General features: G+C 59.7%; 51 protein-coding genes, 2 tRNA genes and 1 riboswitch (1 of these 54 running past the window's edge). Of the genes, 28 read left to right on the top strand and 25 right to left on the bottom strand.

Annotated features, from left to right (window positions below):
- The 3 genes in view from ACTCHC_RS02575 to ACTCHC_RS02565 are tightly spaced (at most 6 nt apart) and all read left to right on the top strand, a layout consistent with a single transcriptional unit that may run on beyond the window.
- A protein-coding gene (locus tag ACTCHC_RS02575) for a glycosyltransferase family 2 protein (RefSeq protein ID WP_463020888.1) crosses the window boundary here: on the top strand, positions 1 to 354 show its 3' end. 657 nt of this gene lie to the left of the window's left edge; only the last 354 of its 1011 coding nucleotides appear in the window; its start codon lies beyond the left edge, outside the window; it ends in the stop codon at positions 352 to 354.
- Positions 351 to 2048 (top strand): DUF5927 domain-containing protein, encoded by a 1698-nt coding sequence (locus ACTCHC_RS02570; RefSeq protein WP_463020887.1) that lies wholly within the window; start codon positions 351 to 353, stop codon positions 2046 to 2048. Before ACTCHC_RS02575 ends, ACTCHC_RS02570 begins: the two co-directional genes overlap by 4 nt.
- A gap of 6 nt (positions 2049 to 2054) precedes the next feature.
- On the top strand, positions 2055 to 3479 hold the full coding sequence (locus ACTCHC_RS02565; RefSeq protein ID WP_463020886.1) for a sulfotransferase family 2 domain-containing protein: 1425 nt from the start codon (positions 2055 to 2057) through the stop codon (positions 3477 to 3479).
- Here the strand turns inward: ACTCHC_RS02565 and ACTCHC_RS02560 are convergent.
- The 9 genes from ACTCHC_RS02560 to ACTCHC_RS02520 all read right to left on the bottom strand — a co-directional run bounded on the left by ACTCHC_RS02560 (position 3476) and on the right by ACTCHC_RS02520 (position 10084).
- A complete protein-coding gene (locus ACTCHC_RS02560) occupies positions 3476 to 3940 on the bottom strand; it encodes a PTS sugar transporter subunit IIA (protein WP_463020885.1) in 465 nt (154 codons plus the stop codon). The genes ACTCHC_RS02565 and ACTCHC_RS02560 overlap by 4 nt on opposite strands.
- Before the next feature lie 51 nt (positions 3941 to 3991).
- Positions 3992 to 4555: a ribosome hibernation-promoting factor, HPF/YfiA family gene (gene hpf / locus ACTCHC_RS02555; RefSeq protein ID WP_463020884.1), complete on the bottom strand. Its 564-nt coding sequence runs from the start codon at positions 4553 to 4555 to the stop codon at positions 3992 to 3994.
- A 252-nt stretch (positions 4556 to 4807) separates the two neighbouring features.
- The gene (gene lptB / locus ACTCHC_RS02550) at positions 4808 to 5569 is read right to left on the bottom strand and encodes an LPS export ABC transporter ATP-binding protein (protein WP_463020883.1); all 762 of its coding nucleotides are present in this window, start codon (positions 5567 to 5569) and stop codon (positions 4808 to 4810) included.
- Entirely contained in the window at positions 5566 to 6057 is a 492-nt protein-coding gene (gene lptA, locus ACTCHC_RS02545; protein WP_463020882.1) for a lipopolysaccharide transport periplasmic protein LptA, read from the bottom strand. The genes lptB and lptA overlap by 4 nt, the downstream gene beginning before the upstream one ends.
- A gap of 10 nt (positions 6058 to 6067) precedes the next feature.
- A complete protein-coding gene (locus ACTCHC_RS02540; protein WP_463020881.1) occupies positions 6068 to 6676 on the bottom strand; it encodes a hypothetical protein in 609 nt (202 codons plus the stop codon).
- A gap of 3 nt (positions 6677 to 6679) precedes the next feature.
- A complete protein-coding gene (locus ACTCHC_RS02535) occupies positions 6680 to 7645 on the bottom strand; it encodes a KpsF/GutQ family sugar-phosphate isomerase (RefSeq protein WP_463020880.1) in 966 nt (321 codons plus the stop codon).
- 3 nt (positions 7646 to 7648) lie between these two features.
- Positions 7649 to 8260, bottom strand: a complete 612-nt coding sequence (locus ACTCHC_RS02530; RefSeq protein WP_463020879.1) for a ribonuclease D — start codon at positions 8258 to 8260, stop codon at positions 7649 to 7651.
- A gap of 99 nt (positions 8261 to 8359) precedes the next feature.
- Positions 8360 to 9874: an MDR family MFS transporter gene (locus ACTCHC_RS02525; RefSeq protein ID WP_463020878.1), complete on the bottom strand. Its 1515-nt coding sequence runs from the start codon at positions 9872 to 9874 to the stop codon at positions 8360 to 8362.
- A gap of 124 nt (positions 9875 to 9998) precedes the next feature.
- A tRNA-Leu gene (locus ACTCHC_RS02520) sits at positions 9999 to 10084 on the bottom strand.
- 142 nt (positions 10085 to 10226) lie between these two features.
- Between ACTCHC_RS02520 and ACTCHC_RS02515 the strand changes: the two genes are divergently transcribed.
- The 9 genes from ACTCHC_RS02515 to ACTCHC_RS02475 all read left to right on the top strand — a co-directional run bounded on the left by ACTCHC_RS02515 (position 10227) and on the right by ACTCHC_RS02475 (position 22472).
- Positions 10227 to 11210 (top strand): complex I NDUFA9 subunit family protein, encoded by a 984-nt coding sequence (locus ACTCHC_RS02515; RefSeq protein WP_463020877.1) that lies wholly within the window; start codon positions 10227 to 10229, stop codon positions 11208 to 11210.
- Positions 11211 to 11239: 29 nt separating this feature from the next.
- On the top strand, positions 11240 to 12043 hold the full coding sequence (locus ACTCHC_RS02510; protein WP_463020876.1) for an undecaprenyl-diphosphate phosphatase: 804 nt from the start codon (positions 11240 to 11242) through the stop codon (positions 12041 to 12043).
- A gap of 162 nt (positions 12044 to 12205) precedes the next feature.
- Positions 12206 to 13639, top strand: coding sequence for an NAD(P)-dependent oxidoreductase (locus ACTCHC_RS02505; protein ID WP_463020875.1), 1434 nt, complete (start codon positions 12206 to 12208; stop codon positions 13637 to 13639).
- A 61-nt stretch (positions 13640 to 13700) separates the two neighbouring features.
- A complete protein-coding gene (gene gltB / locus ACTCHC_RS02500; RefSeq protein ID WP_463020874.1) occupies positions 13701 to 18239 on the top strand; it encodes a glutamate synthase large subunit in 4539 nt (1512 codons plus the stop codon).
- Between the two features lie 84 nt (positions 18240 to 18323).
- Entirely contained in the window at positions 18324 to 19025 is a 702-nt protein-coding gene (mtgA, locus tag ACTCHC_RS02495; RefSeq protein WP_463020873.1) for a monofunctional biosynthetic peptidoglycan transglycosylase, read from the top strand.
- Positions 19026 to 19082: 57 nt separating this feature from the next.
- Entirely contained in the window at positions 19083 to 19748 is a 666-nt protein-coding gene (gene fzlA, locus ACTCHC_RS02490; protein WP_463020872.1) for an FtsZ-binding protein FzlA, read from the top strand.
- Between the two features lie 72 nt (positions 19749 to 19820).
- Positions 19821 to 20849: a tRNA epoxyqueuosine(34) reductase QueG gene (gene queG / locus ACTCHC_RS02485; RefSeq protein ID WP_463020871.1), complete on the top strand. Its 1029-nt coding sequence runs from the start codon at positions 19821 to 19823 to the stop codon at positions 20847 to 20849.
- A gap of 100 nt (positions 20850 to 20949) precedes the next feature.
- Positions 20950 to 21870 carry a DMT family transporter gene (locus tag ACTCHC_RS02480; RefSeq protein ID WP_463020870.1) on the top strand — a complete coding sequence of 307 codons (921 nt, stop codon included), beginning with the start codon at positions 20950 to 20952 and terminating at the stop codon, positions 21868 to 21870.
- Positions 21871 to 22043: 173 nt separating this feature from the next.
- Positions 22044 to 22472 carry a glyoxalase superfamily protein gene (locus tag ACTCHC_RS02475; protein ID WP_463020869.1) on the top strand — a complete coding sequence of 143 codons (429 nt, stop codon included), beginning with the start codon at positions 22044 to 22046 and terminating at the stop codon, positions 22470 to 22472.
- Positions 22473 to 22523: 51 nt separating this feature from the next.
- Here the strand turns inward: ACTCHC_RS02475 and ACTCHC_RS02470 are convergent, their stop codons facing one another.
- Positions 22524 to 23387, bottom strand: a complete 864-nt coding sequence (locus ACTCHC_RS02470; RefSeq protein ID WP_463020868.1) for a branched-chain amino acid aminotransferase — start codon at positions 23385 to 23387, stop codon at positions 22524 to 22526.
- A 174-nt stretch (positions 23388 to 23561) separates the two neighbouring features.
- On the opposite strand from ACTCHC_RS02470, the gene ACTCHC_RS02465 reads away from it, so the two are divergent.
- The 6 genes from ACTCHC_RS02465 to dxs are packed head-to-tail and all read left to right on the top strand — an operon-like array spanning position 23562 to position 28816.
- On the top strand, positions 23562 to 24074 hold the full coding sequence (locus tag ACTCHC_RS02465; protein ID WP_463020867.1) for a MarR family winged helix-turn-helix transcriptional regulator: 513 nt from the start codon (positions 23562 to 23564) through the stop codon (positions 24072 to 24074).
- Positions 24071 to 24775, top strand: coding sequence for a response regulator (locus ACTCHC_RS02460; protein ID WP_463020866.1), 705 nt, complete (start codon positions 24071 to 24073; stop codon positions 24773 to 24775). The genes ACTCHC_RS02465 and ACTCHC_RS02460 overlap by 4 nt, the downstream gene beginning before the upstream one ends.
- Positions 24776 to 24819: 44 nt before the next feature.
- On the top strand, positions 24820 to 25755 hold the full coding sequence (locus tag ACTCHC_RS02455; protein ID WP_463020865.1) for a histone deacetylase family protein: 936 nt from the start codon (positions 24820 to 24822) through the stop codon (positions 25753 to 25755).
- On the top strand, positions 25752 to 25994 hold the full coding sequence (locus tag ACTCHC_RS02450) for an exodeoxyribonuclease VII small subunit (protein ID WP_463020864.1): 243 nt from the start codon (positions 25752 to 25754) through the stop codon (positions 25992 to 25994). The genes ACTCHC_RS02455 and ACTCHC_RS02450 overlap by 4 nt, the downstream gene beginning before the upstream one ends.
- Positions 25994 to 26863 (top strand): polyprenyl synthetase family protein, encoded by an 870-nt coding sequence (locus ACTCHC_RS02445; protein ID WP_463020863.1) that lies wholly within the window; start codon positions 25994 to 25996, stop codon positions 26861 to 26863. The genes ACTCHC_RS02450 and ACTCHC_RS02445 overlap by 1 nt, the downstream gene beginning before the upstream one ends.
- Positions 26864 to 26884: 21 nt before the next feature.
- Positions 26885 to 28816: a 1-deoxy-D-xylulose-5-phosphate synthase gene (gene dxs / locus ACTCHC_RS02440; RefSeq protein WP_463020862.1), complete on the top strand. Its 1932-nt coding sequence runs from the start codon at positions 26885 to 26887 to the stop codon at positions 28814 to 28816.
- On the opposite strand, the gene ACTCHC_RS02435 is transcribed toward dxs, so the two are convergent.
- Both ACTCHC_RS02435 and ACTCHC_RS02430 read right to left on the bottom strand, forming a co-directional pair.
- Entirely contained in the window at positions 28809 to 29393 is a 585-nt protein-coding gene (locus ACTCHC_RS02435; protein ID WP_463020861.1) for an exopolysaccharide biosynthesis protein, read from the bottom strand. The two genes, dxs and ACTCHC_RS02435, sit on opposite strands and share 8 nt — an antisense overlap.
- A 42-nt stretch (positions 29394 to 29435) precedes the next feature.
- Positions 29436 to 30293 (bottom strand): SDR family oxidoreductase, encoded by an 858-nt coding sequence (locus ACTCHC_RS02430; protein ID WP_463020860.1) that lies wholly within the window; start codon positions 30291 to 30293, stop codon positions 29436 to 29438.
- Between the two features lie 138 nt (positions 30294 to 30431).
- Here ACTCHC_RS02430 and ACTCHC_RS02425 point away from each other — a divergent pair, with 138 nt between their 5' ends.
- Together ACTCHC_RS02425 and ACTCHC_RS02420 are read left to right on the top strand one after the other, a co-directional pair.
- Positions 30432 to 31913, top strand: a complete 1482-nt coding sequence (locus ACTCHC_RS02425; RefSeq protein WP_463020859.1) for an AMP nucleosidase — start codon at positions 30432 to 30434, stop codon at positions 31911 to 31913.
- A 140-nt stretch (positions 31914 to 32053) separates the two neighbouring features.
- Positions 32054 to 32341: an HU family DNA-binding protein gene (locus tag ACTCHC_RS02420; RefSeq protein WP_463020858.1), complete on the top strand. Its 288-nt coding sequence runs from the start codon at positions 32054 to 32056 to the stop codon at positions 32339 to 32341.
- A gap of 61 nt (positions 32342 to 32402) precedes the next feature.
- Here ACTCHC_RS02420 and aroC read toward each other — a convergent pair whose 3' ends face one another.
- The 3 genes from aroC to ACTCHC_RS02405 form a co-directional block, all read right to left on the bottom strand.
- Complete coding sequence (gene aroC / locus ACTCHC_RS02415) at positions 32403 to 33506, bottom strand: chorismate synthase (RefSeq protein ID WP_463020857.1); 1104 nt, start codon at positions 33504 to 33506, stop codon at positions 32403 to 32405.
- Positions 33507 to 33605: 99 nt separating this feature from the next.
- Positions 33606 to 34043 (bottom strand): c-type cytochrome, encoded by a 438-nt coding sequence (locus ACTCHC_RS02410; protein ID WP_463020856.1) that lies wholly within the window; start codon positions 34041 to 34043, stop codon positions 33606 to 33608.
- A gap of 56 nt (positions 34044 to 34099) precedes the next feature.
- Positions 34100 to 35845 (bottom strand): SulP family inorganic anion transporter, encoded by a 1746-nt coding sequence (locus tag ACTCHC_RS02405; protein WP_463020855.1) that lies wholly within the window; start codon positions 35843 to 35845, stop codon positions 34100 to 34102.
- 118 nt (positions 35846 to 35963) lie between these two features.
- Positions 35964 to 36063, top strand: a riboswitch (TPP riboswitch).
- A 36-nt stretch (positions 36064 to 36099) separates the two neighbouring features.
- Here ACTCHC_RS02405 and thiB point away from each other — a divergent pair.
- Genes thiB through ACTCHC_RS02390 form a run of 3 tightly spaced genes read left to right on the top strand, consistent with a single transcriptional unit; the run spans position 36100 to position 39315 of the window.
- Positions 36100 to 37092 (top strand): thiamine ABC transporter substrate binding subunit, encoded by a 993-nt coding sequence (thiB, locus tag ACTCHC_RS02400; RefSeq protein ID WP_463020854.1) that lies wholly within the window; start codon positions 36100 to 36102, stop codon positions 37090 to 37092.
- On the top strand, positions 37068 to 38636 hold the full coding sequence (locus ACTCHC_RS02395) for an ABC transporter permease family protein (protein ID WP_463020853.1): 1569 nt from the start codon (positions 37068 to 37070) through the stop codon (positions 38634 to 38636). Before thiB ends, ACTCHC_RS02395 begins: the two co-directional genes overlap by 25 nt.
- A complete protein-coding gene (locus tag ACTCHC_RS02390) occupies positions 38623 to 39315 on the top strand; it encodes a thiamine ABC transporter ATP-binding protein (RefSeq protein ID WP_463020852.1) in 693 nt (230 codons plus the stop codon). The genes ACTCHC_RS02395 and ACTCHC_RS02390 overlap by 14 nt, the downstream gene beginning before the upstream one ends.
- A 146-nt stretch (positions 39316 to 39461) precedes the next feature.
- Here the strand turns inward: ACTCHC_RS02390 and ACTCHC_RS02385 are convergent, their stop codons facing one another.
- Genes ACTCHC_RS02385 through petA form a run of 3 tightly spaced genes read right to left on the bottom strand, consistent with a single transcriptional unit; the run spans position 39462 to position 42195 of the window.
- The gene (locus ACTCHC_RS02385) at positions 39462 to 40262 is read right to left on the bottom strand and encodes a cytochrome c1 (RefSeq protein ID WP_463020851.1); all 801 of its coding nucleotides are present in this window, start codon (positions 40260 to 40262) and stop codon (positions 39462 to 39464) included.
- 16 nt (positions 40263 to 40278) lie between these two features.
- On the bottom strand, positions 40279 to 41622 hold the full coding sequence (gene petB, locus ACTCHC_RS02380; RefSeq protein WP_463020850.1) for a cytochrome b: 1344 nt from the start codon (positions 41620 to 41622) through the stop codon (positions 40279 to 40281).
- 12 nt (positions 41623 to 41634) lie between these two features.
- Positions 41635 to 42195: a ubiquinol-cytochrome c reductase iron-sulfur subunit gene (petA, locus tag ACTCHC_RS02375; protein WP_463020849.1), complete on the bottom strand. Its 561-nt coding sequence runs from the start codon at positions 42193 to 42195 to the stop codon at positions 41635 to 41637.
- Positions 42196 to 42478: 283 nt separating this feature from the next.
- Between petA and ACTCHC_RS02370 the strand changes: the two genes are divergently transcribed.
- The gene (locus ACTCHC_RS02370; protein ID WP_463020848.1) at positions 42479 to 43129 is read left to right on the top strand and encodes an outer membrane protein; all 651 of its coding nucleotides are present in this window, start codon (positions 42479 to 42481) and stop codon (positions 43127 to 43129) included.
- Positions 43130 to 43134: 5 nt separating this feature from the next.
- Here ACTCHC_RS02370 and ACTCHC_RS02365 read toward each other — a convergent pair whose 3' ends face one another.
- From ACTCHC_RS02365 to dapF, 3 genes are all read right to left on the bottom strand, one after another.
- Positions 43135 to 43740 (bottom strand): glutathione S-transferase, encoded by a 606-nt coding sequence (locus tag ACTCHC_RS02365; protein WP_463020847.1) that lies wholly within the window; start codon positions 43738 to 43740, stop codon positions 43135 to 43137.
- A gap of 72 nt (positions 43741 to 43812) precedes the next feature.
- Positions 43813 to 45078, bottom strand: a complete 1266-nt coding sequence (gene mtaB, locus ACTCHC_RS02360) for a tRNA (N(6)-L-threonylcarbamoyladenosine(37)-C(2))-methylthiotransferase MtaB (protein ID WP_463020846.1) — start codon at positions 45076 to 45078, stop codon at positions 43813 to 43815.
- Positions 45078 to 45923: a diaminopimelate epimerase gene (dapF, locus tag ACTCHC_RS02355; protein WP_463020845.1), complete on the bottom strand. Its 846-nt coding sequence runs from the start codon at positions 45921 to 45923 to the stop codon at positions 45078 to 45080. The genes mtaB and dapF overlap by 1 nt, the downstream gene beginning before the upstream one ends.
- A gap of 98 nt (positions 45924 to 46021) precedes the next feature.
- On the opposite strand from dapF, the gene ACTCHC_RS02350 reads away from it, so the two are divergent.
- A tRNA-Lys gene (locus ACTCHC_RS02350) sits at positions 46022 to 46097 on the top strand.
- A 55-nt stretch (positions 46098 to 46152) separates the two neighbouring features.
- On the opposite strand, the gene ACTCHC_RS02345 is transcribed toward ACTCHC_RS02350, so the two are convergent.
- The 3 genes from ACTCHC_RS02345 to ACTCHC_RS02335 all read right to left on the bottom strand — a co-directional run bounded on the left by ACTCHC_RS02345 (position 46153) and on the right by ACTCHC_RS02335 (position 50534).
- Positions 46153 to 46944 (bottom strand): SDR family NAD(P)-dependent oxidoreductase, encoded by a 792-nt coding sequence (locus ACTCHC_RS02345; protein WP_463020844.1) that lies wholly within the window; start codon positions 46942 to 46944, stop codon positions 46153 to 46155.
- Positions 46945 to 47080: 136 nt separating this feature from the next.
- Entirely contained in the window at positions 47081 to 47989 is a 909-nt protein-coding gene (locus tag ACTCHC_RS02340; protein WP_463020843.1) for a sulfotransferase domain-containing protein, read from the bottom strand.
- Positions 47990 to 48278: 289 nt separating this feature from the next.
- Entirely contained in the window at positions 48279 to 50534 is a 2256-nt protein-coding gene (locus ACTCHC_RS02335; RefSeq protein WP_463020842.1) for a hypothetical protein, read from the bottom strand.
- A 309-nt stretch (positions 50535 to 50843) separates the two neighbouring features.
- Here ACTCHC_RS02335 and ACTCHC_RS02330 point away from each other — a divergent pair, with 309 nt between their 5' ends.
- The 3 genes from ACTCHC_RS02330 (at position 50844) to ACTCHC_RS02320 (ending at position 55015) form a co-directional block, all read left to right on the top strand.
- Positions 50844 to 52379 carry a right-handed parallel beta-helix repeat-containing protein gene (locus ACTCHC_RS02330; RefSeq protein WP_463020841.1) on the top strand — a complete coding sequence of 512 codons (1536 nt, stop codon included), beginning with the start codon at positions 50844 to 50846 and terminating at the stop codon, positions 52377 to 52379.
- A 117-nt stretch (positions 52380 to 52496) separates the two neighbouring features.
- The gene (locus ACTCHC_RS02325) at positions 52497 to 53588 is read left to right on the top strand and encodes a glycosyltransferase family 2 protein (RefSeq protein ID WP_463020840.1); all 1092 of its coding nucleotides are present in this window, start codon (positions 52497 to 52499) and stop codon (positions 53586 to 53588) included.
- Entirely contained in the window at positions 53585 to 55015 is a 1431-nt protein-coding gene (locus ACTCHC_RS02320; RefSeq protein WP_463020839.1) for an O-antigen ligase family protein, read from the top strand. The genes ACTCHC_RS02325 and ACTCHC_RS02320 overlap by 4 nt, the downstream gene beginning before the upstream one ends.
- A 57-nt stretch (positions 55016 to 55072) precedes the next feature.
- Here the strand turns inward: ACTCHC_RS02320 and ACTCHC_RS02315 are convergent, their stop codons facing one another.
- Positions 55073 to 57154: a right-handed parallel beta-helix repeat-containing protein gene (locus tag ACTCHC_RS02315; protein WP_463020838.1), complete on the bottom strand. Its 2082-nt coding sequence runs from the start codon at positions 57152 to 57154 to the stop codon at positions 55073 to 55075.
- Positions 57155 to 57671 lie beyond the last annotated feature (517 nt).

The following is a 57671-nucleotide window of genomic DNA, read 5'->3' as shown; positions in this document are numbered from 1 at the left end:
CCGGAACGTGCTCCGGCGCTGAACAAGATCCCCCTGGTCAAGTGGGATCGCAAATATGCCTATGACAGTTCCACCCATATGTTGTTGCCGCGCGGGTTGAACCGCGTTTACGACGAATGGGGTGGAGAAAAGGCTTCGGGCTGTCTGCTGCATTACAAATTTCTGGATACCTTCCCCGAAAAAGCCCGAGAAGAGCTTGACCGCCGTCAGCACTATGCCAACAGCCATGAATACAAGGCCTATCACCGGACTTTGCAGGAACAGCCGGATCTGTGGTGCAAATGGTCCGAAAAATACATAAACTGGCGACAGCTTGAAATTCTGGGCCTTATGTCCAAGGGGAACTGGGCATGAGCGTCGCGTTCATCATGCTGGTGCATACCGCGCTGGACCGGGCCGAGCAGGTCGCCCGCCATTGGTCCGAAAGTGGCTGCCCCGTGGTGATCCACGTTGACGCGCGTGTGCGCAGGCGTGATTACGCGGCCTTTGTGGACAGCCTTTCCGATCTGTCGAATGTCGTGTTCAGCCCCCGCCATCGAATCGAATGGGGCACATGGTCAATTGTTGCGGCTACGCAATCGGCAGCCGAAATCGCGCTGTCGCGGTTTCTGGATGTCGGCCATGTTTTTCTGGCGTCCGGGTCGTGCCTGCCGCTGCGCCCGGTGCAAGAGTTGAAGGATTACCTTGCCACCAGGCCCCGCACCGATTTCATCGAATCCGTCACCACCGAAGACGTGCCATGGACAGTGGGCGGGCTTGATCGCGAAAGATTCACGCTGCGCTTTCCGTTTTCGTGGCGCAAACAGCGCCGCCTGTTCGATGCCTATGTCACGTTTCAGCGTCGCATCGGGTTCAGCCGTAAAATGCCGCCAGGGCTGGTCCCGCATCTGGGGTCGCAATGGTGGTGCCTGACGCGCCAAACCCTGTCTGCCATTCTGGAAGACCCCGAGCGCGACATGTATGACAGCTATTTCGCCAAGGTCTGGATTCCGGATGAAAGCTATTTCCAGTCACTGGTGCGCATCTATGGCCAGCATATCGAAAGCCGCTCTTTGACCCTGTCAAAGTTCGATTTTCAGGGAAAGCCGCATATTTTCTATGATGACCACCTGCAATTGCTGCGCCGGTCCGATTGTTTCGTGGCGCGCAAGATATGGCCACAGGCCGACAAGCTGTATTCCAGCTTCTTGTCAAATGATCCTGCCGTCACCAAGAATGCCGAACCCAATCCCGGCAAGATCGACAGGCTGTTCACCAAGGCAGTGGAACGCCGCACACGCGGGCGGGCAGGCCTTTATATGCAAAGCCGCTTTCCCAATGACGGGTGGGAAAACGGCCGCACCAGCGCGCGCTATTCGGTCTTTGAAGGCTTCGGCGACCTGTTTGAAGATTTCGAGGAATGGCTGGGCAAAAGCCTGGGCAGCCGTGTTCACGGCCATCTGTTTCACCCAGAACGCGTGATGTATTCCGGCAACGAGACAGTCTTTAACGGCTGTTTGTCCGACAGCGCGGCGCTGCGCGACTATGGACCACGTTCATTCCTGACCAACCTGATCTGGAACACGCGCGGCGAACGCCAGTGCTTTTTATTCGGGCCGGGCGACCAGCAGGATATAAGCTGGTTCATGGCCTGCGATCCGAACGCGCAGATTTCTGTCATTACTGGCGCCTGGGCTGTGCCGCTGTTTCATTCAAACCAGAATTTCTCGTCCATCCGCCGTCAGGCCGCTGCCCTGCAAAAGGTCGAAGCGGCCCATTTGAACATTCTGCGATCACCCCATACCCGTGCGCGCGTGCGGATCTGGTCGATGGCCGATTTCATTCAAAACCCGATGGAACCCTTGCAGATCATCATCGACGAGATCGCACCGCGCGGCCAGCGCCGCCTGACCGAAGCCCCGCGCATGGTCGATCTGCGCGGGTTTGGCCAATTCCTGCAAAACCTGCGCAACCAGGGCATGCAGCCCTATCTGATGGGCGATTTTCCCGTCGGCGACGATCCTGAAACCCCGCCGCGCGAACAACGTCGGCCCTATCTTGTGAAATGAACCGGCATGTCTGACAGGTTCGACTATTTCGTGGTCTTTGCAGAGATGCGGACAGGTTCCAATTTTCTGGAAAGCAACCTGAACGAATTTCCAGGGCTGCATTGCTATGGCGAGGCCTTCAACCCGCATTTCATGGGGCACAAGAACGGCAACGACCTTTTGGGAATCACGCTGGATATGCGGCGCAAGGACCCTCTGGCATTGATACGGGCGATGACCGACCAGCCCGGAATTCTGCCGGGGTTTCGGTTCTTCAATGACCATGACCCCCGCATATTGCAGCATGTTCTGGCCGATCCAAGATGTGCAAAGGTCATCCTGACGCGCAATCCGATCGATTCCTACGTATCCCTGAAGATTGCAAGCCAGACAGGGCAGTGGAAGCTGACCAAACAGAAACATCGGCGCGAGGCGACGATGCGCTTCGACATGTCAGAATTCGTCGTGCATCTGGAAAACCTGCAGACGTTTCAGCTGCATCTGCTGCATGCCTTGCAAACCAGCGGGCAGACCGCTTTCTATCTGGCCTATGAGGATGTTCAGGACATCACCGTCATCAATGGACTGGCGCAGTTCCTGGGCGTGTCGCACCGCCGCGACGCCCTGTCGGCCGAACTCAAGAAACAGAACCCGGCGCCGCTGTCAGAGCTGGTCGAAAACTTTGACGAAATGCGCCAGGCGCTGTCGCAGCTTGATAAGTTCGACCTGACGCGCACCCCCAATTTTGAACCACGGCGCGGGCCGGTGGTGCCCGGCTATGTCGCGGCGGCGGGTGCCCCTGTTCTGTTCATGCCGATCAAGGGCGGGCCTGTCGCGCGGGTCGAGGCGTGGCTGGCGTCGCTCGGCGATAGCCCCGAAACCGGTTTGCGGCGGGATTTCACCCAGAAGACCCTGCGCCAGTGGAAGCGCGGCCATCCCGGGCATCGCAGTTTTTCGGTTGTGACGCATCCGCTTGAACGAGCCCATACCGCCTTTTGCGATCATATTCTTTCGGTGGGGCCGACATGTTTTCCAGAAATCCGGGCGCTGTTGCGGGATGGGTATCACATGCCGATTCCCAAGAACGGGCCGAACAAACAGTATTCAGTCGAACAGCATCGCCTGGCTTTCTTGTCGTTTCTGACTTTCCTGAAAAGCAATCTGACCGGCCAGACCGAAATCCGGGTCGATCCCAGCTGGGCGTCGCAATCTTCCGTGTTGCAAGGGATGGGGCAATTCGCCGTGCCCGACATGATCTTGCGCGCCGAGCGGCTGCAAGCCGATCTGGACCTTCTGTCCGCACAGGCGGGCATCCCATCGCGGCCCCTTCCCGATCTGCCCGGCGATCATCCATATGGCGTCGCGCAGATCTACGACCCCGAGGTCGAGGCCGCGGCCCGCGAGGTCTATCAACGCGATTACATGATGTTTGGCTATCGCGCCTGGGCCTAGGCGGCCTGGCGCGATGCGTCTTCTGTCAGAACCGCATGCAGCGTGGCCGCATCGGTATTGGCGCGCAGCTTGGCACAGATGGTTTCGTTGCGCAGGGTGCGCGAGACCAGCGCCAGCGCCTTGAGGTGATCAACCCCGGAATCCTTTGGCGCGAACAATGCAAAGATCAGGTCAACGGGCTGACGATCAACCGCATCGAAATCCATCGGCTTTTCCAGGCGCAGGAAGGTGCCTACCACGGATTTCAGACCGTCCAGCCGGGCATGCGGCAGGGCAACGCCATGCCCCACACCCGTTGGCCCCAGGCTTTCGCGTTCAAGCAATGCCTCGACCGCGGCGGCTGGATTCAGCCCGTATGCGGCAAAAGCCAGTTCGCCCAGATCCTGAAAAAGCCGCTTCTTGCTGGACATGGTGCCAATCACCTTGACCGCCTCTGGCTTGAGAATATTTGAAAGATCCATCAGTTCGACACATACTTTCGTTATGCGTTGCCGCGCGACCCCGTCCAGGGATCAGGTGTCAATCCAGCCGACATTGCCGTCGTCACGACGATGAACAACATTTACGCCGCCGGTTTTTTCGTTCCGGAAGACAAGAAGCGGCGCGCCGGCAAGCTCCATCTGCATCACCGCTTCGCCAACTGAAAGCGAAGGAATCGTTACTTCCATTTCGGCGATGATCATCGGTTGCAGCGAATCCGGCTCCGAATCTTCATCCTCCGTAGAACTGGCGAGGATATACGAGGACGCGCCAGAGAGTTCAACCGGGGCAACACGATCCTTATGATGGTCCTTGAGCCGACGCTTGTATCGGCGCATCTGCTTTTCCATCTTTTCGCAGCAGCTATCGAAAGCGGCATAGATTTCCGTCGCATGCGCCTTGGCCTGCGCGGTCAGCCCTGTGGACAAGTGAACCGTCGCTTCGCAGACGTATTCATGGGCATCGCGTGAAAAAACGATATTCGCATCGGTCGGCCGCTGTGCATATTTGTCCACGGCTTGCCCAAGCTCTTGTTTTACATGGGTTTGCAGCGCGTCGCCGATGTCGATCTGTTTTCCGGTGATCTGATAACGCATCACGAAGCCTCCTTGGTGTTATTATGAGATGACACCGAATTCCAGGTCCGCCGTTGCAGGGAAATTGTAACTGCCGGTGGAAACCGCCGCTTGGCGCCGCCTGTCAGGTTCGCCTGCGTATCCCAATTCGGTGTCGCGCGAACGATGATGATATTCTGGTGCATCCCTTTCATTTGGTGTCAGTTTCCCGCGCCTTGTCAATGGTTTCGCAGTCAAGGATTGCGCAACAATCTGTGGCGATCCTGGGTATCGTCACGAAACCCGGAAACTTTGCCCCAGATAGACGCGGCGGACGTTTTCGTCGCGGATCACTTCATCCGTTGTCCCGCTCATCAAAACCGTGCCATCATGCAGAATATAAGCCCGATCGACAATTTCCAGGGTCTCGCGCACGTTGTGATCGGTGATCAGCACCCCAATGCCACGCGATTTCAGATCTGCGACAAGCCCGCGAATTTCCGCTACGGCAATCGGATCAACCCCCGCAAAAGGTTCATCCAGCAGCAGATAGCGCGGATTGGCCGCCAGGCAGCGCGCAATTTCGACCCGGCGCCGTTCACCGCCCGACAATGACAACGCCGGCGCCCGCCGCAGGTGGTCGATGGAAAATTCGGACAACAGTTCTTCCAGACGTTCGCGCCGGGTATGCGGGTCGTCTTCGGCGATTTCGAGAATGGCCAGAATATTGTCTTCGACACTTAGCCCGCGAAAGATGCTGACCTCTTGGGGCAGATAGCCGATCCCCAGACGCGCACGGCGATACATGGGCAATCCGGTAACATCGCGCCCGTCGATGATGACCGAGCCGCCTTCGGGCATGATCAGACCCGCAATCGCGTAAAAGCAGGTCGTCTTGCCCGAACCGTTCGGCCCCAGCAATGCCGCCACTTCACCGGGTGCAAGGTCGATGCTGACATCACGGATGACCAGCCGCTTGCGATAGGACTTGCGCAGGTTGACCACCTTCAGCCCCTGCGCGCCGCTTGCCAGTTTCGAATTGTCAGGTTGGTTCATTGCGCGCCGCCGGGCTGAAATGTGGTCTTTACCCGGCCTTCGATCACGCCGGTTCCCTGCTGCAGGTCAACCGTCAGCTTTTGCCCAGACACGGCGTTATCGCCTTGCGTCAGCAGAACATTTCCCGTCATCACGATGCTGCCGTTTTCAACGTCATAGATCGCTTCTTGTCCCTCGGCGGCGTCGGTGCCACTGACCAGAACGACATTGCCGGTTGCGTGCAGGCTGGCGATCCCGCCGCCGTCGGCATAGTTGACCAAAACCTGTTCGGCCTGCATCCGCATCTCGCCCTGACCGATCAGTACATTTCCGCTGAACACGGCGGTTCCTTCGGCCTGGTTCACCGCCAGCTGGTCGGCCGTCACCTCGACCGCCAATGAACGATCCTGGCGCATTTGTCCAAAGGCCACCTGCGCGGTCTGCCCGATGGCCGTTCCGGCCACCCATATCGACAGAAGGGCCAATAGCCCGGTCAAAACCCTGTGCATGCGCCCCCACTCAGCTTTGCGGTTGATATACCAGCTTCACGCCATGCTTGAAAACCAGAACATAATCCCCCTGCGCGTCGGTGCCCCCCGTCAGGCGCATGGTGCCGGCGGTCAGCTTGCCCATAGGGGTTTCGGCCTCGATCAGGCTGTCGGCCACGACCTCGGTCCGGTCCAGGGCAGTTGTCAAGGCGCGGGTTTCGATCCGATAGCCATCCGATGTCACGATGCGCACGCCGTCCGTCAGGGTTACCTGTTTGGCAACGGCATCAATTGCGCCAGTGGTTGCGGTGATGTCGGCAAAGGTTCCGCTGGAAAATTCCAGCCGGGCAGCCACGGTGCCCGCGGTTGCGGGGTCCTGTGCGTCTTTTCCAGGTTGTGCGAACCTGGCCGATACTGAAATCGCGGTGCCGTCTTCGGTGACGCTGGCATAGTTGGGCGCGGTGATGCGTTGTTCACGAGCCAGCTGATCCAGATCCACCTTGCTGTAGGGTATCGTGCGGATTTCATCCCCGCGCGGTGAAAACAGGAACAGCGTCGACAACAGCCCCAGCGCGGCCAGTGGCAATACGATCTTCGCAAATGCGATGAAGCGGGAATAGCTGTTGTCGAAGGCGGCCATGCCTCAGACCACCCCGGCCCGCAGACAGTCATGTATGTGCAAAATGCCCTCGGGGCGGCCATCGCCGGCCGGGTCAACGACGAAAAGGCTGGTTACCTTGCGCCCGTTCATCACCGCCAATGCCTGTTCGGCAAGCGATTCCGGCCGGATGGTCAGCGGGTTTGCCGTCATCACCTGCTCTACTTTCAGTTCCAGCAGCCCGCGCAGATGGCGGCGCAAGTCACCGTCGGTCACGATCCCGGCCAGATGCCCGGCAGTGTCGGTCACGCCAACCACGCCAAAGCCCTTTTGGCTGATCGCGATCAATGCCTCGCCCATTTCGGTGCCGACAGGCACCAATGGCATCGCATCGCCGCGATGCATCAGGTCGCGCACCTTGGACAGGCGCGCGCCCAGCTTGCCGCCGGGATGGAAGGCCCGGAAATGATCCGGCGTGAAATCGCGATGCTCCATCAGCGCAACCGCCAGCGCATCGCCCAGCGCCAGGGTCATCGTGGTGGATGTGGTGGGCACCAGCCCGGTCGGGCAGGCCTCGTCGGCGGGGGGCAGCAGAATGGCGACATCTGCCTGCCGCAGCAGGGTCGATCCCTCGCGCCCGGCAACGCCGATCATCGGGATGGAAAAGCGGCGGGTATAGGCGATGATATCGGCCAGTTCCGGGGTTTCACCGGAATTCGACAGCACCAGCGCGACATCGCCATGGGCCAGCATACCCAGATCGCCATGGCTGGCCTCGGCGGGATGCACGAAATGCGCAGGCGTGCCGGTGCTGGCCAGCGTCGCCGCGATCTTGCGCGCGATATGGCCTGATTTACCCATGCCCGACACGATCACCCGGCCTTCAGCCTTCAACAACAGATCGACCGCCTGCGCAAAACTGTCGCCCAGCGCATCGGCCAGCGCGTTCAGCGCCCGGGCCTCGACTGCAATAACGCGGCGACCGGTTTCTATGAAGGTATCGGTGGTCATCTTCTAATGCTCGAAAATGTCGATTTCGGGCCAGCCGGCCAGATCCAGACGCGCCCGCATCGGCAAAAATTCGAAACAGGCCTGCGCCAGTTCTGTGCGGCCTTCGCGCGCCAGCATCGCATCAAGTGCCTCGCGCAGGCGATGCAGATACAGCACATCCGAGGCGGCATAAGTCATCTGCGCCTCGGTCAGCTTCTCGCTTCCCCAATCAGATGTCTGCTGTTGCTTGGAAATGTCCACGCCCAACAGTTCCTGCAGCAGATATTTCAGCCCATGCCGGTCGGTGAAGGTGCGCACCAGTTTCGACGCGATCTTGGTGCAGTAAACCGGCGCGGTCAGGGTGCCAAAGGCGTGATACATCGCAGCGATATCAAAGCGCCCGAAGTGGAACAGCTTCAGCACCGCCGGATCGGCCAGCATGCGGCACAGGTTCGGAGCCGCAGTTTGCCCTATGGCGATCTGCACCAGATGTGCGTTCCCGTCTCCGCCCGACAACTGGACCATGCATAACCGATCACGCATGGGGTTCAGCCCCATGGTTTCACAGTCGATCGCTACGATTGGCCCCAGGTCCAGATCGTCGGGAAGGTCGCGTTGATGCAATTGAATGGTCACGGGGCCCCCGGTATTTGTCTGGCGGGCAAACCAGCCCACTGGCACCCGAAAACAGGTGCGCTCTCGCTTAAGGCTTTGTGCCCCCACAGCCGGGTTACGTCAATGCCCGACGGGCTCAGCTTCGTCGACGCGATCCGACAGCTTGATGTCTTCCAGAAACAGCGCCAGCAGCAGCGCGACTATCGCAAGCGTGACGAGGATCAGGAAAATCGGGTGCATCGCATTGGTAATGGCCTGCACCACGGCTTCACGAATTTCGGGCGGCAAGGCGGCGACATGCGCGGCATCCATTGCGCCCGGCTCGGCCCCGGCGGGCAAGGAACGGCCGATCTGCGCGCTCAGCCTGTTTGTGAACAGCGCGCCGAACAGGGCAATCCCGATTGACCCGCCAATTTGCCTGAACAGGGTAAAGCTGGCCGTGGCGACGCCCAGCATGCTGCGTTGAACCGCGTTCTGGATAGACGTTGTGCCCACCGACAGGATCGGGCCGATACCAAGCCCGACCAGCCCGATCAGGGCCATCACCTGCCAATGCGGCGTGTCAGCACGCAGTTGGGTCAACAGTCCCATGCCCAGGATCAGCGCGACCAGACCTATTGAAGGAAGCCGCCGATAGCGCCCCGTCTTGCCCATGATCCCGCCCGCACCAATCGACCCGGCCAGGATGCCCGTCATCAGCGGCAGCATCTGCAGGCCTGAATTCGTGGGGGTCACGCCTTTGGCCACCTGAAGATACAGCGGCATGAAGGTGACGGTGCCGAACAATGCCGCGCCACCGATTGCCCCGACACCGGCAAAAATCGCGAAGGTGCGGTGACGAAACAGCGACAAGGGCAAGATCGGCTCTTGTGCTTTGCGTTCAACGTAGATGAAGCCGATCAGGGCAACCACCGACAGCGCGATCATCGCGCGGATGAAATCCGAATCCCACGCAAAGGTGCGACCGCCCAGGCTGGTGAACAGGATGACTGCCGACAGACAGGCTGTCAGCAACACCGCGCCCAGATAGTCGATCCTGTGGCGGGTTCTGATCCCGCGTGGCTTGAAGGCGATCGCGAAGACCACCAATGCGAATATCCCCAGCGGCAGGTTCACATAGAAGATCCAGCGCCAGGACAGGTTTTCGACCAGATAACCGCCCAGCAACGGGCCCGCGACACTGGACAGTCCGAATGCGCCGGCGAATATGCCCTGAACCTTGCCACGGTCGCGCGGGGAAACCACATCTGCCACCACCGTAAAGGCCAGCACGAACAGACCGCCGCCGCCGATGCCCTGCAGGCCGCGCGCCAGGATCAGAAACAGCATTGATCCCGCCTGCCCTGCCAACACCGATCCCAGCAGGAACAGCACGACCGAAGTCTGCATCATGATCTTGCGGCCATACAGATCGCCCAGCTTGCCATATAGCGGCGCCACGACAGTCGAGGTCAGCAGATAGGCCGTGACCACCCAGCTGAGATGATCCAGACCGCCCAGTTCTGCCACAATCGTCGGCAGCGCGGTTGAAACGATGGTCTGATCCAGCGAGGCCAGCAACAGCATGACCGCGACCGCGGCCAGTATCAGCCGCGGGGCCTGTTTCGACTCTGCCGGTGCGCCGGTCTCGGTCATGGTCTTACCTTGTTGAAACGGTCCACAGGCCGTGAAACTTGCCTATCCCTGCGGTCTTCGTCGTTCAACGCCAAAAACGAAAGACGCCGCGGAAACCGCGGCGTCTTTTCATTATCCGAAGATATGGTGCCCAGGAGAGGACTCGAACCTCCACACCGTTGCCAGTACTAGCACCTGAAGCTAGCGCGTCTACCATTCCGCCACCTGGGCAGGTGTCGTGAGGCCGCGATGTATAACCGGGCGCGGGTGCTGTCAACGGGTGTTTGGCGCAGAATGGTCATCAGGGCATTACTGCCTTGTTCGCGCTGCGGCGGAAAGCTATTCAGGCAAGGACATATCGCAGGAGGCTTGCATGACCAGACTTGTGACCATCTATGGCGGTTCGGGGTTTGTCGGACGATATATCGCACGCCGCATGGCACAGGCGGGCTGGCGCGTGCGTGTCGCCGTACGCCGCCCGAACGAGGCAGGTTTTGTCCGCACCTATGGCGTTGTCGGTCAGGTCGAACCGGTGTTCTGCAACATCCGTGATGACGATTCGGTGCGCGCCGCGATGACAGGGGCCAATGCGGTGGTGAATTGTGTCGGCACATTCGATGCCGTCGGGCGCAACAATTTCGACGCCGTTCAGCATGAAGGTGCCGGTCGGATCGCACGGATCGCGGCGCAAACCGGGGTCGCGCATCTGGTGCATATCTCGGCCATAGGCGCGGATGAACAATCCGACAGCCAGTATGCGCGTTCAAAAGCGCGGGGCGAAGCGGCCATTCTGGCGGCATTCCAAAACGCCGTCATCCTGCGCCCTTCGGTGATCTTCGGTGTCGAAGACAAATTTTTCAACCGTTTTGCCGGAATGACGCGCCTTGGGCCGATTCTGCCGGTTGTAGGGGCGAACACGCGCTTTCAGCCCGTTTATGTCGATGATGTGGCCAAGGCTGCGGCGATGGCCGCGCAGGGACTTGCGCCCGCCGGGATATATGAACTGGGCGGGCCCGAAGTCCGCAGTTTCCGCGATCTGATGGCGAACATGCTGAAGGTCATTCACCGCCGCCGCCTGATCGTCAACATGCCGTTCTTCGTCGCCCGCATCATCGCCGGTGCGCTGGGGTTTGCGCAGTTCATCACGGGTGGGCTTTTTCACAACAGCATCCTGACATCCGATCAGGTGCGCAGCCTGGCGACCGATAATGTGGTTGCGAAAGGCGCCAGGGGTTTCGCCGATCTGGGTATCATTCCGGTCGATCCGGGCGCGATCCTGCCGGAATACCTCTATCGGTTTCGGCCCACGGGCCAATATGACGCCATCACCGATTCAGCCAAGAATCTGAAAGCCTGATTTTCATACCCTTCGAAGGAACATTGTGAATGTTCGATCATACGACCCTTGTTGCGCTTTTTCTGGGTTTGATCGAAGGGCTGACAGAGTTCATTCCGGTATCGTCTACGGGTCATCTGCTGCTAGCGGGGCATTTTCTGGGGTTCGAATCCGCCGGGAAAACCTTCGAGGTGGTCATTCAGCTTGGCGCGGTGCTGGCCATCCTGACGGTTTATTCGTCCAAGCTATGGCGAGTTTTCAGCACGGCGCCCAGCGACCCGCAATCGCGACGGTTCATCCTGTCGGTTCTGATCGCCTTTCTGCCCGCGGTGATCATCGGCGTCCTGGCGCATGACGTGATCAAGAACGTGCTTTTCGAGACACCCAAACTGATCGCGATCATGCTTATCCTTGGCGGGTTCGTCTTGCTGTTGGTCGACCGCCTGCCACTGGTCCCACGCCACCACGATGCGATGCGATATCCGTTGGGCATGGCGCTGATCATCGGTGTGGTGCAATGCTTGGCCATGATCCCCGGCGTATCGCGGTCAGGGGCCACGATCGTGGGCGCATTGTTGTTGGGGGCCGATAAACGCTCGGCCGCCGAGTTTTCGTTTTTTCTGTCGATGCCCACCATGGCCGGCGCTTTTGCCTATGATCTGTACAAGAACCGTGACGTGCTGGATGCCAGCGCGGTCAATGAAATCGCAGTCGGCTTCGTCGCCGCCTTCATTGCCGCGGTTCTGGTGGTGAAGGTCTTGCTTACCTATGTCGGTCGGCATGGGTTCAGCCTGTTTGCCTGGTGGCGAATCATTGTCGGGGCAATTGCTTTGGCGGCGCTGACATTCGGCTGACGGGCCAATAGGTAACTTATGCTTACCTTTATTTGATCTGCGGCTGATTAAATTTGCAGCATACAGCATAAATTTACCAATTTAGGTCAACATTGCTGCCTTTTCATTTTCGGCGGTCGGATTTACAAAGCGGCACCCGCAATTCGACTGGGAGGCGCCGTCATGGCCAAGCAAGTCATGCTGAAATTCGTGGATGTTGAAAAGCAGATGCCGCAAAAGCGTCCGCCTGATCTGCGTGCCCGTGACTTTGATGAAATCTATTCGGAATATGCCGATGCAAAGGCCAAGGAGCAGTCCAGCCGTTGCAGCCAGTGCGGCGTGCCCTATTGCCAGTCGCATTGCCCGTTGCACAACAACATCCCCGACTGGTTGCGCCTGACTGCCGAGGGTCGGCTGCAGGAAGCCTATGAGATCAGCCAGGCCACCAATACCTTTCCGGAAATCTGTGGCCGTATCTGCCCGCAGGATCGCCTGTGCGAAGGCAATTGCGTGATCGAACAATCGGGTCATGGCACTGTCACCATTGGCGCGGTGGAAAAATATATCACCGACACGGCCTGGGAAAACGGCTGGGTCAAACCGGCGGCCCCCGCCACCGAACGCCCGGAAAGCGTCGGCATCATCGGGGCTGGTCCCGGCGGATTGGCTGCGGCCGATGCATTGCGCCGCGCCGGTGTGCAGGTGACGGTCTATGACCGGTATGACCGCGCGGGCGGGCTGATGACCTATGGCATTCCGGGGTTCAAGCTAGAAAAAGACGTGGTCATGCGCCGCATCGACCAGTTGGAACAGGGCGGGGTCGAATTCGTGCTCAACTGCACTGTCGGCGAGGATCTTTCCTTTGATGCGATCCGCGGCAAGCATGACGCGGTTCTGATCGCCACCGGCGTTTACAAGACCCGCGCATTGGAAGCGCCGGGCGTTGGCGCCGGCGGTATCGTGCGGGCCATTGATTATCTGACCGCCTCCAACCGCAAATCCTTTGGCGATGACGTGCCCGAATATGACAGTGGCGAACTCAACGCCGAAGGCAAGCGGGTGATCGTGGTCGGCGGCGGCGACACCGCAATGGATTGCGTGCGCACCGCGATCCGCCAGGGTGCCACCAGCGTGAAATGCCTGTATCGCCGCGACCGCGCCAATATGCCCGGTTCGCAGCGCGAAGTTCAGAACGCCGAAGAGGAAGGCGTGGAATTCGTCTGGCTGTCGGCCCCTGTGGGATTCATCGGCGACACCGTCAGCAGCGTTATCATCCAGAAGATGCGGCTGGGCCTGCCCGATGCCACCGGCCGCCAGATGCCCGAGGTGATTGAAGGCGCGGATTACACCGAAGCCGCTGATCTGGTCGTGCAGGCACTGGGGTTCGAACCCGAAGACCTGCCCACGCTGTGGGGCGAACCCGCGCTGGAAGTTACCCGCTGGGGCACGATCAAGGCCGATTACCGCAGCCATCAGACCAGCCTGCCCGGTGTGTTTGCCGTGGGCGATATCGTGCGCGGCGCGTCCTTGGTTGTCTGGGCAATCCGCGACGGGCGCGAAGCCGCCGACAGTATCCTGACCTATCTTGCGCAGCCTGCGCAGGTAGCGGCGGAATAAGGAAACCCTGCCAAAGCGCAGGTGCTGAACAAACATGGCATCACAACGGATGGAGCCTGACATGACCAAATATGACGAAAACTGGGTTGCCGCCGAACAGGCCAAGCGCGCCTATATGGCCGAACATGGCCTGTATAGCGACGAAGATGAACATTCGTCCTGCGGTGTCGGTCTTGTCGTGTCGGTGAATGGCAAGCCCAGCCGAGCCGTGGTTGAAAACGGTATAAACGCGCTGAAAGCGGTGTGGCACCGTGGCGCGGTCGATGCCGACGGGCGCACAGGCGACGGGGCCGGCATTCATGTGCAGATCCCGGTGCCGTTCTTTTATGACCAGATCCGCCGCACCGGGCATGAACCGCAGATGGACAAGCTGATCGCGGTCGGGCAGGTCTTCCTGCCCCGCACCGATTTCGGCGCACAGGAAAAATGCCGCACCATCGTCGAGGCCGAAGTGCTGCGCATGGGCTATTACATCTATGGCTGGCGTCATGTGCCGGTGAATATCGACGTTCTGGGCGACAAGGCCAACGCCACCCGCCCCGAAATCGAACAGATCATCCTGTCCAATGTCAAAGGCGTGGATGAAGAAACGTTTGAGCGCGAGCTGTATATCATCCGTCGCCGGATCGAGAAGGCCGCCGCCGCCGCGGGGGTGCAAAGCCTGTATCTGTGTTCGCTGTCCTGCCGGTCGATCATCTACAAGGGCATGATGCTGGCGCAGGACGTGGCGGAATTCTATCCCGACCTGAAGGATCAGCGGTTCGAAAGCGCCTTTGCGATCTATCACCAGCGGTATTCGACCAATACATTTCCGCAATGGTGGCTGGCCCAGCCGTTCCGCATGCTGGCCCATAACGGCGAGATCAACACGCTGAAAGGCAATCTGAACTGGATGCGCAGCCACGAGATCCGCATGGCGTCATCCGCCTTTGGCGACAGAGCTGAAGACATCAAGCCGATCGTGCCGCAGGGGTCGTCGGATTCGGCGGCGCTGGATGCCGTGTTCGAGGTGCTGGTGCGCGCCGGGCGTTCGGCCCCCATGGCCAAGACGATGCTGGTGCCGGAAAGCTGGTCTAAACAGGCGCAGGAACTGCCGCAAAGCTGGCGCGACATGTATTCCTATTGCAATTCGGTAATGGAGCCCTGGGACGGCCCAGCCGCCCTGGCCATGACCGATGGTCGCTGGGTTTGCGCCGGGCTTGACCGCAATGGCCTGCGCCCGCTGCGTTTTGTCGTGACGCGCGACGGAATGCTGATCGCCGGGTCCGAAGCCGGAATGGTGCCGGTGATCGAAGCCAATGTGCTGGAAAAAGGCGCGCTGGGGCCGGGTCAGATGATCGCGGTCGATATGAAGACCGGCAAGCTTTATCATGACGTTGAAATCAAGGATCGCCTGGCCAATTCGCAACCCTTTGGCGATTGGGTCGGCAAGATCAACGATCTTGACGAGGCACTGAGCCGCGTCACCGAAAAGGCGTTGTTCTCGGGGGCCGAGCTTCGCAAACGGCAGATCGCCGCTGGGTATTCCATTGAAGAACTGGAACAGGTTCTGACGCCCATGGCCGAAGACGCCAAGGAAGCGCTGGCTTCGATGGGCGATGATACGCCTTCGGCGGTGCTGTCGGAAAAATACCGGCCGCTGTCGCATTTCTTCCGCCAGAACTTCAGCCAGGTCACTAACCCGCCGATCGACAGCTTGCGCGAATACCGGGTGATGAGCCTGAAAACCCGGTTCGGCAACCTCAAGAACGTGCTGGACGAAGACAGCAGCCAGACCGAGATTCTGGTTCTGGAAAGCCCCTTTGTGGGCAATGCACAATTCGATGAAATGGTGACGCATTTCAATGCGCCCATGGTCGAGATCGACTGCACCTTTCCCGCCGATGGCGGCCCGGAGGCACTGCATGATGGTCTGGCGCGCATCCGCGCCGAAGCCGAAGATGCAGTGCGATCTGGGGCCGGGCATCTTGTGCTGACTGACCAGCACCAGGGGCCGGAAAAGATCGCGATGCCGATGATTCTGGCCACCAGTGCGGTGCATAGCTGGCTGACCCGCAAGGGCCTGCGCACCTTCACTTCGGTCAATGTCCGGTCGGCCGAATGCATAGATCCGCATTATTTCGCGGTTCTTATCGGCTGTGGCGCGACCACGGTGAATGCCTATCTGGCCGAAGACAGTCTGGCTGACCGCATCGGTCGCGGGTTGCTTGAAGGCACCCTGACCGAAGCTGTCGCGCGATACCGCGAGGCGGTTGACCAGGGTCTGCTGAAGATCATGGCCAAAATGGGCATCTCGGTGATCTCATCCTATCGTGGCGGCCTGAACTTCGAGGCTGTCGGTCTGTCGCGCGCCATGGTGGCGGAATATTTCCCCGGCATGCACAGCCGCATATCGGGCATCGGCGTGCACGGTATTCAGCACAAACTGGAACAGGTCCACGCCCAGGGCTGGCGCGGTGGCAGCGATGTGCTGCCGATCGGCGGCTTTTACAAGGCGCGCCGCAGTGGCGAAAAGCATGCCTGGGAAGCCCAGACCATGCATATGCTACAGATCGCCTGCAACACCGCATCCTATGAGATGTGGCAGCGCTATTCAGCCGCAATGCGGGCCAATCCGCCCATCCACCTGCGGGATCTGCTGGATATCAAGCCACTGGGCAAGGCCATCCCGATCGACGAGGTCGAAAGCATCACCGCGATCCGCAAGCGGTTCGTGACGCCCGGCATGTCGCTGGGGGCATTGTCGCCCGAAGCGCATAAAACGCTGAACGTGGCCATGAACCGCATCGGTGCGAAATCCGACAGCGGCGAGGGCGGCGAAGATCCGGCGCATTTCCTGCCCGAGGCCAATGGCGACAACCCGTCGGCCAAGATCAAACAGGTGGCTTCGGGTCGTTTCGGGGTGACGGCGGAATATCTGAACCAGTGCGAAGAGCTGGAAATCAAGGTGGCGCAGGGCGCCAAGCCCGGTGAAGGCGGCCAGTTGCCCGGCATGAAAGTGACCGAGCTGATCGCACGCCTGCGCCATTCGACCAAGGGCGTAACGCTGATCAGCCCGCCGCCGCATCACGATATCTATTCGATCGAGGATCTGGCGCAGCTGATCTATGATCTGAAACAGATCAATCCGCGCGCCAAGGTGACAGTCAAGCTGGTGGCCAGTTCTGGCGTCGGCACGATTGCCGCCGGTGTGGCCAAGGCCAAGGCGGATGTGATCCTGATTTCGGGCCATAACGGGGGCACCGGGGCATCACCCGCGACGTCGATCAAGTTCGCGGGCCTGCCATGGGAAATGGGCCTGACAGAGGCGCATCAGGTTCTGGCGATGAACAACCTGCGCGACCGCGTGACGCTGCGCACCGATGGCGGGCTGCGCACCGGGCGTGACATTGTCATGGCCGCGATGCTGGGCGCCGAAGAATACGGGATCGGCACCGCCGCGCTGATCGCGATGGGCTGCATCATGGTACGTCAGTGCCAGTCAAACACCTGCCCTGTCGGCGTCTGTACCCAGGATCCGCGCCTGCGTGAAAAATTCACCGGCAATGCTGACAAGGTGGTGAACCTGATCACCTTCTATGCCCAGGAAGTGCGCGAAATTCTGGCCAGCATTGGCGCACGGTCTCTGGATGAGGTGATCGGCCGTGCCGATCTGCTGAGCCAGGTCAGCCGTGGTGCCGATCATCTGGACGATCTGGACCTGAATCCGCTGCTGATCACCGTCGATGGGGCGGCCAAGATCGTCTATAACCGCGACAAGCCGCGCAACGCAGTGCTGGATACGCTGGATGCGCAAATTGTCGAAGACGCCAAGCGGTTCTTCGAGGATGGCGAAAAGATGCAACTGTCCTATGCGGTGCGCAACACCTGGCGCACGGTCGGCACGCGGGCGTCCAGCCATATCGTCAAGCGGTTCGGGATGCGCAACAGCCTGCAGCCCGATCATCTGACGGTAAAACTGTCGGGTTCAGCCGGGCAGTCGCTGGGGGCCTTTGCCGCCCCGGGGCTGAAGATCGAAGTGTCGGGCGACGCGAATGATTATGTTGGCAAGGGTCTGTCGGGCGGCACCATTGTGGTGCGCCCGCCGATGGCCAGCCCGCTGATCGCCAGCGAGAACACGATCATCGGCAATACGGTGCTGTATGGGGCCACCGATGGCTATCTGTTCGCAGCCGGACGCGCGGGCGAGCGGTTCGCTGTGCGCAATTCGGGCGCCAAGGTGGTGATCGAGGGCTGTGGATCGAACGGTTGTGAATACATGACCGGCGGCGTGGCCGTGATTTTGGGCACCATCGGCGCCAATTTCGGGGCCGGCATGACCGGCGGGATGGCCTATTTGTACGATCCCGACGGCACGGCCAAGGGGCTGATGAATCTGGAAACCCTTGTGACCTGCCCGGTGACGGTCGCGCATTGGGAAGCGCAGCTCAAAGGCCTGATAGACCGCCACCTGAGCGAAACCGGCAGCCGTCGCGCAGCCGATATACTGCAGCACTGGGATATCGAACGGGCCAATTTCCTGCAGGCCTGTCCCAAGGAAATGCTGCCGCATCTCAAGCATCAGCTTGGGGTCGAAAAACAGGCGGTTCCGGCGGAATAGTCCCTGTCACGGCTTTTCTAAAGCAATGCCACGCCCTATAGCTGGGGCGTGGCAAAACGTAAGACAAAACCCAAACAACAGCCGGTGCTATCGCGGCTTGTGGCGTGGCCGTTTCAATGGCTGCGACGCTGGGCGCGGCTTGGTCTGCGCATGGTGCTGGGGCTGGCGCTGCTGCTTGTCGTTCTGGTGGCGCTGTTTGCCTTTGTTGGGCCGCCGACCACCCTTACGATCTGGTCCGAAGGGCGCAAGAATGGCGGGGTTGAACGTGACTGGGTCGCGTTTGAAGATATTGCGCCATCAGCGGTTCGGGCGGTGGTCGCGGCGGAAGATGCGAATTTCTGTCGCCATTGGGGGTTCGATGTAAAGGCGATCCGGGCGGCGCTGGATGACGGCGCGCAGCGCGGGGCCTCGACCATTACCCAGCAAACGGTGAAGAACGTCTTCTTGTGGCAGGGGCGCAGCTGGCCACGCAAGGTGCTGGAAACGGCGCTGACACCGCTGGTTGAAGCTGTCTGGTCCAAGCGGCGCATTCTGGAAGTCTATCTGAATGTGGCCGAGTTCGGCACCGGCGTATTCGGAATCGAAGCCGCGGCAAGGCACTATTTCAGCGTGAATGCCGCCGATCTGACCCCTGCGCAGGGCGCCCGGCTGGCCGTCATCCTGCCCAGCCCAAAATCCCGTGATCCCGCGCGCCTGCCGCCCTGGCTGCAAAAACAGGCGCTGCGTGTGCAAGATGGCGCCGACACGATCAAGCTGGATGGCCGCGCCATGTGTTTCGAGAGTTGAAAATACCGCCGCCACGCGGCAAGAGGGTCAAACCCCGTTTAATCAGAGTTGGACGCAATGAACCGAATGTTTCACGTTCCCCTGTCGCCGTTTTGCCGGAAGGTAAGGCTGGTGATGGCCGAAAAACGGATCGAACTGGAACTGATCGAAGAGCGCTATTGGGAACAGGACCCGGATTTCATGCGGCGCAATCCGGCCGGGAAAGTGCCCGTGCTGCGCATGGATGGCCGCGTGATGAGCGAAAGCCAGGCGATCTGCGAGTATCTGGAAGAAACCGTTCCCAATCCGCCGCTTTTGCCAGCGAATGCCGCCGAGCGTTTTGAAGTTCGACGGCTGGTCTTCTGGTTCGATGACAAGTTTCACGCCGAGGTGACTTCGAAACTGTTATACGAGCGGGTCAACAAAAAGCTGATGGGGCGCGGATACCCGGACAGCAAGAATGTCAAAGCCGGGGCACAAAGCATCAAGTATCATCTGGATTACCTTGGCTGGCTGCTGGATCAGCGGCGGTGGCTGGCGGGCGACGTGATGACGCTGGCCGATTTCGCCGCCGCGGCGCATCTGTCTTGCCTGGATTATATCAGCGATGTGGATTGGAACCGCAATGCCACCGTCAAGGACTGGTATGCCAAGATCAAGTCGCGCCCGGCCTTTCGTGGCCTTCTGGCCGATCAGGTGCCCGGATTTCCGCCGCCGCCGCATTATGCCGATCTGGATTTCTGAACCCTCGGGTGGGGGGCTGTCTGCCCCCCACACCCCCCGAGAGTATTTCCGCCAAGAAGATGGAGCGGACGGATGAAGGACCAGTTGATCGCGCAGGCGCAGGTGGAAGGCTTTGCCAAATGTCGTGTCACACGGCCTGACGCTGTTCCGCAGGCGGCCGGGCGGTTGGCGGCGTTTCTGGCGGATGGCCGGCACGGGCAGATGGGATGGATGGCCGAGCGCGCGGACTGGCGAGGCGATCCGGCAGCCTTGTGGCCACAGGCGCGATCTGTGATCATGCTGGCCGAACCCTATACGCCCGAACATGACCCGCTGGCGGTGCTTGATCAGCGGGATCGTGGTGCGATCTCGGTTTATGCGCAGAACCGTGATTACCATGATGTGGTGAAGAAGCGACTGAAACGATTGGGGCGCTGGCTGATCGAACAGGCGCCGGACGCGCAGATCAAGGTTTTCGTCGATACCGCGCCGGTCATGGAAAAGCCGCTGGGACAGGCGGCGGGGCTGGGCTGGCAGGGCAAGCATACGAACCTGTTGGCGCGCGATCTGGGAAACTGGTTCTTTCTGGGCGCGATCTTTACCACCCTGGACATCGAGCCTGATCAACCTGAACACGATCATTGCGGCAGTTGCACGGCCTGTCTGGATATCTGTCCGACGCAGGCCTTTCCGGCACCGTTTCAACTGGATGCACGGCGCTGCATTTCCTATCTGACGATAGAGCATCACGGTCCCGTTGCGGAAGAATTGCGCGCAAGGTTGGGAAACCGGATTTATGGCTGCGACGATTGTCTGGCGGTGTGCCCCTGGAACAAGTTCGCGCAATCCGCGCGGGAAGCCAGATATCATGCGCGCGACGACCTGAAGGCACCGGAGTTGGCGCAACTGGCCGCGCTGGACGATGCGGCGTTCCGGGCGATGTTCGCGGGTTCGCCGATCAAGCGGATCGGACGCAACAGATTCGTGCGTAACGTTCTGTATGCGATCGGGAATTCGGGGAATGCCGCGTTGCGCGTGGTCGCCGCGCGGCTGCAAGATGATGCCGATGCCACGGTCGCTGATGCCGCGCGGTGGGCGGTTGGGCGACTTGGGCAGGAATAGAGCCGATTTTGAACGGGTGCGCAAATCACCAGGACAAATTTCCAAACGCGTGTTCGTTTAATCTGTTCCCTTTATTGAAATGTCATCGTAACAGGATCACATGCATCCGGCGCGCGGCATTCTTCTGAAACTGATTTCGGTCACCCTGTTTGCGGTGATGTCGGGCCTTGTCAAATCGGCCACGGCCAATGTCCCGTTGGGGGAGGCGGTGTTTTTCCGTTCGCTGCTGGCGCTGCCGGTGATTGTCGCCTGGCTTTCCTGGCAGGGAGAACTGCGCGTGGGCCTGCGTACGACGAACCCCCTGGGGCATGTCTGGCGCGGCTTCGTCGGTACTACGGCGATGGGGCTTGTATTTGCGGCGCTGCGGTTTCTGCCTTTGCCCGAAGCGACGGCGATCGGATATGCGGCACCGCTGATGGTGGTGATTTTCGCGGGGCTGTTTTTGGGCGAAAAGGTGGGCGTCTTCCGGATATCGACTGTGGTTCTGGGCATGGTCGGCGTCTTGATCGTGTTATCGCCGCGCATTACGGCATTTGGCGGCGCGCCGGATACGTCGCTGACAATCGGGGCGCTGGCGGCGGTGGGTGGTGCATTTGCGGCGGCGCTGGCGCATATTCAGGTGCGGCGGCTGGTTCAGACCGAGCGCGCGTCGACGATTGTATTCTGGTTTTCCGTCACCTCCACGACCCTGTCATTGTTGACGATTCCCTTTGGCTGGATCATCCCTGCGCCACGCGATCTGATATTTCTGGCCCTGGCCGGGATATTGGGGGGCACATCGCAAATTCTGATGACTTCGGCATATCGGTATGCGGATGCGTCAGTGGTCGCACCGTTTGAATATACATCCATGCTGCTGGCGCTGATCATCGGATATTTCGTGTTTGACGAGGTGCCAACGACGATGATGCTGTTTGGTGCGGCTTTGGTTATCATCGCTGGCGTGCTGATCATCTGGCGCGAACGTCAGTTGGGGCTGGAACGCGCGAAACAGCGTAAGGTGACCGGGCTGGGGGGTTGACGGGGGCCGCTGCGGGGATTACTTGCCCGGACAGGGTAAAGGCCCCTGCCGCTCGCGGTGATGAACCATGGTGAAGCCTTTGATCTATGACATCCACTGACCTTGATCAGACGGGATGATGGAAATGCGAGCCCCATCGAAGTTGCCCGTCATATGATGCAAAGGAATGTGCGATGGGCGGAAATCTACCCTCGATCGACGTATTGAAGACCCGGGCCAAGGCGCTGCGGGCGTCGCTTGCCGAAGAAGGGCGCGAGATTGGACACGCTCAGGCGCTTGAGCTGATCGCCAAAAGCCACGGTTTTCGCGACTGGAACACGCTGTTCGCCGCCGTTGGCAATGCGCCGCGCCCGCCGGTTGTGCTAGGCGATGTGGTGGAGGGGCATTATCTGGGGCAGCCCTTCATGGCCGAGGTTCTCGGGGTCGAAACCCTGTCATCGGGCCGGTACAGGGTCACACTCGACTTTGACCAAGCCGTGGATGTGGTGACATTCGACAGCTTTTCGAACTATCGAAAAAGGGTGTCGAAGGTCGTGGACAGCAGCGGGCGCAGCGTTGACCGAACATCGGACGGGGTGCCGCATCTGCTGTTGACATGGTAACGCAAAGGGCGCCCCAGCGGGCGCCCGTTCACCATGGCACGGGATCTTTGGTTACTCCCGCACCAGCTTTTCATAGCCTTCCGCGATATCACGGGTCAGGGCGCCGACTTCGAAGTTATAGTCGCCGATCTGGCCGACCGGGGTTACTTCGGCGGCGGTGCCGGTCAGCCAGCATTGTTCAAAGCTTTCCAGTTCTTCCGGCATGATGTGCCGTTCGATCACGTTCACGCCGCGGTCTTTCAGCATGCCGATCACGGTCTGGCGGGTCAGCCCGTTCAGGAAACAGTCGGGCAGCGGGGTGTGAACCTCGCCATCCTTGACGAAGAAGATATTCGCGCCGGTCGCTTCGGCGACATAGCCGCGATAGTCGAACATCATGGCATCGGAACAGCCTTTGGCCTCGGCCGCGTGTTTGGACATGGTGCAGATCATGTAAAGGCCAGCGGCCTTCGCCTCGGACGGGATGGTTTCGGGGCTGGGGCGTTTCCATTTAGAGATGTCCAGCCTGGCGCCCTTGAATTTGGCGTCGCCGTAATAGTTGCCCCATTCCCAACCGGCCACGGCAAAGCGAACAGGGTTCTTGCGCGCTGAAACGCCCATATCTTCGCCGGCACCGCGCCAGGCAATGGCGCGGACATAGGCATCAGTCCAGCCGTTGGCGCGCAGCATGGCATATTTGGCCTCTTCGATCTGATCGACCGTCAGGGGGATATCCATATCCAGCAACTTGCCCGACCGGATCAGGCGTTCGGAATGCTCGCGGCCCCGGAAGATCTTGCCATTATAACAACGTTCACCTTCGAACACACTGGAGGCATAGTGCAGCGCATGGGTCAGCAGGTGAACCTTGGCATCGCGCCACGGCACCAGTTTGCCGTCCATCCAGATAAATCCGTCGCGATCATCATATGACATTGGCTCATCCTTTCGCTGCGCAGACAACGTAAATTTTTGCGAATATTGCGTCTTATAGGTCCGTTTAGGACATAATATTGCGCGCATTCGCCGCAGCGATAACAATTGATTCTTGGAAAGTCAACATCGCTGACATAAACTGAAGCGATATACAGATCCGAAGGAGGGCCAACCATGACCCAACATTCGCTGGCGCCGTCGCAAAGTGGCGAAAGCCTGCTGTTTCTGACGGATGAGCAGTTGCGCAAAGGAATAGAGGCGATGTTCTTTGCCTATCGCGGGTTCACCGCCGACCCGGACCGCCTGCTGGAAAGCTATGGATACGGGCGCGCCCATCACCGGGCGCTGCATTTCATTCATCGCGCGCCCGGCACGACTGTAAACAATCTTCTGACGATTCTGGGCGTGACGAAGCAATCGCTGAACCGGGTTCTGCGGCGGCTGATCGACGATGGGCTGGTTCAAAGCCGCGTGGGCCGACAGGACAAGCGCGAGCGGCACCTGTTTCTGACCGAAGCCGGGACCGCGCTGGAACAGGCACTGTCAGACGCCCAGCGCGCGCGGATGCGGGTGGCCTATCGCGCCGCCGGGCCAGAGGCCGTTGCAGGATTCCGCAAGGTTCTGGAGGCGATGATGGATCCAGAAATACGGCACTATTACAGCACAAGCAAGGATGGCCAGGCATGACCGCGCCGAATGACACCCACCTGCTGATTGTCGATGATGATGAGCGGATTCGCGGGTTGCTGCAGAAATTTCTGATACGCAATGGCTTTCTTGTCAGTGCCGCACGCGATGCGGCGCATGCACGGCGGCTGTTGGCCGGGCTGGAATTCGATCTGGTCGTTCTGGATGTGATGATGCCAGGCGAAGATGGCGTCAGCCTGACCCGCAGCCTGCGGCAGGTAATCAGCACGCCGATCCTGCTGCTGACCGCGCGGGGCGAAACCAGCGACCGGATTTCAGGGCTAGAGGCGGGGGCAGATGATTACCTGGCCAAACCGTTCGAACCCAAGGAACTGCTGCTGCGCATCAATGCGATTTTGCGGCGGGTGCCACTGTCTGCGCCCCAGGATGCGCGCCCCAAGGTGCTTCATCTGGGGCCCATCCGCTATGATGTCGAACGAAATGAAATGTGGCGAGGCGAAGAGTTGATTCGCTTGACCTCGACCGAGGCGCAGCTGATGCGCATCTTTTCCGCCTGCCCGCGCGAGGCGCTGAGCCGGATCAAACTGGTCGAGGATCTGGGCCGCGACCGGGGGCAGGCACAGGAACGCGCGGTGGATGTTCAGATCACCCGCCTGCGCCGCAAGATCGAGGATGACCCCAAACAACCGCGTTATCTGCAAACAGTGCGCGGCGAAGGCTATATGCTGGCCCCCGACTGAACGCGCCGCTTGCCGGGGCGCGCGGGCTTGGCTAGCGTTACGCGATGAGCACAGCGTTCTTGACCCATTCCGACTGCCTGAACCACCTGACTCCGCCCGGCCATCCCGAACAGGTGGCGCGACTGCGGGCGATCCTGGCGCGGCTGGAGGCGCCCGAATTCGCCGGGCTGATGCGCATTGACGCGCCGCTGGGCACGCATGCCGATTTGCTGCGCTGTCATCCGCAAAGCTATCTGGACAGGATCGACGCCGCGATGCCTGACAGCGGTTTTGCCGCGCTGGATGGCGATACCTTCGTGTCGCCCGGATCGAAGGCCGCTGCGCTGCGCGGTGTCGGCGGCATGATCAGGGCCGTCGATCTGGTTCTGGCGGGCAGCGCGCGCAATGCCTTTGTGGCCTGCCGCCCGCCGGGGCATCATGCGGAACCCGACATTGCGATGGGATTTTGTCTGTTTGGAAACGTCTCTGTTGCAGCCAAATATGCGCTGGATCACCACGGGCTGGCCCGCGTTGCGGTCATGGATTTCGACGTGCATCACGGCAATGGCACACAGGCATTGTTGTGGGATGAGCCGCGGGCGCTGTATGCCTCGACCCATCAAATGCCGCTTTATCCGGGGACAGGGCGCGCGGATGAACGTGGCGTGCGCGACAATATCCTGAACGTGCCATTGGCACCCTATTCCGACGGGGCCCGGTTCAGGGTCGTGATGGAACAACATATATTGCCGGCGATGGATCTGTTCCGCCCGGAACTGGTTCTGATATCGGCAGGGTTCGACGCGCATCGCGCCGACCCGCTGGCACAACTGGCATGGGAGGCGGACGATTTTGCCTGGGCCACTGAACGGATATGCGATATCGCCGATGCCCATGCGGGGGGGCGGGTGGTCTCGACACTCGAGGGCGGATATGATCTGCAGGCGCTGGCCGACAGCACGGCGGCACATGTTGCAGTTTTGATGGAGCGAGGACAGTGAGCGAGACACCGGTCAGCGAGATGAGCTTTGAACAGGCGATGGCCGAGCTGGAGCACGTCGTGAACCAGCTCGAACGTGGCGACGTGCCGCTGGAACAGTCGATTTCCCTGTATGAACGTGGCGCGGCGCTGAAAAAGCGCTGCGAGGAAAAGCTGAAAGAGGCCGAGGAAAAGGTCGCCGCGATCACGCTTGACGCGTCCGGCACCCCCACTGGCACAACGCCTGTCGAAGGGCTTTGATGTTTTCCCAAAGGCTGGATGAAATCGCGGCATTGGTCGCCGCGCGGCTGCATGATGTGCTGACCGATTATGGCGATCAGCCTGTCGTGCAGGCCATGCGCTATGCCGTGGCAGGCGGCAAGCGGCTGCGGGCATTCCTGGTGGTGGAAAGCGCGCGCTTGCACGGAATTGGGCCGGAACAGAGCCTGAATTCAGCCGCTGCAATCGAGGCGCTGCATGCCTATAGCCTGGTGCATGATGATCTGCCCTGCATGGATGATGATGACCTGCGGCGCGGGTTGCCAACAGTGCATGTGAAATGGGATCAGGCCACGGCGGTGCTGGCGGGTGATGCGTTGCAGACGCTGGCCTTTGATCTGCTGGCCGATCCGGCCACCCATCCCGATGCCAATATCCGGGTGGCGCTGATTGCCGGGCTGGCGAACGCCGCTGGCGCGCGCGGCATGGTTCTGGGTCAGGCGCTGGACATCGCCGCAGAAACCGCTGGCCGGGCCTTGACCCTGAATGAAATCACCGCGATGCAGGCGGGCAAGACCGGTGCGCTGATCACCTGGGCGGCCGGAGCGGGTGCGATTTTGGGCCGGGCCGATCCTGCGCCGTTGCGGACCTATGCCGCCGCGCTGGGGCTGGCGTTCCAGATTGCCGATGACATTCTGGATGTCGAAGGCGACGCGGGCAAGGCGGGCAAGCGGCTGCAAAAGGACGCGCAGGCTGGAAAGGCCACGTTTGTGTCTTTGCTGGGCCTTGAAGGGGCCCGGGTTCGGGCGCAAGACTTGGCCGAACAGGCTGTGGCGGCGCTGTCCCCCTATGGGCCCGACGCCGATGCCTTGCGGGATGCGGCCCGGTTCGTTATTTCCCGCGACAGTTAAGCCCCCGCAAGGAAGGCCATGATGAGCGACACACCCGACACGCCCCTGCTGGACCGCGTGCACAGCCCTGCCGATATGAAGGCGCTGACAGATCGCGAATTGTCGCATCTGGCCGATGAATTGCGGGCCGAAACCATTTCGGCAGTATCGCAGACCGGCGGACATCTGGGCGCGGGCCTGGGCGTTGTCGAACTTACTGTGGCCCTGCATGCGATATTCGATGCGCCACGCGACCGCATCATATGGGATGTCAGCCATCAGACCTATCCGCACAAGATCCTGACCGGGCGGCGCGATCGTATTCGCACCCTGCGCCAAAAGGGCGGGCTGTCGGGATTCACCAAACGATCCGAAAGCCCCTATGACCCGTTCGGTGCGGCGCATAGTTCCACGTCTATTTCCGCCGCTTTGGGCTTTGCCGTGGCGCGCGATCTGGGTGGCGCGCCGGATTATGGCATTGGCGATGCGATTGCCGTGATCGGCGACGGCGCGATGAGCGCGGGCATGGCCTATGAGGCGATGAACAACGCCGGCCATCTGGGCAAGCGGCTGATCGTGATCCTGAATGACAATGAAATGTCGATCGCCGAACCGGTTGGCGCAATGTCGTCTTATCTGTCGCGCCTTTATGCGGGCGCGCCGTTTCAGGAATTGAAGGCCGCCGCCAAGGGTGCCGTCAGCCTGCTGCCGCAGCCGTTTCAGGAAGGGGCGCGGCGCGCCAAGGATATACTGAAACATATGACCGTGGGCGGCACATTGTTTGAAGAGCTGGGCTTTTCCTATGTCGGGCCGATCGACGGGCACGATATGGAACAGTTGCTGTCGGTATTGCGCACCGTCAAGGCGCGGGCGACGGGGCCGATCCTGATTCATGCGATCACCAAAAAGGGAAAAGGCTATAAACCCGCCGAAACGGCCGCCGACAAGGGCCATGCGACGGCCAAGTTCGACGTCATCACCGGCGAGCAGAAAAAGGCGCCCAGCAACGCGCCCAGCTATACGTCGGTCTTTGCCAAGGCTCTGCTGGCGCAGGCCGCCGCCGATGACAAGATCGTGGCGGTAACGGCGGCAATGCCTGACGGCACCGGGTTGAACCTGTTTGCAGAACGCTATCCCAGCCGGTGTTTCGACGTGGGTATTGCCGAACAGCATGGCGTGACCTTTTGCGCCGGGCTGGCCGCTGGCGGGATGAAACCGTTCTGCGCGATGTATTCGACGTTCCTGCAGCGTGGCTATGATCAGGTTGTGCATGATGTGGCGATCCAGCGCCTGCCGGTGCGGTTCGCAATTGATCGCGCCGGGCTGGTCGGTGCCGATGGCGCGACCCATGCCGGGGCGTTCGACATCGCCTATCTGTCAAACCTGCCCGGATTCGTGGTTATGGCCGCCGCGGACGAGGCCGAGTTGATGCATATGGTGGCCACAGCCGCCGCGCATGATGACGGGCCGATCGCGTTTCGCTTTCCGCGCGGCGAAGGGCGCGGGGTTGAACTGCCCGAACGCGGGCAGGTTCTGGAAATCGGTAAGGGCCGGATCATCGCCGAAGGCTCGCGCGTGGCGATCCTGTCCTTTGGCACCCGCCTGGGCGAGGTGATGCTGGCGGCTGAGACACTTGCCGCACGCGGGTTGCAACCCACCATTGCCGATGCGCGTTTCGCCAAACCGCTGGACCGCGATCTGATCCTGCAACTGGCCGCCGATCACGAGGCCCTGATCACCATCGAAGAGGGCGCTGTGGGCGGGTTCGGCTCGCATGTGGCGCAATTGCTGGCCAATGCAGGCGTATTTGACACAGGGCTGAAATTCCGTTCGATGATCCTGCCGGACACATTCATTGATCAGGCCAGCCCCGAAGACATGTATGCTACCGCCCGTCTGAATGCGCCTGATATCGTCGCCAAGGTGTTACAGGTGTTGGGGGTGGCCGATCTGGCCGAACGCCGCGTCAGATGATCACGGTTGCCAGGGCGGCACCCAGCCCGACAAACAGATAACCCGCCAGCGTGAAGAATCCGTCGCGCGTCATCAGGCCGATGGCGAACAGGGTAATCGCGAACGCGGCGACGGTGGCAAGGGCGGGCACGAACTCCATCAGCGGCATGATCAGCGTCACCCCAAGGCATGTCAGCAGCGCGACATAGCTGAGGGGGCGCACAGAAAGATATTTCAGCCGCGGATGCACATGCGCATCAATCCAGCCCGCCGGTTTACGCAACCATTTGACGGCCTTATCGGTTCGTTTGGCAGATATCGAGCGGGCCGCCAGAATGCCTGGCAGCCAAAGATGCTGGCGCCCCAGCAACATCTGCAGCGTAATCAGTCCCATGACAAGCGCGCCTAGGGTCGGCATGCCGGGAATCGACGAAACGGGCGAAACCAGTATCAGCGCCGGCAGCAGCAAAAGCGGCGCGAAAGAACGTTCGCCCATGCTTTCGACCAGTTCGCGCAGCGATACCTCACCGTCTTCGCCTGCCTTGGCCAAGGTATCCAGAAGGTCTGTTATGGTTTCCGGAGATCCGTCTTCCGTCATACGATATCCCTGCCCTGTCGTTGACATGACATGGGCATTGCGTCAGGCGCCGTCCACCCCCTCATCGAACAAAAGGGCCGCCAGACCGCTGCGATAATCAGGATAAAGCAATCGAACGCCCAGTTCGGTTTTTATCCGGTCATTGCTGACCTTTTTAGATTCGGCATAGAAACTGCGCGCCATCGGTGTCATGCGGGCCTGTTCCAGCGGAATTTCGGGCGGAACCGGCAGGCCCAGCAGGCTGGCGGCATGGGCGATGACATCCTGCGGCGGGGCCGGATCATCATCGCACACATTATAAACCGCGCCAGGGTTGGGGCGCGCGATGGACGCAGCCAGAACCTGCGCAATGTCGTCAACGTGAATGCGTGAAAACACCTGCCCCGGCTTGATGATACGGCGCGCGGTGCCCGCACGAACCTTGGCGAACGGGCCGCGACCGGGCCCATAGATCCCGGCCAGCCGGAATATATGCAGCGGCAGGCCCAGCGCCTGCCAGCTTGCTTCGGCCTGCAGGCGGGCCTGTCCGCGTTCGGTCGTGGGATCCAACGGGGTGGCTTCATCCACCCAACCGCCATCATGATCGCCGTAAACGCCCGTGGTGGACAGATACCCCACCCATTCCAGATGCCGCGCCTGCGCCAGTTTTTGGCCGATTTCAGCCAGAACAGGGTCTGTTTGCGGCCCGGGGCTGACAGATGACAGCACATGCGTGGCCTGTTCCAGCGGGCCGGCCAGGTCGGTGCCTGGCCATACCAATCCTGTCACGCGGCCTGTCGTCAGTCGCGCGGCCTTTTCAGCGCTGCGGGTCGTGGCAATGACCTGCCAATCGGCGGGCAGCAGCCGTTCCAGCGCCTGCGCCGAATAGCCATGCCCAAGGGAAAGAAGCGTCTTTGTCATGATGCGATCATCCGGCGATCGCGGGCTGGGCGCAAGGCCAAGACTTGCGCGCACCGCCCAAGTCATGACATTTGGGGCAACAATCCCCTGGTATTCTGCCCGCGCAACGCCATTCCCATTGTTCAGGACATATCGCGCATGACCGCCCCGGCCAATCTTCCGCTTGAGACCCCGCCCGTCACCGAAAGCCACAGCTTTACCGACGCCACTGCAGCCGTCGACCGGCTGTGCCAGCTTTATGACGAGGCAACCGGATTCTTGCGCGACCGGTTTCGTGAAACGATGCAGGGTGCGCCGCGCCGTGCCAGGTTTCGGGCCTATTATCCCGAAATCAGGATCGCCACGATCAGCTATGCGCATGTGGACAGCCGGCTGAGCTTTGGCCATGTGGCCGAACCGGGTGTCTATTCCACCACGATTACCCGGCCAGAACTGTTTCGACAGTATCTGGTTCAGCAGATCAGCCTGCTGATGTCCAGCCATGGCATCCCGGTCAGTATCGGCCCGTCATCCACCCCGGTGCCGGTGCATTTTGCCGTGACCAATGATCGTTCGATCACAGTTCCCCAGGATGGCGTGCTGGATTACCCGCTGCGCGATGTCTTTGATGTGCCGGATCTGTCCACCACCGACGATGATATCGTCAACGGTTTTGGCTATCGCTATGAGGACGGATCAGCACCGCTGGCGCCCTTTACGGCGCAACGTGTGGATTATTCGCTGGCGCGGCTGGCGCATTACACCGCCACCACGCCGGACCATTTCCAGAACCACGTGATGTTCACGAACTATCAGTTCTATGTCGCCGAATTCGAGGCCTATGCCCGCGCCGCCCTGCGTGACCCTGCCAGCGGCTATATCAGCCTTGTCGGGCCGGGGAATGTCGAAATCACCGATCCCGACGCGCCGCTGATACCACCGCCCGGGCTGCCACAGATGCCCAGTTATCACCTCAAGCGCGCGAATGGGGCCGGAATAACGCTGGTCAATATCGGCATCGGCCCGTCGAACGCGAAGACGGCCACCGACCATATCGCGGTTTTGCGGCCACATGCCTGGCTGATGGTGGGCCATTGCGCGGGGCTGCGCAACAGCCAGCGGCTGGGCGATTTCGTGCTGGCCCATGCTTATCTGCGCGAAGATCATGTTCTGGACGCCGATCTGCCGGTGTGGGTCCCGATCCCGGCGCTGGCGGAAATTCAGATCGCGCTGGAAGATGCCGTGGAAGAGGTCACCCAGTTGGAAGGCTATGACCTGAAGCGGATCATGCGCACCGGCACCGTGGCCACAATCGACAACCGCAACTGGGAACTGCGCGACCAATCCGGCCCTGTGCAGCGGCTGTCGCAATCGCGGGCCATCGCATTGGATATGGAAAGCGCCACGATCGCCGCCAATGGCTATCGATTCCGTGTGCCTTATGGCACGTTGCTATGTGTGTCGGACAAGCCGCTGCACGGCGAATTGAAGCTGCCCGGCATGGCGAGCGAGTTCTATCGCACGCAGGTGGCACGCCATCTGTTGATCGGGATCAAGGCGATGGAACTGCTGCGCGAGATGCCGTTGGAGCGGATTCACAGCCGAAAACTGCGCAGTTTCGATGAAACGGCCTTTCTCTGACGGATTTATCCGCAAAAAATGGCACAAAATGCGCTGAAAATCGCTGTAAGCTTCCACTAATTGTTGTGTGATGCCGCAATATCCCGTTAAATTGCGCGAATGAGCCCCATAGCAAGTGGGCCGGAACGAGGAGACGACATATGGCAAAACCGATGACCAAGACGCAGTTGGTTGCCGCCCTTGCAGACGAAATGGGCGCGGACAAGAAAACCGCTTCGGCCGCGCTTGACGCGATCACCGGGGTGATCACGAAAGAAGTGGCAGGCGGCGGTTCCGTCACTCTGCCCGGCGTTGGCAAGATCTATTGCCGCGAACGGCCCGAACGCATGGTGCGCAACCCCGCCACCGGCGAGCAGATCAAGAAAGAGTCCGACAAGGTTGTGAAAATGACCATCGCCAAGGCGCTGAAAGACAGCGTGAACGGCTAAGGACAGGGTCCGGCAACGGAGCCTTCTGGGGGTCGCCACTGGCGGCCCTTTTTCGTTGTCCCTAACCGATATGGCCCCGGTTTTCGCCAACCTGCCCACGATGCAGCAGCACATGGTCCAGCAGCACGCAGGCCATCATTGCCTCGGCCACGGGCACGGCGCGGATACCAACGCAGGGATCGTGGCGGCCCTTGGTGATGATTTCTGTATTTTCGCCCGATTTGGTGATCGTCTTGCGCGGTGTCAGGATCGACGAGGTCGGCTTCACCGCAAACCGCAGCACCACATCCTGGCCCGTGGAAATGCCGCCAAGAATACCGCCAGCATGGTTTGAGGAAAAAACCGGTCGCCCGTCATTTCCCATGGAAATTTCATCGGCATTGTCGACGCCGGTCAGCGCGGCGCTGGCCATGCCTTCGCCGATCTCGACGCCCTTGACCGCGTTGATCGACATCATCGCAGCGGCCAGATCGGTATCGAGCTTGGCATAGATCGGGGCGCCCAGGCCTGCAGGAAGGCCACGGGCCGTGACCTCGATCACGGCGCCCACGGAATTGCCGGATTTACGCAGATCATCCAGATAGGCCGCCCAATCCGCAGCCGCCACTGTATCGGGCACCCAAAAGGGATTAGTCTCTATTTCAGCCCAATCAAAGCGTGCGCGGTCAATCTTGTGCGGCCCCATCTGCACCATATAGCCCGTTATCCGCAAATCGGGCAGCATTGCCGCCAGCGCCGCCCGCGCCACCCCACCTGCCGCCACACGGGCCGCCGTTTCACGTGCCGATGAACGGCCGCCGCCACGATAGTCGCGTATCCCGTATTTCTGCCAATAGGTGATATCGGCATGACCGGGGCGAAATTTTTCGGCGATGTCCCCATAATCCTTTGACCGCTGATCGGTGTTTTCGATCATCAGCTGAATGGGCGTGCCGGTGGTCTGGCCCTGGAAGACGCCAGACAGGATGCGCACCTCGTCCGCCTCGCGGCGCTGGGTGGTGTATTTCGACTGGCCGGGTTTGCGGCGATCCAGCCACTGCTGAATCATGGCCTCATCCAATGCCACGCCCGGCGGGCATCCGTCGATGGTTGCGCCCAGTGCGGGCCCGTGGCTTTCGCCCCATGTGGTGACGCGAAACAGATGGCCGAATGTGTTGATGCTCATGACGCCGCGCTCCTTCTTGGGCCGGAATAGCGGCAGGCGCCCATTGCTGCAAGCCTGCCAGCGTGTTGCTGGCAAGCCTGGTGCCGTAATGGGGTTGGATTATTCGTCGGCCAGGCTTGCCAGAAAGGCATACAGATCCCTGGCGTCTTCTTCCTTGCGAACCTTGAAGGTCATCGGCGTTTTGGCGCCCGGATCATTTGTGACCTCTTTCAGGAAACCCAAGGGGTCCTGGATATAGGCCACGAAGTTTTCTTCGGTCCAGACCAGCCCTGACTCTGCCGCGGCTTTCATGGATTTGGAATAGTTAAAGCCTTCGACGCTGCCCGCCGCGCGACCGGCGACACCGTACAGGTTCGGCCCGGTCCTGCCCGCCTTGCCAGCCAGAGTTTCACCAGCGGCATTTGTCACGACATGGCAGGCGATACATTGGCGAAAGGCTTTTTCGCCCGCCTCGGCATTACCGGTTGCGCCGTGTTCGTCGGCAATAGCGGGTGCCGCCAGCACAAGACAAGCAGCGGTAAGGATAGGTCTGAACATGTTTCGACTCCTCGATTTGTTTGAGCCAACCATAGGGCTGGCAGTTGGCGGGTCAATCAGGTCGGCTCTGTTTGCGACACTGTGCCACCGCTGTCGGCATGCAGTTCGCGGATTGCCGCGTATTGCGACAGGAAAACCCGGCCTGTCAGGTCCGACATGAAATGAGTGCGCTGCAGCTTGTCCATCACGGGGCCTTTGACCTCGGACAGGTGCAGCTTGATATTCATGTCAGACAAGCGGTGATTTATGGCCTCGAGCGATTCAAGGGCGGATGTGTCGATTTCATTCACCGCCGAACACATCAGCACCACATGCTTCAGACGCTTGTCGCCAACGACACGATCATAAAGGTAATCCTCCAGAAATCGCGCATTGGCGAAATACAGGTTCTCATCCACCCGGATTGTCAGAATTTCGGGGTGCGTTTCGACCTTGTGCCGCTTGATATTGCGAAAATGTTCGGTGCCCGGCACGCGACCCACCTCGGCGATGTGCGGGCGCGAGGTGCGATAGAGAAACAGAAAGATCGACAGGCCAACACCGGCTGAAATGCCGATTTCCACACCAAAGCCCAGTGTCAGCAGAATGGTGGCCGCCACGGCGGCGAAATCAGCGCGCGAATAGTTCCAGGTGGTGCGCAGGATGCTGAAATCGACCAGTGACAATACCGCGACGATAATCGTGGCCGCCAGTGTGGCCTTTGGCAGAAAATACAACAGCGGGGTCAGCGCGATCGTCGCCAGGGCAATTCCGATCGCCGTGAATGCCCCCGCAGCGGGCGTTTCGGCCCCGGCGTCGTAATTCACAACCGAACGCGCAAATCCCCCGGTAACCGGATAGCCGCCGGTTACGGCTGCGGCGATGTTCGACGCACCAAGGCCGATCAGCTCTTGGTCGGGAATTATGCGTTGGCGTTTCTTCGCGGCCAGCGTCTGTGCGACCGATACCGATTCAACGAAACCTATGATCGAAATCAGAACCGCAGATCCGATCAGGCTGGTCCAGATATCCGCGTTGAAGCTGGGTATGGTCAGGGGGGGCAGGCCCTGCGGAACGGTTCCCACGATCGCCACGCCGTATTTCGACAGCCCCAAAGCCCAAGAGAAAAACGTCGTCACCGCCACGGCTGCAACCGGGCCGGCCTTGGCCATAATATCGGCCATGCGCGGCGTCAGCCCCCGTTTCAGCAGTAACGGCTTGAGCCCCTTGCGCACCCAGAACAGAAAGGCCGTGGCCCCAACCCCGATGATGAGCGTGGGAATATTTACATCGCTTAGATGCAATAACAGAGACTGTATCAGCTGAAAAAGGTTTTCACCGTCGGCCTTGATGCCCAAAATGCCCTTCAACTGGCTGGTCGCGATGATGATTCCGGACGCGGTGATAAAACCTGCAATCACGGGATGAGACAGGAAATTGGCCATGAAACCCAGCCGGAACAGCCCCATTGCCAGCAGGAACAGGCCCGACAGAAACGCCAGCACGATGGCCGCCGCCGCATAGTCAGCTGTGCCTGGAAGAGCCAGCTTGCCAACCGCCGCCGCTGTCATCAACGATACAACTGCAACCGGCCCTACGGCCAGCGCGCGCGAGGTGCCGAAAACCGCATAGGCCACCAGCGGCAGAATGGACGCATACAGGCCCATTTCAGGCGGCAATCCGGCCAGCAAGGCATAGGCCAGCGATTGCGGAATCAGCATGATGGTGACGATGATTGCCGCCACCAGATCGTTGGTCAAAGCATCGCGCGAATAGGTTCGGCCCCAATCAAGTATCGGCAGGTAAAGTATCAGGGCTTTCATCGCGACGCCTTTCATATTCACTTATTAATATGTGATTAAGGCCGTATGGCACGAAATACAAGTGGCTGCGCATCGGGATCGGTCGCCCTTGTGATGGTCCAGCGGCTGATCTAAGGTCAGCCTCACCTGGGGGTGCCCCGCAAGGGCTGAGACGCATTCGCGAACCCGTTGAACCTGAACCGGCTAGAACCGGCGGAGGGAAGGTGCTGGACATTCTCCATATCCTGCCCCCGCATGTAATGTAAGGATGACCAATGCGATATCCGATACTTGCTGCGGCGATGATCTGTGCGCCGATGGCGCAGGCCCAGGCGCCCGTGCTGACCGTGTATACCTATGACAGTTTCGCCAGTGAATGGGGGCCAGGCCCGCAGATCGAACAGGCATTCGAGGCCAGGTGCGGCTGCGACGTGCAATTTGTGACGGCGGGCGATGGTGCGGCGCTGTTGTCACGCCTGCGGCTGGAAGGAACCCGCACCCGCGCCGATGTGGTTGTCGGGTTGGATACCAGCCTGACCGCGATGGCCCGCGCCACAGGACTGTTTGCGCCTCATGGATTGGTGGATGTGGCTCTGTCCTTGCCCAATCCGTGGTCAGATGACGTTTTCGTGCCGTTCGACTGGGGATATTTCGCCTTTGTCTATGACAGGACCAAGCTGACGGATGTGCCCGACAGTTTCACAGCATTGGCCGCAGCGCCGGATGACCTGAAGATCGTAATTCAGGATCCCCGGTCATCGACCCCCGGCCTGGGGCTGCTGATGTGGGTCAAGGCCGCGTATGGCGACCGCGCCGCCGACATCTGGGAAGGGCTTGCACCGCATATCATCACCGTGACGCCGGGCTGGACCGAAGCCTATGGCATGTTCCTGGATGGCGAGGCCGATATGGTGCTGTCATATACCACATCGCCAGCCTATCATGTCATCGTCGAGGGTGATGATACAAAGGCCGCCGCCACATTTAGCGAGGGCCATTATATGCAGATCGAGGTTGCTGCACGTATTGCGGGAACAGATCAGCCGGAGCTGGCGCAATCCTTTCTGGATTTCATGCGATCAGATGCCGCGCAGGCGCTGATCCCGACAACCAACTGGATGTATCCCGCGACCATCCCGGCCGGGGGTCTGCCCGAAGGATTTTCAGCACCATTCGGGCCGGAACAGTCGCTGTTATTACCGGAAGATCAGGCAAACGCCCTTCGGGATCAGGCCGTGGAAGAATGGCGCAACGCCCTGTCGAAATAGGCCGGTTCACCCTGGTCGGGGCGGCGATGGCCGTCCTGGTTCTGGGGGTGCTGGCCACAACGCTGGCCGCATTGTTCTGGCGGGCGGATCGGGCCGCCACGCTGGGGCCAGGCGATTGGGCCACGATACGCTTTACACTGGTTCAGGCACTGACTTCGGCGGCGCTGTCTGTATTGCTTGCCATACCCGTAGCGCGGGCATTGGCGCGGCGCCGCTTTGCGGGGCGTGGGGTGCTGATCACGCTGTTGGGTGCGCCGTTCATCTTGCCTGTCATCGTTGCAATATTGGGATTGCTGGCGGTATTCGGGCGTAACGGCCTGTTGAACGCGGCATTGGGGTCTTGGGGACCTGTATCGATTTTCGGATTGCAAGGTGTGGTTCTGGCGAATGTGTTCTTCAACCTGCCGCTGGCCACACGGTTGATCCTGCAGGGCTGGCAAGCGATCCCCGGTGAACATTTCCGCCTGGCTGCCGCGCTGGGTTTTCGCGTTGGCGATATCAACAGATGGCTTGAACGCCCCATGCTGCGCGCCGTGGTTCCCGGGGCGTTTCTGGTGATCTTCGGCCTGTGTTTGACCAGTTTCGCCGTCGCGCTGACACTGGGGGGCGGGCCTGCGGCGACCACCGTCGAACTGGCGATCTATCAGGCGTTTACCTTCGAGTTCAATCTGGGGCGGGCAGCGATTCTGGCCCTTGTGCAATTTGGATTGACCGGCATCGCGGCGATTGCCGTCTTTCGGTTCGGCCCGCCGAACCTGTCGCAGGCTGGCTTCGATCGGCCGCAATTGCGCTGGGACACCCGCCACTGGCCTTTGCGCATGGCCGATGCCCTGTGGGTGGGTGTCGCGGCGATATTCCTGCTGCTGCCCCTTTCGATGGTCATTTTTACTGGAACAGAGACTGTTTTCAGGCTGCCAGCCTCGATATATCTGGCGGCGTTGCGGTCCATTATGGTGGCATTGGCCTCGACGGCCGTCACTGTTTTACTGGCGGTATTGATTGCACATGCCGCGGCCAGGCTGCGCCATCGCGCAGCCGCGGGCATGATCGAGGCCGCTGGGGTTCTTGCCATCGCCGCGTCACCTCTGGTGATCGGAACCGGGTTGTTCATATTGATCTTTCCGCTGGTTGATCCTGCCCGGCTGGCCCTGCCCGTGACGGCCGGCGTCAATGCGATCATGAGCCTGCCATTTGCCTTGCGGGCCCTCATCCCGGCCATGCGCGATGCAGAGCGTGACTTTGGCCGCCTGGCCGACAGCCTTGGCCTGACCGGCCTGACCCGGCTTCGGGTCGTGTTTCTGGCCCGTTTGCAACGCCCGTTAGGGTTTTCCGCAGGCTTGGCCGCGGCCCTTTCGATGGGGGATCTGGGCGTGATCACGCTGTTCTCGGCCACGGATCAGGCGACACTGCCATTGCAGATGTATCGGTTGATGGGGGCCTATCGGATGGACCTGGCGGCGGGCGCCGCGCTGTTGCTGCTGGCGCTCAGCCTGGGGCTGTTCTGGCTGTTCGATCGCGGGGGACGGATGAATGCTGACATTTGAACAGGTTATGCTGCGACAGGGCGATTTCACCTTGCGCGCCGATTTCACGATCCCCGCCGGGGAAACGACCGCGATCATCGGCCCGTCGGGGGCCGGCAAGTCAACCCTGCTGGATCTTGTGGCAGGTTTCCTGCGCCCCGATAGTGGCCGCATTCTGTGGCAGGGGCGCGATATCACGCAGGATAGCCCGGCACGGCGCCCTGCAAGTATCCTGTTTCAGGATAACAACCTGTTCCCGCATCTGAGCGTACTGCAAAATGTGGGGTTGGGACTGCGCCCTGACTTGCGGCTTTCCCCTGCCGAGCAGGAACGCGTCAGCGCCAGCCTGGGGCGTGTCGGGCTGGAAGGACTGGAAAATCGCAAACCGGCCCAGCTATCGGGGGGACAGCGCGGGCGTGTCGCGCTTGCGCGCGCGCTGTTGCAGGCAAAACCGATACTGCTGCTGGATGAACCTTTTGCCGCGCTGGGGCCCGCGCTGAAGGCCGAGATGCTGCAACTGGTGATTGGGCTGACCGCAGCCGCGAATACAACATTGCTGATGGTGACGCATAACCCCGACGAGGCAAAGGCGATGGCCCGTCAAACGGTTCTGGTGTCGTGCGGCCAGGCGGCTGCGCCGGTTTCCACCGCGCGGTTGTTCAACGAGCCCCCGCCGGAGTTGCGGGACTATCTTGGCTGAAAATCGTGTTTGCAGCGGGTTGATGCGCTGCGCGCGCGGGTATTTTAGCCAAGAATAAACAGGAGGGCCTGGGTCGGCAAGATTACCGGCGCCGCAATAGAAAAACGCGCCCCGGCTGGGGGCGCGTTCAGGATGTCTGTTCTGGATCAGGCCGTTTTCTTGCCTTTGACGGCTGCCCATATCCGCTTGTTGGTCAGAAAAAGCAGAACCGACAGCAGAACAAGCAAACCCACAGCCACGAAGCCGACATGCTTGCGGGCCATCAGCTTGGGCTCGGCGGCCCACATCAGGAAGGCGGCCACATCTTCGGCCTCGTGATGCAGATCGGTGGAATGGCCATCGGCAAACGTCACGTCATCGCCAGCCAATGGCGGCGACATTGCGATCCAGCCGCCGGGAAAGGCGGTGTTGCCATAGAAGACGGTTCCCGCTTCTTCCTTTGTTTCGCCGGTATAGCCGGTCAGGATCGACACGATATATTCCGGCCCGCCGATGCCGTTAAACATCTGGCTAAGGCCAGTGCCATAGGGCCCGTGGAAGCCGGCGCGCGCCTTGGCCATCAGCGACAGGTCGGGCGCGTTCTCCAAGGCAGAGGGTGGAAATTTATCATTCGGGGTGGCTTCGCGCGTATCTTGCAGCGCCGGGTCATAGATCTGCCAGAACTTGGCATATGCGATGACCTGTTCTTCGGGCATGTTCGGGCCACCTTCGTCGCCGATCGTGCGGATCGGAACGAATTTCAGGCCGTGGCATGCCGAGCACACTTCGGTATAGACCTGAAGGCCGCGTTGCAGCTGATGCTCGTCGAACTTGCCGAAGGGGCCTTCGAATGAAAAGGCGACGTCTTCGATATGGCCGCCGGCATGGCCGCCCTCTTCGGCTGCGAGGGCCGCACCGGCTGTCATCGCAAGGGCGGTCAGCGCTGTAAGAGTAAGTTTCCTGATCATTTCCTGATTGCCTTTCTCACTCTGCCGCATTGACGACAGTCTTGGTGCCGCCGACATTCGGCGCATAATGCGCGTTGAAGTCGTCTTCGATCGTTGCCGGTTGCGGTAGTGGTTTCTCGATCACGCCCAGAAGTGGCAGGATGATCAGGAAATAGGCGAACCAATAGGCCGAGGCGATCAATGAGATCCACGATGTCAGTTCAGTCGGGGTTTGCGCGCCGACCCACATCAGGATGATGAAATCGAGCGCCAGAAGTGCAAACCACCATTTGAACATCGGGCGAAAGCGGCCGGACCGCACCATCGACGTATCCAGCCAGGGCACCAGCGCCATGACCGCGATCGCGCCGAACATCGCCAGCACACCGAAGAACTTGGCGTTCACGATGCCGAAGGTGATGAAGGACACGAATTGCACCGCCCAGACATCGGCCGTGAAGGCCCGCAAGATCGCGTAGAAGGGCAGGAAATACCATTCAGGCACGATATGGGCTGGCGTGGCCAGCGGGTTCGCCTCGATATAGTTGTCGGGGTGGCCCAGATAGTTGGGCATGAAGCCGACGATCGCAAAGAACACGATCAGGATCACGGCCAGCGCGAACAGGTCTTTCATCACGAAATAGGGCCAGAACGGCAGGGTGTCTTTTTCAGCCTCGGCCTTGGATGTGCGGCGCACCTCTACCCCGGTGGGGTTGTTGTTGCCGGTCGAATGGAAGGCCCAGATATGCACGATTACCAGCCCGGCGATCACGAAGGGCAGCAGATAGTGCAGGCTGAAGAACCGGTTCAGCGTCGCATTGTCGACAGCCGGCCCGCCCAGCAGGAAGGTCTGGATCGATTCGCCGACCAGCGGGATCGCGCCAAACAGGCCGGTGATCACGGTGGCGCCCCAGAACGACATCTGACCCCAGGGCAGGACATAGCCCATGAAGGCAGTCGCCATCATCGCCAGATAGATCAGCATACCGATGATCCAGGTGATTTCGCGCGGCTTCTTGTAACTGCCGTAATAGAGGCCTCGGAAGATATGCAGATATACGGCCACAAAGAACAGCGAGGCGCCGTTGGCGTGCAGATAGCGCAGCATGAAGCCGCCATTCACATCGCGCATGATATGTTCGACGCTGGCAAAGGCCAGATCGACATGCGGGGTGTAATGCATCGCCAGCACGATGCCGGTGACGATTTGCAGCGCCAGGCAGAATGTCAGAACGATGCCCCAGATCCACATCCAGTTCAGGTTCTTGGGCGTGGGGATCATCAGGGTGTCATACAGCAGACCGATGATCGGAAGGCGGCTGTGCACCCATTTTTCGGCGCCTGATTTCGGTTCGTAATGGTCGTGCGGAATTCCAGACATTTATGCTCTCCCTCAACCCAGCTTGATCGTCACGTCATCGACGAATTCGGCGACGGGAATATGCAGGTTCTGCGGCGCGGGGCCTTTGCGGATGCGGCCTGCGGTATCGTAATGCGACCCGTGGCAGGGGCAGAACCAGCCATCGAAATCCCCCGAATTGTTGCCGATCGGCACGCAGCCCAAATGGGTGCAGACGCCGATCATCACCAGCCATTCGCCGGCCTCGTCCATCGTGCGGTTCTGGTCGGCGGCATCGGTGTTGGGCTTGTTGGGGTTTTCAGAGCTTTGGTCGATCAGATCCGACAGCGGCACCGCGCGGCCCTCTGCGATTTCCTGTTCGGTGCGGCGGCGGATGAATACCGGCTTTCCCAGATATTTCACGGTCAGCTGTGTGCCAACCTCGACCCCCGAAACATCAACCCGGATTGAGCTGAGCGCCTGGACATCGGCAGAGGGGTTCATCTGATTTATCAGCGGCCAGACGGCTGCGCCCGCAGCAACTGCGGCGGTCCCGCCCGTGGCGAAATACAGGAAATCGCGACGCGTGCTATCGTGATCTTCGGCTTGGGACACGAATATTCTCCCTTAGATGGCCATTGTTGTGGCCGGCAACAGATTAACTGCCGCCTTTACGGCCCGATGGCGGCGTATTTATCGCCCTTCCCGCGCAGCGTCCAGCAATCATTGCAGGCCAATTGCCGCATATGTGACACATTGCGCCATTCAGGCCACGAAGCTAGGATTTCTTCGCGCCGGGCGGATCGCCCGCGCAAAGGGAATTTCACCCGAGATACCCACGGAACCTGAACACCACATTTCATGTTTGTCCGGGCGTGCTCGTGATGGAGGTGGAGCATTGAAAGGAATACTTGTTGCGCTTTGCCTTGTCGCCCTTCCTGTATCGGCGGCACATGCAGAGATGGAGACCAGTTTTTATCTGGGCCATCAATCCGCAAATGCCAGCAATGTTCGCGGCACCGATCCTGGCGGTATCGGTGCTTTTGATTTCGACGCTGTCTGGAAAGGCGAATCGTTCGAGCCGCCCCCCTATTACGGTTTTCGCCTGACATGGTGGCAAACCGAAAGGCTGGGCCTGGGCCTGGATTTCAATCACGCCAAGGTTGCCGCAAATGGCGCGACACTGGCCGCCAGCGGCTTCAGCGATCTTGAATTCACAAATGGGTTGAACGTGCTGACCGTGAACGGCTGGTATCGCTGGCCGAATGCCGATCGGCGCTGGACCCCCTATGTCGGGGCCGGCATCGGAGTGTCCATACCGCATGTCGAGGTGATGTCGGCTGGTGGGCGCACCTATGAATACCAATATGGTGGCCCCGCCGTTCAGGCGGTCGCGGGATTAAGTTATGACATCAGTCCGCGCTGGGCAGTATTTGGCGAATATAAGGGCACCTGGACGCGCAACGACCTGAGCCTGAACAATGGCGGAAATCTGCGAACCGATATCGTGACCCATGCGCTGAACATCGGTCTCTCCTATCGGTTCTGAGGGGGTCAGGCTGCCGGGATCGTGGCCAGCATCGACGGGCGCTGTGAAAAACCGGCAAACCACTCAGCCAGGACAGGGTGACTTGCACGCCAGTTGCGCGCATCAAACCGGAAATCGATATAGCCCAGCGCGCTGGCGACCGCGATCTGGCCAATATCGACCGGCCCCGCCATATGGCCCATCCACTGGGCCTCCAGCGCCGACAGTGCCCGGTCGGCCTTGGTCCACTGGCCTTCCATCCAGTCTGCAAACCGGATGGGTTCGGGGCGAAAGCGCAGTTCGTACATCATCGAAACGGCAGCATCCATGATCCCGTCGCCGGTGGCCTCCAGCGTCAGCGTTTCCCAGCGGGTGGCGCCGGGATAAAGCGTGCCGCCTGCGTGATCATTCAGAAAGGCACAGATCACCCTGCTGTCATACAAGGCCGAACCGTCATCGCGCAGCAGCGTGGGGATCTTGCCCAGCGGGTTTTGCCGGACAGGGCTTTGGCCGGTGGTCAGCGCATCGGTCTGGCTGCGCACCAGCTCTACCTCGTCTATAAGGCCGGTTTCGTGCAGAACCACCAATACCTTGCGCGCGAAAGGCGAAGCCGGGGCATATAGAAGTTGCATTGGTGATCCTCCCACGTTGCGGCACACCATAATCGCGCGCGCCGGCGACTGTCTATCGGGATCAGGGCTGGTTCAAACAGGTTCGGCCAGCAGATGATCGGCGGCCTGGCCGGTGATGCGGGCGCGCAGGATCGAGCCTTCGGGCAGATCGGTGGCAAAATGCACCGGGGCAAACTGTTCGGTGCGGCCCATGCGGGGCGATTCCATCAAAACGGCATGGGTTTGGCCCTGTTGGGCGTGCAGATGCCGGGCGACCTGCGCATCGCCCGCCGCCCGCAATCGCGCCGCACGGTCGCGGATCACGGCACCGTTCACGGCGGGCATACGCGCGGCAGGGGTGCCGGGGCGCGGGCTGTAGGGAAAGACATGCAGCCAGGTCAGATCGCATTCCGTGACAAGGCGCAGCGAGTTTTCGAACATCGCATCGCTCTCGGTCGGAAATCCGGCGATTATATCGGCGCCAAAGGTCATTTCGGGGCGGAATCGTCTCGATTCTTCGCAAAACCGGATGGCGTCGTCGCGCAGATGGCGGCGCTTCATCCGTTTCAGAATCATGTCATCGCCGGCCTGCAACGACAGGTGCAGATGTGGCATCAGGCGGGGTTCGGTCGCGATGGCCTGCATCAGGTTTTCATCGGCCTCGATCGAATCGATCGAACTGATCCGCAGGCGCGGCAGATCGGGCACCAGTTTCAGGATGCGCAGCACCAGATCGCCCAGCCGCGGCGCGGCGGGCAGATCGGCGCCCCAGCTTGTCAGATCGACGCCGGTCAGCACGACCTCGTTATATCCCTTGTCCACCAGCCGCCTGATCTGATCGACCACGACGCCCGCCGGGACCGATCGCGAATTGCCGCGCCCGAAGGGGATGATGCAAAAGGTGCAGCGGTGATCGCAGCCGTTTTGCACCTGAACATAGGCCCTGCTGCGCGTGCCGAACCCGTCGATCAGATGCCCGGCGGTTTCGGTCACCGACATGATGTCATCGACCATGACCTTTTCGGTGTCGCCGATGAAATCGGGGCCGGCCATTTGTGCCCAGGTCGCGGGCTGCATCTTTTCGGTATTGCCGATCACCAGATCAACCTCGGGCATGGCGCGAAAGGTTTCAGGTTCGGTCTGTGCCGCGCAACCTGTCACGATCAGCCGCGCGGCGGGGTTGTCGCGCCGCAGTTTGCGGATTTCCTGGCGGGCCTTGCGCACGGCCTCGGATGTGACGGCGCAGGTGTTTATGACCACGGCATTGTCCATGCCCGCCTGCGCGGCCAGATCTTTCATGGCCTCTGTCTCATACGCATTCAGACGGCAGCCAAGTGTGGTGAATTTCGGGGCGGACATCAGACGGACCCGATAAATGCGTCACTGAATATGCCCGAAAACACGTTCATCGTCGGCCCGGTCATCCAGACGCCATCATCACGCCAATCGATTTCCAGTGTTCCGCCATCGACATGCACCGTTACCCGGCGCGCGGTCAGCCCGCGGCGGGCCGCGGCCACCGCAGCGGCACAAGAACACGACCCCGAGGCCAGCGTGATGCCGGTGCCACGTTCCCAGATGCGCAGGCGGATCGCATCGGGCGACAGCACCTGTACGACCTCTACATTGGTGCGTTCGGGAAACAGCGGATGATATTCATAGCGCGACCCGAATTGTTCCAGCGGAATTGCATCGGCATCGGGCACGAAAAACGTGCAGTGCGGATTGCCCATGCCGGTGGCGACCGGCGCGCCTTCGATCGGCAGTTCCAGCGTATCCATTGCTTCGGCCAGCGGGATATCCTGCCAGTTCTGCAACGGTGCCCCCATATTCACCCGCGTCAGCCCGCCGCCCGCGTCCTGCGCGATCAGCGCACCGCGTTCGGTAATCAGCGTCAGCGCGGTCTGGCCGGTTTCATCCATGATGTGCCGGGCGATACAGCGCGTGGCATTGCCGCAGGTGGCTGACCGAGAACCGTCGGCGTTAAAAAAGGTAAGCCGCGCATCGGCCTCTTTGGCCGCCTCGATAACCGCGAGTTGATCAAAACCCACACCACGGTGGCGGTCTGCGATCGCCGCAACCAGCGCGCCCGAGGGCATGGTACCACCGCCCCGCAGGTCGATGACCACGAAGTCATTGCCCAACCCGTGCATTTTCATGAAGGGCAGGCCAGCAGAGGCGGACATGTTGCGCATTGCGCGCATATAGCGCGGGCCGCAGATTGAATCCAGACGGAATGAAAAAAACGGTTGAATTGGCCTTGACCGGCCTCACAGGTTTTTCTAGGTAGCAGTCCTCGTGTGGGCCGGTAGCTCAGCTGGTAGAGCAACTGACTTTTAATCAGTAGGTCTCGGGTTCGAACCCCGACCGGCTCACCACATATTACGTTCATGCTGATCAATGTCAGGTCTCTGGTTCAGGCGCCGGCCGGGCTCAGGCGTTGCGAATGGTCAGGCCGCCATCGACGGGAATGACACAGCCGGTCAGATAGCTTGACGCAGGCAAAGCCACCGACAGCATGACGTGGGCCACTTCCTCGGGCGATCCGTAACGGCCCAGGGCCGTGCGACGGCGGGCAAAGGTCTGCTTTGCATCCTCTGGCAGGCGCGATGTCAGCGCGGTGTTGATCGGGCCGGGACATATGCAGTTCACGGTTATCCCTTCGCGCCCCAATTCAACCGCCAGGGCCCGCGTCAGGCCAACCACGCCATGTTTGGCCGCGGCATAGGGCGTGTTGCGGTTGGTCGCGCCCAGCGCTTCGGTCGAGGCGATGTTGATGATTCGCGGCGACTTGCTGTTGCGCAGATACGGCAGGGCAGCGCGAATCAGCCTTTGATGCGCGGTCAGCATCACCAGCAGATTCTTGTCCCAAATCTCGTCAAAGCGATCATCATCAACGGCAAGAATGTTTCCGATCCCGGCATTGTTGATCACGATATCAATGCCGCCGAAATGATCGGCGACCGCCCTGGCCACCGCCGCGATCGCGGCACCATCTGAAACATCCAGCGCCCAGGCGCGCATGTTTGCCGCTTGGGGATGGGCATCGACCACCTTCTGGCAGTCTTCCTGTCGCAGATCAGTGACCGCAACATTGGCACCGTCGTTTGCGAAAAGATCGGCGGCGGCGCGGCCCATGCCACTGGCCGCACCCGTTATCAAAACTGTCAGGCCTGCGACTGATCGTGACAAATATGGTGAATTAGACACTGTTTTTCCGCCCATCATTGCATTTTACGTCTGCGCGACAGGCAACGTATGATGGGCATACGACATAAGATAAGATCGCTGGCCCGGTTCCCCGACGCCAGCAAAATAGAAACATCGTTCTATTGAAGTCAATGGAGCAGTGGCTGACGGTTTAGACCGTGTCATATCCAAACCGGCGCAGGACATGACCCAGCTCATGATCGATATACTCGATATGCTGCGGTTCCAGTTCGGATTTCCACTGCTGGCTGGCACCGCTGCGGATATGGGCGAATTTGCCGCCCTTTTGATTATCGGTTCCGGTGCGGCTGGCGGCCTCGAACAGTTTCATCAGATCGACGCCCAGCCTGTGCGCGCGCTGATCCAAACCGAAATGGTCGAAGATCGCCCGGTAATATGTGTCGCGGTCCGGTCCCATAAGGTCTTCGTATTTGACCTCCAGCACATCGGGGTCATCCAGATTCCAGTTTTCCAGCAACTTGCGATAGAAAAAGATGAAATGGTTAATTTCCATGAACAGACCATCGGTCTTGGTCGCGGCTTTCAGCTTTTGCTGATAGCTGACGCCATTTGCGTCGGGGCGATGCGCCCAGGCCTCATATGTCCATTTGTGATAGTGATAGCTTGAGATGATCATATCGCGCGGGTCACGCATGATATGGATGCCGCGATATGGACCGATAGATGACAGATCCATCTTGCTGTGGTTCGACAAAAAGACGCGGCTGCGCGGATCGGGTTGTTCCAGATTGATTTTCTCAAACGGCAAACGGGTGCCAATTGCGAACAGGCGCAACACGGCATTGAAATAGGTCGTCATCGCCTTGTGATGGGTCGCCACGAACAGAACCGGGCCATCCTTGGCTATGGCGGGGGCATGGAAACGTCCCGCGGCAAGGCGCGGCAGTATTTTCCAGAAATCAGGCTTGGACAACAGGCCCTTGTTCTTTTTCACGAAGACGGGAAACTGGTTGATATAATAGTCAAACTTGCTGCGCTCGACCTTGGGGCCAAAGCCGGCATCGGTCGTTATTTCGCGCGGCGTCACATTCTTCGTCATATCGGGCGTATCCTAAAAGGCCAGTCGTCTGCTTGGGCAGCCTGACATGCGCGACAGCCCCCAGCCGCGCAGTAACAGGATTTATCTGCGATGCAGCATTCTATATCCCAGCGAAGGCCGCGCACAAAGCATCTATCGCGACAGTTTGCGCAGATCAGCCGATTGGAGGAGACAATGACGCATCAATGGCGGATTTGATGCCATGCTGATGACATTTAGCGCAGCATAGCCCCGCGAACGGGCGCAATTCCACTGCGCCCGGCCATAGATTCGTAATGATCCGATAGGCTTATGTGGCGTCTGTCCCCAATTTCCACAGGTCGGAATTGACCATTGCGGCATCCCCGGCAATTGCCTTGTACGGCGGGCCAGGCGGAACCGACCCATCTGCCATCGCCTGTTTCCAGACCTTCAGATATTCGACATCCGCCGCCAGGCCGACGCCCTCGAAAAACTGGACCTGGCGATTGGGGTCGACAATGCCATTGCCCGCACTGGTAAAGCTGACAGTGCTGACCAGCACATCGTCGATCAGCAGCATGACATGCTGCAGCGTGTGATTCAAAACGATGCGATAGGTCTTCAGAACGCCATAAGGCGCCAGAACACCCACAACATCGGTTTGTGGCAGAACGACGCTGGCAGCGCTGTCCTTGGCCTGAATGCGGATATTGCCAAGACTTGGGCGCGCCTCGAAGACAAAACGCAGACCGCGCACCTCGAACAGGTTGTAGGCCCCCGATCCGGCAGGCGAGAAGGCAAGCCGTGCTTCATATGTCACACCTGTCACGCCACTGCCGATATTAGCCGGATCACGAAAATAGGGGCCGGTCGCCGATACATGAAAGGATGTCGGCGCGGCCAAGGTATTGGCCAGCACGGCAGGGTCCGGCAGGGCGCGCAGGGCAATACCATCGACCCCCGGCGCCCCGACATCGACGATGGGAATATTCTTCCATAGCTGGTTCAGAAAATCTTCGGGCATCTGCAACATGCCGGTTGCAGCGCCTTCGCCATAGTTGATCCCGTCGGCATAGGTAAATGTTCCCCCACCGTTGGGATAGATACGAACCCGGCCGGCCATGATCTCGGCCCTTTCGGCGGGCTGACCGTTGATTTGCCAGCCCACTACATCCGTCCAATGGGCGAAACTGTTATCCAGCGCCGCCTCACCACGTGCCAGACGGGTTGTGGTGACGGGGCCGGCACTTGACCAGACCTCGACCCAGGCGCCGGAAGGTTCCCACAGGCATTGGTCGAATTGCGGGGCGGGCCAACCCACCAGCCCCGCCGCCTGCATCACCGCATGCGCCATCAGCGCCGCACGCAACTGCAATCCGTCCGGTGTGTCGCCCGATGGATGGGCCAGATCGGTCCAGCCACCCGCCCCGTTCGACACGCCGTTCTGATAGTTCAGCAGCTCGACCCCCAGCGGCAGAAAAATTCCGCCAGCGTGGGGGTTTACCAGCATCGCGCGCCAGCTTTCACGAACCAGTTGCTTGTTCAGCAATCCGAAATCCAGCGATCCGTCGGATGCGATATGGGTCGCATCCAGCATATCCTGCGCGATATCGAACCGGTGCGGCCCGTAAGACGCCCAGCGCGTATAAGCGGGATCATAGATCTCGGCAAAGCTGTGATCATATTGCATGACATTGCCAATGCCATAGCTGTGCTGCCCGGGAATGCTCAGTGGCGTACCATCCATCCGCTTGCCGGTGAACAGCGGGAACAGGCCCTGTTCGTAATAGGCACCGAAACTGCCTGGGGCCGCGAACCAAGACCATGCGGCGATGCCAACCTGCTGGCCGTCAGCCGTGGCGAAATCATGCAGCGCCAGATCATCCGCCCAGGTGCGATCCGGGTCGGCGTCATTGACCATATCGCGCGGGTCTGTGCCGCTGACAGCATGGGCCAGTATGGCGAACTTGTCGCCAGGCCGGGCGGCCAGATAGGCATTTGCCATCGCGGCCACAGCAGCCGTTACCGGGCTGGCATCGCTCAGGTGCACGTGCACAACCCCGGCCTGGCCCGCGCCAACGCGGTTGTGATACATGAATTGCACCGCATCCTGATGCAACAGCGCCGGGGCCGGGGTCAGATCAAAAAAACTGTCATGCATACGGGCATCTTCAGACTGGCCCCAATACGACACGACATGCCCGACGCCAAAGCGATTGCCGGTTTGTGCCGTCACACCAGGCTGTGCCTTGATGCGCACCTGCATACGATACCAGGACGCGCTGCGCGGTACGCCCAAGCTGCCCGACCAGATGCCGCCGCTGATTGTGGCAATGTCCGCCCAGGCGGTGCTGCTGGCGCCGCCGTCATCGGTGGACAGGGCGCGCGCCTGCACGATCTGCCCGGTCGTGCCAGTGCCGGAAATCGGAATCCCGGCCAGATTCAAGCCTAGCGCGGCGCCACTGTCGAACAGGCTGCGGTCACGGGAAAAATCGTTGATGGAAATGCTGGCAGGTTGCGGGGCGGGCGGGATGGCCCCGCCTGGCGCTGACGACCCGACGGACAGGCCCAGTTGAATCATCATGGTCGGATATTTCCCTTTTGGCAGCATATCATCACGCCCCGGCACGATCGCGCCGGGTTTGGCAAAACCTAGGCAGTAAATTCTGAGCGGCGTCATAAGAGGGCAGTCGGAACCGTAACGCCCGATTAACAATCACACCGACCCGGTCACGCGAAGGTTACGCGGGCGCGGCAAAATGTTCGGCAACTGGCGGCTGAAATTGCGCTATGAATGCTAAAGTCATGACCGCACGCCTTGGATTTGGATGCGTAAAACGGCACAGTAGTCCCGACCTTGCCAACGAAGACCTGAATTGATCGGAACGATTTGATGCGTTTGACCTTCCACACCCTGATGACATCGGCAGCCTTCATTGCCCTGACAAATCTGGCCATGGCGGCATGCCCGACAGGGGGCAATCGCGTTGATGTAACCCCGTCTGACGATTTGCGCGGCGCGCTCCTTGGTCTGCAGTCTGGTGGCACGCTTGCCTTGGCACCGGGGGATTACGGTGTATTGCAATTGTCGGGTTTGACGGCGGCGCAGGTGATCACGCTGTGTTCAGCCAAAACGGATCAGCCGGCGGTCATATCTGGCATGAACCTGATCGAGGTGTCGAACATGGCCTTTGACGGGATCGTATTCGACTACACGTTCAAGGCCGGTGACAGCATCGCAGGCACGCTTCCCTTCAGGGTAACCGGCGGGCGGAATATCCGTTTTTCTAACGTTCTGCTTGATGGCGATAATGCTTCTGGCTTTCGGCCGTTTGAAAACGGCTTTCCCACCGCGCATGCCCTGACGGTTCAGGGCACGAATGGGGTCGTGTTTGAAAACTCTGAGGTGCGCGGCTGGTTCAAGGGGATTGATTTTCGCAACCTCGACAACCTGACCATTCGTGGAAACAATATCCATTCGATGCGGTCCGACGGACTGAACGGTGTCGGCATCCAGAATGTGCTGATCGAGGGCAACCATTTTCACGATTTCACCCGGTCGCTTGAGACGGGCGACCATGCGGACATGATTCAGATCTGGCGGCGCCTGACCAATCGCGCCACACGCGACGTGGTAATTCGTGGAAACATTCTTAATTCAGGGCAGGGATTGTATACACAATCAATCTATTTCGGCAGCAGCGGTGCCGATCGCAGCGGCAAAGACCGATCGCTTTGGTATCAAGACATTACCATCGAAAATAACGTGATCATCAACGCCCATCTGCATGGCATCACCGTCACTGATGTCGATGGGCTGGCAATCCGCAACAATACCATCCTGCGCAGTCAGGCCTCGAAGCGCGCGGGGGAAAAGCCGGTCGTGACCGTGCCGCGCATCAATGTCACCGGCAATGCGCGGCGCGTAACGATCACCGGCAACATCACCAGCGGAATTGCCGGATACAAAAAACAGTCCGACTGGACCGTCAAGAACAACTATATCGTCCAGGATACCGCACCATTTTCACCTGGCTATTATCTGGCTAATTTTGTCGCCCCACCTTATGAAACGCCCACAGATCCCGTTTATTTTCAGTATCTTCCCGGTGGCCCACTGGATGGCAAAGGATTGGGATCATCTTTGCTGCAGTTTCAGAAAAACCCGCCTCGCGTCACCCCGCTGATCCGGGCGACCCCTTTGAAAGGCGCCGGATCGTATCAGTTCGACGGAAGATACAGCGCCGGCCCCTCGGGGATGCTGGACCAGCTTGGCGCAAGCTTCGACTGGCGCTTCAGCGATGGTGCATCGGCTGCGGGGGCGGTTGTAACCCACAGTTTCGCCACCCCTGGCCCGCATGGCGTAGAGTTGGTCGTGACACTCTCAACCGGACAAAGCTATAAAACCGTGCTGCGAATGACGCCCTGACAGCGGCTTTTCGCTCACACACTGTTGCAAACCGTTGAATCGGATATTGAATTTATCGCCCGTATGATGATCCTGTGCTTGGGCATGTGATTGGGTCAGGGCGCACCGAGGATAGTAATGAGCGGATCGGTACTGGGCGTCGTGATCGTCAGCTATAACACTGGCGAAGTGCTGCTGGATTGTCTGGCCAGCCTGCTGGCGGCCCGTGACCCGGATTTACGCATCGTGGTTGTGGATAACGACTCGACCGATGATACGGTGTCGATCCTGCGCGATTGGGCCAGCGGCAAACGCGGCTATGTCGTGCCCGAAGATTGTCCGTTTGAAATGGCCCCGGTTCCTGCATCCCCGCTGTTGCATGAAGGCAAGCCCGGCATGGCCGCGGGACAGCAGGCCGACATCACGCTGCTTCATGCTGGTAGAAATGCGGGTTTTGCCGCTGGTGTAAATTTGGGCCTGGCCCACCTGAAGAAGCAGTCTGAAATTGGCGATTTCTGGATTCTCAATCCAGATTGCATCGTTCCGCCACAAGCCCTGGCCGCGCTGAAATCCCGCCTGTCTGACAAAACGCCCTATGGTCTGATGGGTGGGCGTGTTCTGTATCTGGATACGCCCGATATCATCCAGATTGACGGCGGCACCGTGAACATGAAAACCGGCGTTACCGGCAATATCAATCTGGGTGCCAGCCATGTGGCAACACCACCGCCGGACCCGCAGCGCATGGATTTCATAATGGGTGCCAACATGGTTGCGTCACGGGCATTCTATGAAACCGTGGGGCCGATGAAGGAAGACTATTTTCTATATTACGAAGAGGTTGACTGGGCGATGCGCCGGGGCAATCTGCCGCTTGAATACTGTGGCGGATTGGTCCTCTATCATCGTGCCGGCAGTTCGATCGGCTCGCCGCATCTTTCCCGCATCGCTTCGCCGTTTTCGCTGTATTTCAAACATCGTGCCCGAATGATGTTTCTGCGCCGTTTCAACCCCGTGGCTGCGCCCGTCGGCTATGCCTATGGTATTGCCAAAAGCGTTCAGTATCTGTTGCGCGGCTATACGAATGAAGCCTGGGCGATGCTGTGCGCGATAAATGGGTTACGCCCGCCTCGCGCCGTGGCGGCACGACTGTCTCCAGCAGCTGCACAAGTCGCATTCGGATCTGGCCAGCCACCGGCAGCCCGACCACAACAAGGCCATTCGGCATGACTGATCTTGCCAGCTTTCCCGCCCGCGGCCTGCGCGGCCCTGCACAACCCTCTGCCCCGGCATCGCAGCGCGTTTTGCCAGTCAAGGCTGTCAGCCAGCATATATGGCTGATCTGGGCGCTGTATATCAGTCTGCTGATCCCGATCTATTTCAACCTGGGCCAGTTCACGATACCCGCCTATCGGATTCCGGCAACCGTCATGATGGTGCCGGCGATGCTGTTGTGGGTCACAGGAAAGCTGGGTCAGCGCAGTATCATGGATCTGCTGATCCTGGTGTTCTGTCTGTGGATGTCCGTCGCACTGGCCTATAATCATCCGTTGTCGCGGGTCTATGAGAATATCGGGTTCACGATCATCGAAACGGCAGGGGCTTATTTCATCGGCCGCATGGCCGTGCGCAACGCGCGCGGTTTCATGGTATTCGTAAAACTGCATTTTCTGTCGCTGGTGATCCTGCTGCCCTTCGCAATGATCGAAACCCAAACCGGCGACCCGATGATCATCGATATGATCATGCCTTTTTTCCAGACTCATCCCGTTATCACATATGAAACGCGTTTGGGCCTGGAACGCGCGCAGGTCGTGTTTCAACATCCGATCGTTTATGGCGTCTATGCGGCGGCGGCCTTCGGGACGATTGTCTATTCGCTCAGCTTTGTGTCGTCAGGCTTTACAACGTTCTTTCGCGCGGCGGTGGTTATCGTATCGACCATTTGTTCGGTGTCTTCTGGCGCTGTTATGGCGCTGATGGCGCAATTCACCTTTACGGCCTATGATGTGGCGCTGCGCAAGATTTCGCGTCGCTGGACGATCTTTGTCGTAATGGCGATCATCATGTATGTCACCATCGACACTCTTTCCAACCGCACGCCCTTTCACGTTCTGATTTCCTATCTGACACTGAACAGTTCAACCGGATATAACCGCATCCGGATTTTCGAATTCGGCATGGACAGCGTCATGCGCTATCCGGTTTTCGGGCTGGGTTTCCGTGACTGGGTCAGAGAGCGCTGGATGTCGTCCAGTGTCGACAATTTCTGGCTGCTTCTGGCCATGCGCTATGGAATCCCGGGATTTCTGACATTGGCGGGGATGGTCGGTATTCTGGTTTTTCGTCTGACCCACGCCAAGATCGACGATCCGCTTAGCCGAGCGATGCGGCGGGGCGTTCTGGTGTCATTGGGCGGGATTATCCTGTCAGCCTCGACCGTTCATCTGTGGGGGCCGATCTATGTCTGGTTCATGTTCTATCTAGGCGCAGTCATGTGGCTGCTGGACCCGCAGGCAACTGCCGCACCGCCTGATACCAAACAGGCCCCAACCCCGCAAACCAAAGTAGCGGTTCCAGATGTTTCAGGTGTGGTTCTGACCCCCTATTCGCGTTTCGCCATACGCAAAGGCCGCAATACGCCGACAAGACGCTAAAGCAATTGGGCCACCCCGTAAGAGATGGCCCGATGCCTTTTGCGTGGGCTGTTCTGCTTATGCAATCAGAGTGTCAAACAGGGCTGTATGCGGCACATCATCATCTGCGATGAAGTTGTCGATATTTGCATCAATGCTGCTGCGCCAGCTGTGGCCCAGTGACAATCCCCATTTCTGGACGCCAATCGTGGTTCCCTGTGCGCCCTCCAGAACGGACAGATCACCATCGATCATCATCGCCAGCGTGGAAGAGTCGCTGTCATAGATGATCTGCGCATTGTGCCATTCGGTATCGTCAAAGCTGGCCTCGTCACTGACAAGGCTGAAGGTGCCCTGATCTGTGGTCAGGTCGAAATGCAGATAACCGCTCTTGTCGATATAGCTCTGCAAGACGTTGTTCAGATGCATGACGTTGCCACCATGAGCAGCATCTGTCCGCTGCAGATCGAATGACATGAAAAAGCTGTCAGCCTTATGCAGCGGAATTTCACCACGTTCGAACTTGACGCTGTTGTTCCCGCTCAGATGATAGGCCTTGCCATCGTCACCATCCACATATTCAGGCTGCTTCATGTCCTTTCTGAACTTGATGGACGAATCGGCATCGTCATCCAGATTGCCTTCGAAGCGCAGGATATGATCGAAGTCGACATTGTATGTCGCCGGGTCATAGCTTGCGGTCGTCGTAACCGGGATGCTGGGGGCCGGTGTGGGGCCTTGCGTCGTGCTTGGCGGCACAACCGGATCCTGAACAGGCGGGGTGTCGTCCACGGCCGGGGCATCTTCAACAGGCGGGATGCTGTCGGGTTGCGATGGCTGTTCATTTGTCGCTTCATTCGTCGGCGCTGTTGGCTCCGGCGTATCGGTTGGCGATGGCAAGACTGGATCGACGGTTGTGGATCCACCTGTGCTGCCACCCGATCCACCAGTGGTCGGCGGAGGCGTCACAGTTGACCCCGTGCTAGTGGTCAGCCCGTCAGATGACATCGACGCGCCAAGAACCCCATAGATCGCGCTTACGGGTATAATTGACAGATCAATGCTGCCTGTAAGCGAGCCATCAATATCGGTGATGACCTTGTTGATATAGGACGGCGAGGACGGGTTAGAGTAATCCAGATACAGGTTGTTGCCTGTCGTATCCTGAGCCCCGTTGATCATGAACTTGCTGCCGACGTTATCAACGACCGACGCATTATGCACGTTCGTGATGATATACTGCGGGCTGCGGCTTACTGGGGCCGCTGAAGGATCTTTTTGCAGTGTCGCGCTCTGATCCCACAGCACGGTGTTGTTATACACATTCAGCCCATCGACATCGGAAATCGAAATGCCGTGCGGCGTTCCGTTATAGATCACATTGTCATAGACCTGAACATTCGTGAAATAGCCGCCATAGGCACCCTTCCCGAAATCAGTGTTGTTCATGTAAATGGCCTGGGATGCCGCACCACCATTCGATTCCAGAACGTTGCCGCTGATGACCACATTCTGCGTCAGCTGGTTCACGTTCGTGCCCCAGATCTGGATCATGTCTGTGTGGTTTACGGTCTGAACCGACCCGTAAAAATCGTGCATGTAGTTGTTCGAGATCACGGCATTCTGAATACCGCCACCGCGCAGACCATCGCCCTGGATGCCGCTGATATCGTTATTCGTAAAGGTCAGGCCGGTGATGTCTTTCAGCGTCAGCCCATGATAGTAATTGGTCATGGTGTTGTGTGAAAACACGATGTCGGACGAGGCTGTGAAAGTTGCGCCCTGTGCGCCTTTTGTCGCTGACCCGCTGGTGCCCGTCAGATAGCCGTTTGCAACGCTCGACATCACGTTGTCGACGAATTCGATGTGGTTGCTCAGCAGAACCTTGATGTCGGTAACATTGCTTGCCGCCACGTTCAGGCCTGAACTGTCAAAGTTCAGCCCCGTAAATGTCACATAGGACGAACTGCGCAAATCCACCGTCTGCATCGTTGGGGGATTGTTCACATCCAGCGGCTCGATCAGGATCGGCGCGTTGGCGCCGCCAACCCCCTTGCCAAACATGCTATATGGGCCGCCGTTCCCGTCGAGTTGTATCGTTCCACCGCCATTCGCGGTCAACTGCGCGAGTGCCTGGTTCAGCTCAGCTGTATTCGTCACCGTGATCGTAGCGTTCCCATGCGCTGCGTAGGCAGTGTAAAGAGTGGCCATATGCATCCCTCATCTGGTCTCAGGTTTCCTGACCTTGCGCAAAATCCGTCACGCGCCTTGCCAGCACCGAAAATCGGCTCCACGCCAACTAAGCGTGCGAAAGTGATCATTAAGGGGCGAAATATGGCCACATTGGTGGCGGTCCCCGGGCATTTTAACGAAGCGCGAGAATCCGCCGTCCCCAAAACAGCAACGTCCCGCTTCGCCGGATCCTGATACTCGATAGATTCGGAACCCAAATTCTGACTACACGGGTGATTATCGAATTACTGTAAACAATTCATGGAACTGCCGATCCGGGCAGAAACGTGCATTTCCTGCGCGAAATACCGCATATCTTGTTGCAACCAAGTAGAAATGTCACCCGGTCTGCAAAGTAGAAATGTCCCACCTGGGCACAGAGGGGAGCAAAGCCTGACAGGGCGGAGACCTCAGATATCGCAGCCCTGGCCGGCTTTGCGGGCCT

This window comes from Actibacterium sp. (assembly GCF_055134745.1).
Note: the sequence above shows the minus strand (reverse complement) of the source record. Positions and strands in the feature narration are given on the sequence as shown.

Coding starts and splice junctions, on each gene's coding strand:
- ACTCHC_RS02570 (WP_463020887.1), top strand. CDS start 351: ATGAGCGTCGCGTTCATCATGCTGGTGCATACCGCGCTGGACCGGGCC.
- ACTCHC_RS02565 (WP_463020886.1), top strand. CDS start 2,055: ATGTCTGACAGGTTCGACTATTTCGTGGTCTTTGCAGAGATGCGGACA.
- ACTCHC_RS02560 (WP_463020885.1), bottom strand. CDS start 3,940: ATGGATCTTTCAAATATTCTCAAGCCAGAGGCGGTCAAGGTGATTGGC.
- hpf (WP_463020884.1), bottom strand. CDS start 4,555: ATGCGTTATCAGATCACCGGAAAACAGATCGACATCGGCGACGCGCTG.
- lptB (WP_463020883.1), bottom strand. CDS start 5,569: ATGAACCAACCTGACAATTCGAAACTGGCAAGCGGCGCGCAGGGGCTG.
- lptA (WP_463020882.1), bottom strand. CDS start 6,057: ATGCACAGGGTTTTGACCGGGCTATTGGCCCTTCTGTCGATATGGGTG.
- ACTCHC_RS02540 (WP_463020881.1), bottom strand. CDS start 6,676: ATGGCCGCCTTCGACAACAGCTATTCCCGCTTCATCGCATTTGCGAAG.
- ACTCHC_RS02535 (WP_463020880.1), bottom strand. CDS start 7,645: ATGACCACCGATACCTTCATAGAAACCGGTCGCCGCGTTATTGCAGTC.
- ACTCHC_RS02525 (WP_463020878.1), bottom strand. CDS start 9,874: ATGACCGAGACCGGCGCACCGGCAGAGTCGAAACAGGCCCCGCGGCTG.
- ACTCHC_RS02515 (WP_463020877.1), top strand. CDS start 10,227: ATGACCAGACTTGTGACCATCTATGGCGGTTCGGGGTTTGTCGGACGA.
- ACTCHC_RS02510 (WP_463020876.1), top strand. CDS start 11,240: ATGTTCGATCATACGACCCTTGTTGCGCTTTTTCTGGGTTTGATCGAA.
- ACTCHC_RS02505 (WP_463020875.1), top strand. CDS start 12,206: ATGGCCAAGCAAGTCATGCTGAAATTCGTGGATGTTGAAAAGCAGATG.
- gltB (WP_463020874.1), top strand. CDS start 13,701: ATGACCAAATATGACGAAAACTGGGTTGCCGCCGAACAGGCCAAGCGC.
- fzlA (WP_463020872.1), top strand. CDS start 19,083: ATGAACCGAATGTTTCACGTTCCCCTGTCGCCGTTTTGCCGGAAGGTA.
- queG (WP_463020871.1), top strand. CDS start 19,821: ATGAAGGACCAGTTGATCGCGCAGGCGCAGGTGGAAGGCTTTGCCAAA.
- ACTCHC_RS02480 (WP_463020870.1), top strand. CDS start 20,950: ATGCATCCGGCGCGCGGCATTCTTCTGAAACTGATTTCGGTCACCCTG.
- ACTCHC_RS02475 (WP_463020869.1), top strand. CDS start 22,044: ATGGGCGGAAATCTACCCTCGATCGACGTATTGAAGACCCGGGCCAAG.
- ACTCHC_RS02470 (WP_463020868.1), bottom strand. CDS start 23,387: ATGTCATATGATGATCGCGACGGATTTATCTGGATGGACGGCAAACTG.
- ACTCHC_RS02465 (WP_463020867.1), top strand. CDS start 23,562: ATGACCCAACATTCGCTGGCGCCGTCGCAAAGTGGCGAAAGCCTGCTG.
- ACTCHC_RS02460 (WP_463020866.1), top strand. CDS start 24,071: ATGACCGCGCCGAATGACACCCACCTGCTGATTGTCGATGATGATGAG.
- ACTCHC_RS02455 (WP_463020865.1), top strand. CDS start 24,820: ATGAGCACAGCGTTCTTGACCCATTCCGACTGCCTGAACCACCTGACT.
- ACTCHC_RS02445 (WP_463020863.1), top strand. CDS start 25,994: ATGTTTTCCCAAAGGCTGGATGAAATCGCGGCATTGGTCGCCGCGCGG.
- dxs (WP_463020862.1), top strand. CDS start 26,885: ATGAGCGACACACCCGACACGCCCCTGCTGGACCGCGTGCACAGCCCT.
- ACTCHC_RS02435 (WP_463020861.1), bottom strand. CDS start 29,393: ATGACGGAAGACGGATCTCCGGAAACCATAACAGACCTTCTGGATACC.
- ACTCHC_RS02430 (WP_463020860.1), bottom strand. CDS start 30,293: ATGACAAAGACGCTTCTTTCCCTTGGGCATGGCTATTCGGCGCAGGCG.
- ACTCHC_RS02425 (WP_463020859.1), top strand. CDS start 30,432: ATGACCGCCCCGGCCAATCTTCCGCTTGAGACCCCGCCCGTCACCGAA.
- ACTCHC_RS02420 (WP_463020858.1), top strand. CDS start 32,054: ATGGCAAAACCGATGACCAAGACGCAGTTGGTTGCCGCCCTTGCAGAC.
- aroC (WP_463020857.1), bottom strand. CDS start 33,506: ATGAGCATCAACACATTCGGCCATCTGTTTCGCGTCACCACATGGGGC.
- ACTCHC_RS02410 (WP_463020856.1), bottom strand. CDS start 34,043: ATGTTCAGACCTATCCTTACCGCTGCTTGTCTTGTGCTGGCGGCACCC.
- ACTCHC_RS02405 (WP_463020855.1), bottom strand. CDS start 35,845: ATGAAAGCCCTGATACTTTACCTGCCGATACTTGATTGGGGCCGAACC.
- thiB (WP_463020854.1), top strand. CDS start 36,100: ATGCGATATCCGATACTTGCTGCGGCGATGATCTGTGCGCCGATGGCG.
- ACTCHC_RS02395 (WP_463020853.1), top strand. CDS start 37,068: ATGGCGCAACGCCCTGTCGAAATAGGCCGGTTCACCCTGGTCGGGGCG.
- ACTCHC_RS02390 (WP_463020852.1), top strand. CDS start 38,623: ATGCTGACATTTGAACAGGTTATGCTGCGACAGGGCGATTTCACCTTG.
- ACTCHC_RS02385 (WP_463020851.1), bottom strand. CDS start 40,262: ATGATCAGGAAACTTACTCTTACAGCGCTGACCGCCCTTGCGATGACA.
- petB (WP_463020850.1), bottom strand. CDS start 41,622: ATGTCTGGAATTCCGCACGACCATTACGAACCGAAATCAGGCGCCGAA.
- ACTCHC_RS02365 (WP_463020847.1), bottom strand. CDS start 43,740: ATGCAACTTCTATATGCCCCGGCTTCGCCTTTCGCGCGCAAGGTATTG.
- mtaB (WP_463020846.1), bottom strand. CDS start 45,078: ATGTCCGCCCCGAAATTCACCACACTTGGCTGCCGTCTGAATGCGTAT.
- dapF (WP_463020845.1), bottom strand. CDS start 45,923: ATGCGCGCAATGCGCAACATGTCCGCCTCTGCTGGCCTGCCCTTCATG.
- ACTCHC_RS02345 (WP_463020844.1), bottom strand. CDS start 46,944: ATGGGCGGAAAAACAGTGTCTAATTCACCATATTTGTCACGATCAGTC.
- ACTCHC_RS02340 (WP_463020843.1), bottom strand. CDS start 47,989: ATGACGAAGAATGTGACGCCGCGCGAAATAACGACCGATGCCGGCTTT.
- ACTCHC_RS02335 (WP_463020842.1), bottom strand. CDS start 50,534: ATGATGATTCAACTGGGCCTGTCCGTCGGGTCGTCAGCGCCAGGCGGG.
- ACTCHC_RS02330 (WP_463020841.1), top strand. CDS start 50,844: ATGCGTTTGACCTTCCACACCCTGATGACATCGGCAGCCTTCATTGCC.
- ACTCHC_RS02325 (WP_463020840.1), top strand. CDS start 52,497: ATGAGCGGATCGGTACTGGGCGTCGTGATCGTCAGCTATAACACTGGC.
- ACTCHC_RS02320 (WP_463020839.1), top strand. CDS start 53,585: ATGACTGATCTTGCCAGCTTTCCCGCCCGCGGCCTGCGCGGCCCTGCA.